Origin of the sequence: Clostridium sp. KLE 1755, assembly GCF_000466465.2 — a bacterium.
Taxonomy (GTDB): Bacteria; Bacillota; Clostridia; order Lachnospirales; family Lachnospiraceae; genus Eisenbergiella; species Eisenbergiella porci.
Window position 1 is genome coordinate 27096 of the sequence record NZ_KE992779.1, and the last position, 57671, is coordinate 84766.

Sequence of the window (57671 nt, forward strand, 5' to 3'; positions counted from 1 at the left end):
TCAATCCACGAGGTCGCAAAGACCTCGACAGCAAATCCTTCCAAAAACCAAATTCCTTCCCCTGCAAAATCTATATTTATTATACAACCACCCCACGATTATTTCCACCAAATAATCATCTCCACACTATATTTCATCCATTTCTCCCCAAAAACAGGTGCGAATCCCCCGGCAAATCCATGGGAACTTACGGTTCGCACCAACTAAAATCATACTCCCGTCCTAAAAAAGTCCCCTTTTCTTCATCTCTAAATCCTTCCCTTGTCTGTCCTCCCCAGCCTGAGCTTAAATTACTCTTCCCTCTTCTATTCCGCCGCAACGCCCTTCCTGCCCGCATCAACTATCTCATAAAACCACACATACATATCCTCCGGCCTAATCGAAAGCAAACGTTCTTTATCAAGCAAAATTCTATCCCCTTCTCTGTGAAAAACAGAATGAAGCGGTTCATAATTAAGAGCCTCCAGCCCCTCCATTGCCGCCCACTCCTGCAATGTATATTCTTCCTTTTCAATCAGCTTTTTTAAAGACTCATAACCAGCCTTCCGTACAAAATTCAGCCGGTCATCTGTTCCTGTCATTTCACCAAGCCTGTCATTCATACCGTTCCATAGCCTGTCGATACACATCTGCCTTTCCTGAAGGCTTTGGGCTGAAAAATCTCCGGTATTTAATGCGCCCTGCAAATCCTTCTCCCAGCTGTCCGGTTTCCAGGCCAGGCTTCTGCTCATGTGAATCAGCCATTTATCATGAGGTATATATTCCCTGTTTACAATAAAAAGCGCACTAACCAGCGGTTTTATCGCATTATTATAAACATAATGCCCCTGCATCGTATCCTGCCTGTATATCCAGATATCACCTGCCAGTCTTTAATTCAAATATGCTTCCCAAAGCAATCCCCCGGCACTGTCTATATCAACCGTACAAGCCAGCTTCCTGGATTTAAATTCTGCAATTTTTCCTTCAGGATCATAAAGAATATCAGCATAGGACAAATCCCATAAAGCGGTTGAGTCATAGCTTCTTTCCAGCTCATCTTCATAATTTACCAGCTTTATATCATATAAATAACCGTCAATTACCGTAATCCCCAAAGCAACCGGACAATTTCCGTTTTTGTACCAATCAAAAGCTTTTTCATCTCATCATATTCCTAATGCAAACATAATAGCCGCTCTGACATACGCTTCCCGGATCCTGTTGAAATCCTCAGTTCCCCACTTCCATCCGCTTTCCGTCTCTGAAAGCGGATGTTTATCCGAACACAGCAGAACTGCTGCCGCAGTCATGGAATAATACCTGCTTACGGATAAAAGTGCAGACGCTTCCATATCCACGCCCACGCATCCCTTTTCCCGCCAATACGCTTCCTTGGCAAAGGTCTGGCGATAAAAGGAATCCGTCGTAACGGTAGAATTCACAACCGTATGGAATTTTCCCTGAAAATATTCTCTTACCTGATTAAAAAAATCTTCCTCCGGCCTGACAAATTCCACCGTTTCAAAATAATGATGCGAGGTGCCTTCCTCACACAAAATGCTTTCCGGCACCACCACATCACCAACCTGGATTTCTTTACCGAACCCGCCGCACATACCGACCACAAGGATCCGTTTCACGCCAAGTGCCCTGACCGTTTCCAGCGTATCAACAGCCGCCGGGCAGCCATATCCGCCTTTGGTAAAGCAGACGTCCGGATGCCCTTTTACCTCAATACACTCCGGATTGTCCAGAAAACAGGGAAGCCTGTCACAAAGAATGACCGTGTCAAAATTTTCTTTCAGGAACCGCAGCCCGATTCCAAGCTCAAATATTACACAGGTTTCCGGCAGTTCTCTTATATCCCGGCTGCCATGACTGCTCCTCACATGCTTTTCCGCCGTTATAACCGCCGGCGTACTGTCCTCTGAAAATACCCACTTCATGTCTTCACCTCCCTGCCTGCAGAAAACATCACCATAAAAATAATTCTCATCTGTATAATATTTTCCGCACCGTCTCAACCGACAGCCCATACTCCTCGGCCAATTCCTGCATTTTCTGCTTTTCCACATAAAACCTGCGCCGGATCTCTTCATTGCGCTGCTCATAATATACCCTGGCCCCGGATACGGCGCCCCATCCTTTTTTCTCTTCCTTTTCCGGAATATAAACCAGTTCACCGGAGGAATATTTTTGTATTTCCCGAAGCAGTTCGTCCGGAAAAATTTCAGAGGCATTCCGATATTTCATTTCACTCCCCTTCCTTTCTAAAACCGCTTTACGAGATTTTGTTTCGCGCGGCTTCTTCCCTTTAGTTCCGTGAAAGGAAATCCTCCAGGGAAGGGTACTCGTTTATTTTTCCTCCACGCTCTATTATAATCGCTCTCACCGCTTTTTCCAGCTCACAGCTTTGCCTGCTCACTTTTTCCAGGCAGTCAGGGTCAAAAAAGCCTAAAAGATCCATTTCCTCAAAGCCAAATTCCTCCGCAGCCACAACCAGCTCGGTCTGCAGATAGACGCAGTCATGAAAAGCTTCCTCCGGCATGTTCTGCTGGCAAAAATAGCGGATTCTTCTCCAGGTAAGGCTCATTTCCTCATACCAGCCTGACAGCTGTTCATAACCGTCTTTTTTCTCTTTTTTCATTTCAGCCGGCCTGCGCTGCTGCAGGAAGCTCCGGGCAGACTGTATCAGAAGATAAATCAGCTCCCTGATTTCTTCAATCGTATCCGCCCGAAGAAGCTGCTTTGAATAATCATAAAATTTTTCAGGAACCTCTTTCAGTTCGGGACAGTGATACATTCTGCTTTCCGCGCTGCCCTGCTCCGCCTGTTTTTCCGAAAAAATACCGCAGTCCGCAAAAGTTTGGTTCATAAACGCGGCCGCCTGCGTAAGGAGGCTCTGGATATATCCTGCTGCCATCCGGCATTTGCATAGCTTTTCTTCAAACAGAAGCGTACGGTAAATGTCCATGGCCATATCCACCCGTTCCAGAGCTCTCTGATACATCAAACCTGGATTCCTCAGGTTTTCAAACAATCTGTTTTTCAAAGAAAGAAAACGTTCCTCCTCCTCCCGGGTCCTTGCATACAGGATTTCTGAGGCCGCAAGGCACAGTGTCGGGAATTCCTCCAGATTTGCCGTCCTTTCCGTTCTTTCCCAGGAACGCGGGTACAAATCATGCCCAACTCCGTCAATAATAAAGGTCTGCGCCAATTCGTTTCCCCGTTCATTGACAGGCACATAATAGTCAAAACACTCTCCATGACCGTCGCCGTTTGTGGCATGTCCTGTTACTCCTATAAGGAGAGCAATGTCCTCCCGGTATTCTTTTTCAATTTTTTCTTTCACCCACTGCGTCAGTCTGTTTTCTGCTTCCATATTTTCCTTCTCCTTTGCCCCGCTTTTTTATTTGTTTCTTTTATAAAAAGGCCGTCCATGCTTAACTTCCGATTTATGCTTTGAACACCCTTCCTATCTCAATTATAGATAAATCCTCATTTTTCTCAATGCCGAATCCCATTATAATCATTTGTTCCCAAATGCAGCTCCCGGCATAAAAATAAAAACTTTGTAAACTTTTGTCGTAATACGCATAAAATAACATAAACAATACTAAGCCTTATAAAAGGGGGCACGAATCCAATGTTAGGAACCATACTTTTATGCGTAGCATGCATTTTGATACTTGGTTTCATTTTGTTTATATGCATATGGAAAATACGCACCAGGAAATTCAAACCTTCCAAAGATAAAACCGGACAGCAGCAGCAGCTGAACCAGGATTTGAAAGATGCAGGCTTTGCTTATGATCTGAAAAATGATTTGTTCTACTCCGTCATGGACTGCTGGCAGCGTGAAATGGGATATTGCCGGCTGTATGACGAAGGCTCCGCCGATTTTAACATGGTTATGCACTGTGAGCCCGTCTGTTTTACGTACAACGGGAAACGATGGATGATAGAATTATGGAAAGGCCAGTACGGAATAACAACCGGCGCTGAAATCGGCATTTACAATACCGCTTCCGATGATATTAAGACGAAGCAGTTCACCGGAACCTATTACGACTGCGCCTCGGACGATGAACGTCTGGATATGAGCTTTGTCCTCCGCAAAAACGGAAAGGTTCTTTTCAAACGCAGCGGGATTCACTGGTGGCTTACCGGGTTTAAGCTGGGAGAATTTTCCCACCTTGATACTCTCACCATGGATGCCAAAATCAAATTTCCAAACAGAACCATGCGGGACGCTTTTGTAAATGGCCTGGTGGATATCGGTTACCGCAAAAAAGAATACAGTGTTCATTCAAATACGGTTACCATCCATTACACAACGCCCCACAGTCCCCAGCCTCTTTCCAACAGTACGCCTCAGGGAATTCTGGTGCAGAATACAAACTCCATCAACTGCGGCCTTTACAGGCAGGTGACCGGAAAATATACGGAAACTCTCGATAAACTTGAATATCTTAAGACAGCCATGCCCGAACTGTATGAATTCTGTATGCATTCCCTGTATGCGAGATCCTTCTATGAAGCTTTTGACTGGCTGATTGACCTTATTCACAAGGGTCACAACCCCGACCCAGGTCCGGAGCCAGGTCCCAGTCCTTGTCCCGGCCCTGAACCCTGTCCTTGTCCCAAGCCTTGCCCTTGCCCTAAGCCCTGCCCTTGCCCTAAGCCCTGTCCGAAACCCTGCCCGAAACCTTGCCCCAAACCCTGCCCCTGCTCTCCTGCCACTCATACAAAACGGCTTCCCAACAGGATCTGTACTCCCTGTAACTGCCAGAAGCCGCAGAATCCCTGCTGTCCATGCACAAACAGCACAGCATGTGAATGTGAGGAAAAAAATACTGAAAAAGGGATGTGCCGCTGATGCCTTCGCTTGCCGATAAACTGAATAAAGTCTACACCTCCGCTCCCGTTCTTCCCTATGATAAAAACTCCCGCATCGTAATTATGAGCGACTGTCATCGGGGCCAGGGAAACGGAGCCGATAATTTTCTTCCGAACAGCCCGATTTTTCAAGGCGCCCTGGAATATTACTACAAGAATGGCTTTACCTATATCGAACTTGGCGATGGTGATGAACTCTGGGAAAACAGATGCATCCACACAATTATCAGAACCTACAGCCATATTTTCCGGCTCATGAACCGCTTTTATCAGGATAACCGGCTTTACATGATATACGGTAACCATGATATCGTAAAAAAAAGGAAAAATTTTTCCACATCAAACTGTACAAATTATTCCTGCGATGTCACAGAACCGGAAGATTATTTTTATAAGGATTTGAAAATTACAGAAGGAATTATCCTCGAAAATAAAGATACGCTACAGCGCATTCTCCTAATCCACGGACACCAGGGAAGTCTGCTCAACGATGAGCTTTGGCCCCTTGGCCGGTTTCTGGTGAGATATGTCTGGAAACCGCTGGAAACAATTGGCTTCCGCGCTCCCACAGGCTCCGGCCGATCCGTAAAACTGGTGGAAAAGATAGAGAAAAAACTGTGTGCCTATTCCAGGGAAACTAACCGAATTGTCATAGCCGGCCATACCCACCGGCCGGTATTCCCGAATCCGGGTTCCTGCCCATATTTCAATGACGGCAGTTGTGTACATCCGTACAGCATCACATGCCTGGAAATAGAAAATGATCAAATAGCCCTGGTCCGCTGGTCCTTTTCCACGACGGAGGATCGATTACTTTTCATCAGCCGCGAAGTCCTGAACGGACCGGAAAACCTGTCGGATTTTATACTGGACTGAAGTCCTTGCCGGGAAACCTTATTCCTTTGAAACCGTGCTGTCCCTTACTTTCCGATAAAACCAACTTCCGGCAGCTTACCTGGCTGCCGGGTCTGGGCGAACTGTATGAAAAAACTATCAGGCTGTTTGCAGCTCATTTTTCCAGAAGCATCCTGTAATGATTTTCCGTTTCTTCAACAATAGAAAAACCCAGCCGATGATATAGATGGATAACAGGATTCTTTTTAAATGCCTGAAGCCTGACTTTGGAAAATCCGCTGCTTTCAATTGTTTCTGCCAGTAAACGGGAGCCAATACCCTGATTCCGGTATTCCGGAAGAATACAGATATTTTCCAGTTCACAGGTATCTCCGTCCACACTCCAGTTTATCATGCCGATCCGTTTTCCCCGGGAATAAATTATGTTCATATTTTCCTTTGCATTTTCCATGAAGGCATTGAAATAGTCTGTCTGCTTTTCTTCATCCCAGCCCCAGATCTCAGAAACATAGGGATAATAGCATACTTTCTTCAGCTGATAAACAAAATCGTAGTCCACCGGCGTGTATTTTTTCATTGTGATTTCCATAAGCTTTCCTTTCCATAGGAAGGAATTAATTCCCGGGGCATTCCTTCACATAATTTTCCATAATGTCATCCGGCAGGTTGACTTCATAGGTACATACCATATCGCTTTTTAAAGCGGAAGTGAGGACGCGGCCGTTTAATTTTCTGTCCAGAAACGCTTCTGCAAAATTCATTGCATGTCCCAGGCTGCAGCTGCACAGGCATAATTACCGCTCCTGATACCATGAGTAATACAAATTCATATCAAAATCAGGAATCGGGCTGAAACGGTTCCCATCAAAAATCATTCTTAAATTTTCCTCCGGTTTTATTTCAGCTGTAAAAATTCCCGGCTCCTGGGATAATTCTTCATTACAATAATAATGTATCGGTTTTTCCGTTTTTCGCACAGGTCCCGCAACACAGCTTCCACCGGAAAATTTATCACCGTTTTGTATCCCGCAGACATTGGAACTCGCAATATAAATACCGTTGCTTAAAACATGATACTCTATCACGCGTTTTAAATAGCATGCATCGCACTGCGCATCCTCCGTAACCGCCGATAAATTTACATATAAATTAACTCCTTTATAACAGTAATAGCGAATCAGCTCAGGGTAACGAATCGTGTCATAGCATATTCCAAAGCCTATTTTCCCATATTCCGTATTAAGAATAAGCGGCTTACGCCCTTTAGAGAAAATCTGATGCTCATATCCACAAATATGAATTTTTTTGTAAATCTTCACTGTATTATCCGGACATGTAATAAACGCTGCATTATAAATAAGATCAGCCTCATAATATGGCGCACCAAAACATATATAGATATGCTGTTTGCAGGATATTTTCTGACACATACTCACTGCCTGAGCAACAAGTTCTTCGTTTATCATTTTAGGATCACTTAAAAAATAATAATATCCGGTTATACACAACTCCGGAAAAACAACAAAGTCAGTCCCGCTGTCAACTGCTTTTTCAATATAATCCTTCATAAGAGCTATATTTTTGATGACATCTTTTTGTGATTTAAAATTAACTACGGATATCCTCATTTATCTTTCCTCTTTAATTTAATCCTGTCACCTATAATCATCTGCCGATTCATTCCTTAAACTCCGCCATAAATGTCATACTCCCTATAGCAGCCAAACTGCAGCCTTTTACGGCGCTTAGAGAAAGGCGTCAGGCCGCAACCGGCAGACTGTTCGCCAGTGGGCAGGTCGTGTTATCTTTAAATTCTAACGGTCCACCGTACAAAAGTCAAACGAATCATTATACTTCACTGCCTGATTCCATTCTTCGTATAGTACAGTATATTTTATCTTACCCGCTTTTTACGCTATAATGTTTTACAAAACTGCAAATACCACCGCCAATACAGAAAACCCTTTCACCTGTTCTCCTTCAGATGAAAGGGTCTCTTATTTATTGATTCAGTTCTTTCAGCAAATCCAGGATCTCCGGCCTTACTATCTGATTATTGATATCTACCAATTCAAAATCAAGACATTTGTAATTCCACATAGCATGCCCTATTTTCAGTCCGTCACAGATAGTGATAAAATCACGGATCCATTTTACAGCTTCTGTGGCAGGCGCGGAGTCAATGACTCCAAATTCCCCGCAGTAAAGCTCACAACCGGAATACTGCATAAAGTCTTTCGCATAAGAAAGAAGGGACAGCATAAGGCTTTTATCGTTGCAGTCCGTTTCTTCCGACATCAGGGGATGTTCCTTCCTGAACTTGTCGTTTGCTTTTAGAAAGGCAATATAATCCGTCATATCTCCCGGATAGGTCAACGTATGCCTGTATGCGCAGAATTCCTCTGAAAAATGCGCCTTCTGATGTGTAAAAGCATTCGGTTCATAATAATGGAAATTATAAAATACATAAGGGTCTTCCACTAAATCCAGCCGGTCAAGATACCCCACGCTGTTTACATTGTTTGTCCCTGCCAGAACCCACCGGCCGGGATCCTCCTTATGTATCTCCTTGATCGCCCTTTTGTACAGCCGGTTCCACATATATCCGGTGGAGTCCGCAATCTCATTGAATAATTCAAACAAAAGCAGAGTCCCTTTATATCCTTTAAAATGCTCTGCCATTCTCGCCCAGAACAGGCAGAAATCATCACGAAGCGCCTCATCCGTCATCAGGGGCGTAGGTATCTCCATCTGTCCATAAACATGCCCTTCAATATTATGCAGGTCAATTACAGCATGCAGGCCGTAATCGGCACACCAGCCAATACAACGATCCAGATACTCCAGCGGCTTTTCCCTGAGAATTTTCTTTTCTTTATCCAGAAACAGCCATCCGTCCACCGGAATCCGAACATGGTCAAAACCCCAGGACGCAATCTGTTTTATATTATCCTCCGTAATAAATGTTTCAAAATGCTGCTGCAAAGCTTCTTTGGAACCCGCGTCTGCGATAAGCTCATATTGTGACAGGAAGCCTCCCAGATTAAGCCCCTGCTTAAAATTTTCAAATAACATATTACACTCCTTTTTAAGTTATCCTTTTACCGCTCCCACCACAATACCTCCTGAGAGATATTTGGAAATGAACGGAAAAATAATCAACACCGGAATCGCTCCCAGAACCGCGATTGCCATTTTTAACGTTGCCGTCGGCAGAGAAGCGCCGATACTGCTGCTGATGTTTTTCGCCAGTCCCTGCTGCATATACAGCGTATCCAAAAGCATTCTGTTCAAAAGCACCTGAATCGTGTACATTTTATCATTGCTGATATAATACAGACCGTTCTGCCAGTCATTCCAGTAATTCAGGGACACAAACAGCCCCAGGGTAGCCAGGATTGGCTTGGACATGGGCAGTACGATACTGCGCAGTATTCTGAATTCCCCTGCCCCGTCCATTTTGGCCGACTCCAGCAGCGCCACGGGAATATTAGAGGCGAAGTAATTCCTGGCCATAATGACATAAAATCCGTTTACCAGCAGGTTCGGAAGAATATATGCAAGGTAAGAATTTTTGATATGGAATGTATTGGTCCACATCATATAGGTAGGAATCAGGCCCCCGTTAAACAGAATTGTAAAAAACAGGAAAAAGGAAAAAAATGCCTGCCCCCTTAAATCCTTTCTGGAAATCGGATAGGCATACAGTATTGTAAGCACCAGATTTCCCAATGTCCCCGCAATCGTAACCAGGGCTGATATGCCATAGGATCTCAAAATGCCGCTGGAGCCATTGACGATATACTTATATGCCGTTAAATCAAATTGCCTGGGCAGTATATGATAGCCCTCATGAAGTATCGCCGTTTCGTTGCTGAAGGAAGATGAAAAAAGCAGAATCAGCGGCAGAACACAAAACAATGACACTAAAAACAAAATAATATGATCTATTGTCTGAAAAACTTTATCTCTTTTTACCATGATAACCTCTCCGCACAGATTGCAGGCGCTTTCTGCTATTTAAAATATGGCGCTGTCTCTGTCAATTTTTCTGACGATACCGTTTGCCGCCAGAATCAATACAAAACCGACCACAGACTGGTACAGCCCTGCTGCCGACGACATCCCCAAAGTACCCACACTCTTGATTCCCCGGTAAACATAAGTATCAATCGTGTTCGTTACATTCATCAAAGCGCTGCTGTCCATGGGTACCTGATAAAACAGGCCAAAATCCGATCGGAAGATACTGCCCAGCTGGAGCAGGGTCATCGTAATGATAGTGGAACGGATTATCGGAATGGTAATGTACATAATCCGCTGGAATCTTGTGGCGCCGTCTATTGTTGCCGCTTCATAATAGCTGGAATCAATGCTGATAACTGAGGAATAATAAATAATGGAATTATAGCCAAGCCATTTCCACTGATTCACAGCAACCAATATAAAAGGCCAGAACGCCGGCTGTGCATACCAGGAAACGCCTTTCTTTCCCATAGGTTCCAAAACACTATTGTTAATAAACCCGGTATCTGTACTTAACAGAGCGTATACAATATAGCTGACAACCGTAATGGATATCATATAGGGAATAAGATATGTCATCTGAAAGGCGCGCTTCCCTCTTTTAGAATTCAGTTCATCCAGAAGAATTGCTATCGCAAGTCCCACAAAAAGGCCTATCGCTATAAAAATAAGATTGTACCCCACCGTATTGCGCAGTATAATCCAGGAATCCCTCGTGGAAAACAGGGATTTAAAATTATCAAATCCGATAAATTCACTTCCCCAGATACCTTTCTGAAAATTATACTTTTTAAAAGCTATCACAGTAAATGTCATAGGTATGTAATTATTGAACAGCAAATATATAAATCCCGGAATCAGCATAAGGTATAGAGCCCAATTCAAATGCAACCGTCTTTTTTTCTTTTTCATATATGCCCCGCTTTATGTGTTACAGAGAATTTTAGTACTGCTTTTCCGGCCTCAGGAGCGCCGCAGCCTGCAGCCCGCCATAAGGCCGGAGTATTTAAAAAGTAAAATTACTTATTATCAGCTAACCAGTTATCCAGCTGTTTTTGTTTTTCGGTGAGAATCTTTTCGATACCCGCTTCCTCAAATTCAGCTTTCATCTGATCCCATACGGAATCCGGATCCACATCCCCTGTTTCCAGTCCCTTTTTATATTTATTGAGAACAGTGGTGCAGGCCACCACTTCATTGGTTACGTCCGTGCTGTCCCATACAAAGCCTTTTGCAATAGAGGGATGGCAGTCCTTATTAAACTGGATTGTATCACTCCAGATATCAGGACCATCCGTAACCCACTTATGGGCAATCAGTTCATTGGGAAAATGCCATGCGGCAACTGTCCAGCCCAGATCATCGGCGGTAACGCCTTCCGGATAATCGATAAGCCCTTTCTCTTTATCAACAAACTCATAATATTTTCCTTCGATGCCATAAATAAGCAGGTTTGCCACATCGGGATTGGAATACATTTCGTTAAGAACCTGCATGGCCCTCTCGGGCTGTTCGCTGGTATAAGGGATATACCAGTAGTTATTGAGATTGCTGGTTGTCGTATAATAGGGGACAATATTGATAATGGTCACATCAATTCCCGTATTTCTTTCCCACTGTGATTCAATGCCGGGTTTGGTTTCCGTTGTTGCGCTGAAGGCCTTTCCCGCACCCATAAGGCTGCTTACCTGCTCCGTATTGATGCTGGCATCAGGCATAATCAATCCATTCTGGGACCATTCATATCTTCGTTTGCATAATTCATAGTATTCGTCGGAGGTATAGAAATTTTTCACCGTGGTGTCATCGCTGAAGGAATCCGTAAGTACGCCGAAATCCCTTCCCAACCAGTCAATCGCAAGCATATAGTCCCCCATTGCGCCGCTGTCGGAGGCCAGAGGATATACATCCGGATACTTTTCTTTTGCCGCTTGAAGAATCGGTTCCATATCAGCTTCCGTCATGATATTGCTGTAATCAACACCGAGAGATTCCAGCATTTCGGTATTACATGCAAATCCCAGTCCCAATCCCAATTCTTTGTTGTTACGGATTGCATAAACCTGACCGTCTATAGATGTGGAAGCTAAATCTTCTTTACTGATATCGGCAAGAATATCCTGGCCGTCAGACTCCAAAAGTTCATTCAGCGCAATTACCTGCCCCTGGCTCGCCGCACTCGGAATAGGAAGCTGCGATACGCCGCCGAGCAAATCAATCTTTTCTCCGGATGCCAGTTCTGTCTGTACTTTATCCACATAGGTTGAAAAATCATAACGTACAATTTCAACCTCCGTATTGAATTTTGCCTTTGTGATTTCAGAAACAGCAGCGGAAATCTCCGCACAGGCCTCCTCTGATCCATATCCGTCTGCTACAATTCTCACCGTATATGGCTCCTGCGCTGAAAGCTCCTTTTCTCCATCTGCGCTTTCCTGCCCGGCATTACTTTCCTGTACAGACTCCGCCTGCGTACCCGCCGAAGATTCATTTACACTGCTCTCCACCGTACTGCCGCCTGAAGAACCACAGCCGGCCGCCAAGCCAGCCGCCATTGCCACTGCTAATAACACACTGATTTTTTTTCGTAACATAATACCCTCCTTTTTCTTTTCCACGGAACAAACTCCGTTTGAACATATAGTTTATCCCGCTCTTAAATTTGTAAGCACATTTTTCTGTGTTGATTAAAGTGTAGTAAAAAGTCGGTTTTGTCTCAACAACAAAACCGACCAATGAATAGAACGTTTTAGACTTTTATATTATCTGCCTTCCGAGCGATTATAGTATTCGTACGGAGTCATATCCGTCCATTTTTTAAATACCTTGGTAAAATAAGAGGGGGTATCAAAACCAACTTTTGTTCCCGCTTCTGTTATTGTACATGTCTTTTCCGCCAAAAGACGTTTGGAAACCAAAATCCTGTAGTACTGAATGTACTGTACCAGGGAATAACCCGTGGCCTTTTTAAATATACGGTTCAGGTAATCCCCATTCAAATGGACGGCAGCCTCAATATCCTGCCTGCTTAAATCCTCCATATAATGCCCGTGAATATAATTCTTAACCGATTCAACAACCGCCCATGCCGATGTGGGGCAGTCACCGCCCTGGACTGCAGGAGAATGCTCCCTGTCCATAGATGCATCAATCAGCTTATCCACATCATAAATGAACTGCCCCATATTCCGGTACTGCATGGCGGCATACCTTAAATCCATGGAGCGTTCGGATAGGGTTTCCAGGCTGACGCGTCTGATAAAATAGGCAAATATCTCCCCCTGGAACCTTCCTTTGAGCTTGGATATAAACAGCTCACACATATCATGGATTTGCTTCCTGTCATTATCAGTTTTAATAATCCAGAAGATATTGTCCCAAAGATGTATCTCCGTGATATCAGCAAAAAGCTCTTCTGCAATATTACTCAACGCAAACAGCAGGATGCTGTTATTTTTTACCTGCACCTGGGTTCCTGTCAGCCGTATATACACCAGCCCCTTTGGCTCCAGGGATTCTCTTGCCAGTCCTCCTACCTCAGCCGCTTTATTAATAAACTCCGTAAAAGGCAGAATATCGCCGGTAATCAAATTGGTGTAAAAAATCTTTTCTTCCCTTTTAGGATCATATACATTCTGTCCCGCATTCCCCTGAAGGCTTTCATTCCTTTTTTTATTGATTTCTTCTGCGGCAAGCCTTATGGTTTCCGACAGCTCCTCAAAGCTTACCGGCTTTAATAAATATTTCACAACGCCAATATTTATAGCATCCTGTGCATATTTAAAATCCGGATATCCGGTAAGTATAATCTTCACAATATCAGGAAAATTTTCTCTTATCCATGCCAGAAGCATCAGTCCATTTTCCTGCGGCATTTCAATATCACAAATAATAATGTCTATTTGGTTGCCCGAAACAAGCCTTCTGGCATCCATAGCCGTATAGGCGGTGAAAACCTCATGAATTCCCAGCCCCTGCCAGTCAATATGCTTTTTCAAAAGATTTACTACGATTACTTCATCATCAACAATTAATATATTCATAGTTCCGTATTTTCATCCTTATTCATCCGGGGAATGCGGATCATAACCACAGCCCCCTGCACCTCATTCCGAATTGATACAGCGGCCTGCCCGCCATACAATACCTGCATACGGTTTTTTACATTAATGATGCCAATATGCCTTCCGTCTTCTTCAATATTCTCATTATCATTCAGCCTGTCCAGGATTTCAACAGGGAAGCCCAGTCCATTGTCTTTAATAATTATATGCAGCATCCCGCCTTCTTCCTCTATCAGCAGAGAGATTTCCAAATCCTGTACCAGCATGATGTTATGCTTGATACTGTTTTCAATGAAAGTCTGTATCAGAAGCGGCGGTATTTTTTCCTCATCGGCATCAGCATTACAGGTAATTCTCAGTTGAAAATTATCCTGATACCTTATTTTCTGCACCTGTGCATAGCGTACGATGCACTGGAGTTCATCTTCCAGATATACATAATCCTCCTTCAAAGACAACAGATACCTGAAATACTCCGCCATGTTTTTAGTAAGTTCCTGTATTGTAACATAATCCTTTATGCTGGCAAGCGTATAAATCAGGTTCAAAATATTGGTATAAAAATGAGGCTGTATCTGTACGCGCAGAAACTGATTAAATATCTTTTCCTTTTCAAGGCTTGTCTTATACACATCAATTTTCAGATTGATGATCTGCTCCGCCATATGATTAAAGGTCCTGTACAGCACGGTAATCTCCCGGTTTGTTGTGTGATCCTGCAATCGGATCTCCGTATTTCCGCCGCTGAATTCCTCCATTGCATTTTTCAGCTTTGTAAGAGGCCTGAATACGGATCTGTCCTGGTGAAACAGCGCTATCCATATCAGAAAAAAAGAGGCTATTATCGCAATTATTATGATAATAAAAAGATAGGAACCACTGTTTATAAAATTAAAATAAGGGATTTCCACACAGATTTTTTTGTTAATCATTCTGATTGCACGTGAGAAAGTAAAGCAGTTTTTGTACTCCTCGATTTTATCAGCCTTATAAAAAACAGAGCCGTCCATATTCAAAAGATAGACATTACTTTCCTGATCCTGAGGCATAATATCATTAAGAACATTTTCACAACTGATGTAACAGCCGCTGAATCCCCCTTTATGCTCATACAGATGCAGGAAATAATCCTTTCCCCCCAGCTTGATATCCTTCCAGTCAGCAGAATTATTGACCTGAACGTTCAGTATATACTCTTTCAGTTCATCATTTTCCTTCTCCTGAAAATAATCCAGATATGAAATTGAAGAAAGCATAATATTCTTGTCCGGAATAAAGACGAAAAAAACAATCTGGTTTTCATTGATAATAGACAGGTTGGTCAGATCACGCTGGAGATCCGAACTTTTTTCTTCAATGAAATCCGAATCGGAGGAATCACAGATCAGATTATAATCCGTGCTGTTGTTTTTATTAATCAGTGAAGTCAGTTCTTTATTTGCCACATAAAACTGATCCGCCCAGTAATTACTGGAATAATTGAGGGAATTTTTATAAATTTCTTCTATCCGACGATTGAAATGTCTGATGGTAAAGATATTAAAAACCGCAAAAAGAAATACGACAAAGAAAGATGTGAGTAATATAAAATAGCCTGATTGGATAAACCTTAATTTTTTCATTCCGCACCGGATTCCCTGTATTTGTTATTATGTTCGTGTGCCAAAGCCGCAGCCGGCTTTCCATGCGCCACTACAGTTCAGTGGCGCACAGCAACATTATAACATATATCGAAATCAATACAACAAGGTAAAATTCCAGAGCTGATACAACGGTGCAGCAGCCTGAAATCCAGGCTGAAACAGTGGTGTTACAACATCGGCAAAAACATGGAACGCAAATCTTCTGCAAAAGCATCTCGGCATAATTTTCCTGTAGGGGTTATTTCCCGCCCCCTGCCAGTCCTAAGCCTGCTCCCCATCCTTTTTCACCACCGGCATATACTGGACAACCTCAGTTTCCCCGCAGATTTCCACAGTATCAACAAGATACTCCTCCATGAATGGCTGCGGACCGAAGCCGTACCGATCACTATTCTCCATCTTTTTTATGAAATCAAACCAGGAACGGCCGTTCTGCGCATATTTTACAAGCCTTTTCAGATACAGCCCGCCGGGAAATTCCTCTTTTATCACGCCTTCCCCGTCTTTTATTTCCATTTCATACGGAATCTGTATATACAGGCGGTAAAAAAAGCCGGGGCTGTCCAGCTTTTCAAAGCTATAAAAGGCGAAGAGCCTGTTCTCTTCCCTGCCAGGCAGGATTCCTCTGTCTGCCATCCACGCGGCCAGCTTCTTTCTCGCCCGCGCTTCCGCTCCGGGACCTGTCGCCGTGCAGGATGCGGTCATAAAAGGTTCCACATATTCCTCAGTTTCATTGGTAAGCTCCGCCTGGATATCCTTTTTCAGCCGCACTGGCATGTATAATTCCACGCCGCCCGTATGCGCAAATGCGTCATCAAAGCCAAGATGCTCTTCCAGCCACTGGGCGTCACCATATACATATTTGCTTCCCTCCAGCCAATTTGAGAAACGCTTCCAGCCGCGCATGATGCCTTCTCCCAGTTCCTCCTCTTTTGTCCGCTCAATTGTGATAACCGCATACAGACCGCCGCTCAGCCGCTTTGTTTTTATTTTTTCATCCGTCACTTCCATATCCTCCGGAATCGTGACGCATACCTCATATCCGTATTCTTCCGCCGAAGGGTCGCAGTCAGGCGCATTATAACCGAAAATACGGTAATTTCCACTGCGTATGTCCAGTTTTTCCCGCAAAACCCACTGGCTCATAGTTGCAAATGCACCGTCCTCCGGATTTTTTCCGTAATAACAGAAATAAGCAACACGCATGGGTGGCATTTCTTTCAAAATTTTGATATCCGGGTACTTTTCATTCATTTCTTCGTCGGGAATTTCAAAATATTTATCCATAACATTTATCCTTTCAAACTTGTAGTCCGCTCTTTCCCGGGAACAGGCGCTTGGAGAGAAGCCGGTGACTTTTTTAAAGATTCTGGAAAATGCATCGGCGCTGGTGTATGCATATTTAACGGCGGCATCCAGCACCTTCATCCCCTGGCATATATCATAAGCCGCAAGGGACATTCTGCGCATAATCAGGTATTCCTTTGCCTGAAATCCCGTAATGGCAAAAAACAGGCGGTAAAAATTCGAAACCGACATATACGCTTCTTTCGCCGCCTCTTCCGCCCTGATTTCATTTTCCAGATTATCCTCCAGAAAATCTATTGCTTTCTGTATCCTTTCATAGTAGTTCACCGGCCTGCCCTCCTGCAATCTTAAGATGTTTTCAGTATAGCAGACACCCGGACAGGTTACCCGACTTTTTTTCTCATTCTGCTTTAGCTCCATGCATTTCAGAATTTCCGGACGTTTTAAATGGGTTCCTGCGTTCACGGACGCCTTCCTTTGTACCGACGATTATCCGGTCGCAGAATTTGTCAAACAGGCCGGTTTCCAATACACCCGGTATTCCGCGGACCGCTTTCGCCGCTGTCAGGAAATCAATATTTTCTGAGAAGCTGATGTCCAGTATCCAGTTGCCGTTATCTGTTACAAACGGCCTTCCGTCCCTCTGACGGCAGACCGACGTTCCTCCCAGCTCTTTGACCGCCTCAGCCGCCCAGGCGGAACCAAAGGGCAGGACCTCTGCGGGAAAGGGGAATGTGCCCAGGCGTTTTACCAGTTTGCTTTCATCCATGATCCAGATCACCTGCTCCGCTCTGCGGGCAACGACTTTTTCCCTGAGAAGCGCGCCTCCCCCTCCCTTTACCGCACAAAAGCTGTCATCGATTTCATCTACACCGTCTATCGCCAAATCCACTTTAATCCCGGCTTCCGGACGGATAATGGGAATCCCCAGTGAAACGGCAAGCTTTTCCGTCGCTTCAGAGGTTACGGCCGCCTGCAGAGTCCTTCCTGCGCGGACCATAGCGCCAACCTCCTGTATGAGATAATATGCGGTGGAGCCGGTGCCCAGGCCGAGCGTCATCCCGTCGCGGATATATTTAACCGAAGCCAGTGCCGCTGCTTTCTTCAGTTCTTCTTTGATTTCTACATGATTTCTGCTGTCCATACTGTTTTTCACCTTTCTGTGAGTCACTTTATTCATTTACTATTGTTCCGTTTTTCATCTATCTATACTGTAATTATGATTATTGCAGTTATAAAAGTCAATCTGTTTTATACAAAATTCCGGGGGCCAGTTGATGGGGGCAATTGTTACGCTTTCCTGTGCCGTACATTTCCGGTTTGACAAAAATAACGGCATTCGTTAGACTGAAACCATAACTGGTCCGTGTAACCCTATAATATTGTTCGTCATATTTATAAGGAGGCCGAAATTGGAAGTACCATTTTGGGAAGAAACATATAAAGACGATACAGTTTTTACATTTGGCAATCAACCAAACCAGTCCATTACTGCAATCGAAAACCTGCTGGACAAATCGGGAAGAGTCCTTGACGTTGGCTGTGGTGACGGAAAAAATTCATTGTATCTGGCTAAACAGGGATTTAGGAATATTGATGCTTTCGATTTGTCGGTAAATGCAATTGAAAAGCTGCGCCGTTTGGCAGTGGCACACTCTTTAGAAATTAATGCATGGACTGGCAATTTATGCAGTTTTTCCTTTGTAAAAGAATACAGTCTCATAATGTCATTTGGAACCTTACATTTTGTAAGTAAGAATGACTGGCACAATTTTATTATGAAATCCAAAAAAGCCACGGCAGTCGGAGGCTTTCATATTATGCAGCTGTTTACGAACCAGGTGCCTCCCTCTCCTGATATTGCACCTTTTTCTATCGGTATGGCAGATGACGACGAAATCAGGAAGCTGTATGAGGATTGGGAGATTATTGATTTCAGGTCGTATGTTTTTGAAGACGAGCACCCCAATGTTCCCAGGCATCTGCATGCCTCTAACAAAATTACCGCCCGCCGGATAAAGTGAGGCCGCCGTCCTTTTCAGCTTTTTCTTCAAATCACTTAAAGCCCCTCCCCGCCAAAGACGGCAGGAAGGGGCTTCTCTGCTGCAGCTTTATTTCCACTGAATTATTTCTGCAGATTTATTTTTGTAGCTTCATTTCTGTGGCTTTATTTCTGTAATACCATTTGTACTGCCTTACTTCTTATTTGTCCCAACCTCTTTATGGTATTACAAACCATCCTTAAAGAAACCGTTCCTCAAACCACCATTTCACATCCGCTTATTCCAGACCAAGCTTCTCCTTCAGCTCATTCCAGATATCAAATGCGGAGAAACGCATCGGTATGCTGTAATCATCCCCGATCCCATGCACCGGTGTCCACACCTGGGCATAGAACGGGCTCTTACGGGCCATATCGGCATAGTGCCAGGTGTTCCGCTGGCATTCCGGGCACCAGTGGCCGCCGCGCAGCATGGCGTTGACGCTCATTTTATATTCATGGCCTTCCGAACATCTGAACCGCAGAGGCGTATAAATATCGGGAATATTTTCATCCAGCAGCTCACAGCCCCTAAACTGCGCAGCCTTCCTGATATCCTCAGCCTGCAGCTCTTCCAGCGCCTTGCTCTCATCATAGCCGTGATCCATATAAACCGGCTTCTCCTCGGAAGGATGGTAAAATTCATATCCTTCCTCCACACTCTTAATCTGCTGCTGTTTTTCTCTGGATCCGAAAAATGCATGAATCCAGTCTTCCTGATTATTCTCCAGCATCCAGGAGGTTCCCATTTCTTTATGGCTGATTTTTTCCAGGTTTTCCTTCATGGACCGGGTATTGGGCATCATGGCGGCAATCATGGGATTTTTCATCATCGCTTCCATTTCCGCCGTCGCCTCCGCCCGGTAGCTTTCCGGCGGGATTACCCTGAAATGTAAAATATCATCCAGTAAATCGGAATCCGTATAATAGTGGCCATGGAAATTGTAAAGCGCACATTTTGTCACGTCAAATACATCCTGGTAACGGATTCCCATAGGACCGAAGCTGAAATTCATCAGCTCCCAATGGGCAAAACGCCAGCCCTTGCCGCTGCTTAAATTATAGGCCTTCCTCCAGAACTCCTCAGGAACCCAGTCCTCGCAGAGATTGGCCATGCAGATGCCGGATTCCACCGCCGTGCTCCATTCCAACACGTTATTGGGATTCTGATGGTGCTGGATCGGCTCCTCGCCCGCTCCCTGATCCGGCGGGTATTGTCCGGTCTGGCGGATGGAAACCCAGTATTTCAGCCCGCTGTCAAATACGGAAAGCTCGGAAAATACCTTTGACATCGCATAATAATCATGGGCGGAAGGATTGATGGGATCTCCGCAGCGTCCCCAGTTCACAGGCACCGGCCTGTCACCAGTCATGGCCACCGTACCCACATAGGCGAATTTCACCTTGTCCGGATCCGGCTGTTCCTTAATGGCTTTAATAATATTCAGGGTGGAGCCGATATTCGTATACAGCGTTTCTTCCGGATATTTATCCGCCGCCGGAGATACCATGGCGCCGATATGCAGCACATAATCCGCGCCGGTTACACATTTCAGAATTGTCTCATAATCCTTCATGTCTCCCCAGACTACTTCCAGATAAGGATCTGCAATTTTTTTCACAAGCTCTTTATTCTTTGCGGAAGGACGCGCCAGCATGCGGACCACAAATTTCGGTTTTCTTGCAAGCAGCTGCTTCACCGTTTCAATCCCCATTTTCCCGGTTCCGCCTGTTACAAAAACGGTTTTGGGCGCTTTTGAAATCACCTCACGGTATTCAGGCTGATCGAATTTAACAGCCGCTTCCTGCGCTTCAAAGGTGGCATTCATCGCACGGCGGGCACGCAGCGCATCCCCTACCTTCACGAAAGCGATGCCTTCATTGCGGCAGATTTCCTCCAGCGCCGAAGCGTCATTACTTCTGGAACCAACCGCGACCACCGCATAATCACAGGGGTAAGACTCTTCTTTTCCATCCCTGATTCCATACACGCATCCATTTTCAATCCGGTTTACCGTGATATCTGTGACTGTTACAATTCCACGTTTTGCAATTTCTTCCATCACACAGATTTTACGGACAGGCCCGATATCAGCGCATACCTCCGGCAGCATTTCCAGGACGGTAACCTTGCAGCCGCTTTCCGCAAGATATTCCGCCGCTTCCATACCCACAAGACCGCCGCCGATTACCACGGCGGCACCGGAAACCTTCACCTTTCCGCCCAGCACCTGATGGGAGTTCACCACATTTTCCCCGTCTGCGCCCGGAATTCTCAGGCTGATGGGCGAGGAACCAATTGCGCAGATTACGGTATGCGGCTTTTCCTCTGCGATCAGTTCAGGGGTTAACGGCGTATTCAGATGCACCTCAATCCCCGCTCTTTTCACCTGCGACGCCATGGAAAGCATGGCCGCCTTCATTTCCTGTTTGCGGGGCGCTTCCCCTGCCAGCAGGAACTGTCCGCCAAGATGATCGCTGCTTTCATAAATCACCGGCCTGGCGCCGCGTTCCTTCAATACAAGCGCCGCCTGCATTCCGGCAATTCCGCCGCCTGCGATAAGCACCTTCTCCGGATCTTTACAGGGAACCGGCGCCATCTCCGCTTCCAGGCCTACCGCCGGATTTCTCAGGCAGGTGATGTGAGGCATATCCAAATTGGAAAAACCGTCATAGCAGCCCTGATCACAGCCTACACAGGTTATGATGTCCTCTCTTCTTCCTGCCTTTGCCTTGTTGCAGAATTCAGGATCCGCCAGCTGTCCCCGGCCGACAACCACCATATCCACCTTGTCTTCTTCCAGAATCTGCTCCGCCAGCTCCGGCGTATTGATTCTGCCGACGCCAACTGTCAGCATGCCGGTTTCTTTCCTGATATATGCCGCATTGTCAATATTGAAGCCGCAGGGCAGATCAAGGGAAGGCACCTCATATTTCAAAGCCGGCGTTATTATATTTCCTCTGGAAATATCCAGGACATCCACGCCTGCTTCCTTTGCCCATTTACAGAACTGCGCCACTTCTTCTATTGTCAGCCCGTTTTCAAGATAATCATCATGCGCATCTATTCTCATGAAAACCGGCATGTCTGCAGGGACCGCACTGCGGATGGCGCGGATAGCTTCCAGCGGGAAACGCGCCCTGTTTTCCAGGGATCCGCCGTATTCGTCCGTCCGATGGTTGATTCCGCCCGACAGGAAGGAATGGGGCAGATAGTTATGCGCGCAGTGGAACTCCACGCAGTCAAAGCCTGCTTCTGCAGCCCTTGCCGCCGCTTTGCCAAAGCAGTCCGCTATGTAATGGATCTGTTCCACGCTGATACCGGGCAGTGTAAGCTCCGCCGACACCGGCATGTCAGAGGCCACATACATCACTGCGGCCGGATCAAAGCTTACGGCAATGCTTCCCTGCCAAAGCTGGATCCCCGCCTTGCCCCCCGCTTCATGGATGGCATCCGTCAGCTTCTTCAGCCCCGGAATATACTTATCCTCTGCAATGGAAAGGAACTGCTTGGGGGAGCTTAACGGCTCCACGCTGGCTACCTCCACCATATTCAGTCCGTTTCCGCCCTTCACCCTGGCAACATGATATCGGATCAGCTTATCCGTCACCATTTTATGATCGCTCATACGGGTACCCATTGCGGGCAGGATAACACGGTTTTTCAGCTCCATCCCTTTGATCCTGATGGGAGAAAATAATTTTTCATACATAAGTTCCGTCCTCCTTTTCTTATATCTTATATTGTAAACTATTCATAATCTGTACAGTCAATGGTGTTTTTTTATTCAGATTTTGTTATAATTAACAGAAGATATGCACATGAAATGTATTTTTATCCACAATATGCCTTTCGAAAACTGTTCACCTGGTGTACACTTTCCGGTAGCGGGCCGGATCATGTGCAGGGAGAAATATTCTGTGGTGAAGGCTTTTGCACCGGGCGGACGGTAACGTTTGCACCGGACGGCAGCTTTTTTTGATAAAGGAAGGAGTATCCATGAGAATTAAGGAAGTGATTGAAAAAACCGGATTATCCAGGAGAACCATCCAATTCTATATCTCACAGAAACTGATCATGCCAAAAGAAGATCCGGTAAACGGTTATCATGATTTTTCGAACGAGGACGTGCGTAATCTCATTATTATTTCACGGCTGCGCAGGCTGGATTTTCCCGTTTCCGATATCCGCCACATCCTTCGTTTCCCAGGAACCGCTTCCTACTATTTCTACCGGCAAATCGACACTCTGACGAAACGGATTGACACCATGCGGCGGAATGTGGATATCCTTGCCCGCTATTTTGAAAATGATCCTGCCCCCATCGACTGCGATTCCCTTGCCGCCAGCCTGAGGCTCATGGAATCCTATGAGGAAAAGAAGGCTGCCGCCGATGATTTTACGGAGCTGGACAAGAGAATCATCCCTCTTTTTATATGGACGCCCTATCTTTCCGGAACCCGCAGTGAATACCAGGAATTCATCTGGAGCAAAATTTCCCGGAAGGTAATTGAGGATTATCAGCCTTTCCTGCGCAGTATGAAGTACATCATTTCTGCCCTTACGCCGGAACAGCTCACCTACAGCAGCGAAAAAACAGCGCAGCAGGCTGAAATTATAGCGTCCTTAAAGCATGACAGCCTTCCTGCCCATGCAGCCTGCATGCTGGAGCAAATTGATGCTTTTCTCCGGGACAGCGCCCTTGTGGAAAAATGGAACCTCGTCTATCCGCCGCTGATTTATCCGCTTCTGACAATCGGATATTCCGAACTGAGCAGTATGATGTTTGAACTGAACAGTGATTATGAGCGTTTTTATAATAATATCTGTGTTCTATGCGGCTTAATCTGGAACCTGCTGCAGACAACAGAACATGGGACACGGATTTATGAGGAAATCACAGAGAAACTTCTTCCCATTAACTGGGAGCAGAATGGGAAAGGGGAGCTTGAACGGATGACAGTATTTGCGTTCAGCCCCTATGCCCTGCTGGAAAAAGAAGACATTAAAAAGCTGTTATTTTGAAGGATTTTACCGTAACAGTCCGGCAATTGAACTGTTACTATTTTCCTTCTGTTAAAATAAAAAACAAACGAGGAGTATTACTATGCAGAAAAACCTTTCACTTTCCATTGACATCGGCGGTACCTCCGCCAAATATGCTTATGTCACGGCAGACGGAAAGCTCACCGGGAAAGATTTCTTTCCCACCTCCGGCCTGAAAAACCTGGATGAATTCTATCAGCACCTGCTGCCTGTTATCGATAAGGCTATTGCCTGCGGCGCCGTAAATGTAGGGCTGTCCTGTCCGGGCTTTATCCAATCGGACGGACTGTGTATGGGCGGCGTTGAGAATCTGCCTTATCTTAAAGGCGTGAATATCCCTGAATTCCTCCGGCAACATAATCCGTCTCTCAAGGTATCTATTATGAACGACGGTACTGCCGCCGCTTTAGGGGAGTACTGGCTGGGCAGCGGCCAGGGCAGCCGTGTTCTGCTGTGCATCACCCTGGGAACCGGTATCGGCAGCGCCCTGATTCTGGATGGCAGGCCATATCCGGGCAGCCATTTTCAGAGCGGGGAAATCGGCTACAGTGATTATTCCTCCTCTGAAGAATACCTGGAAATCAATTATTCCACCCTGGGAATTCTCAGAAGGGCCTCGGAGCTTACCGGAGAACAGCTCGACGGCTTTGCCTTTATCCAGCGCATCCGGGACAATGATCCCTGCTGCCTCCGGCTGTTGGAGGACTGGACCGAAACGCTGGGCCGTATCCTGGCGAACAATATCCTGATGCTTGACCCTGACAGGGTGGTAATCGGCGGCGGCATTTCAAAGCAAAGCGACATCCTTATTCCTCTCCTGGAAAAACATACAAACCGCCAGCTTCCGCCCCAGTACCGGCATCTGGCCGAAATCGTTCCCGCCAGGCTCGCCAATGATGCCGGCCTGTTCGGCGCTGTAAAACCGTTTTATGAAACGGGTATGGATACGTGACGCTGCTTTGATAATTTGCCAGCGCTGCCGTGGTGTAAAAAAGAAAACGTCAGGGCTTATGGCAAAGCCGGCCAAAAGGCAGTTCTTTGCATCCACCGGCCTAACCAGCCAAACAAACAGGCGCTTCCCGCCGCCGTTCTAAAAATGCCTCACTCCCTGTTCCCGGAGTGAGACATTTTTATTCGGCCAGATCAGTCCACCTCCTGCCCTGCGCGCAGACCGCAGAAAGTGATCCAAATATGCCAAAAGCTACTCTGCAGATAATCTGCCCATATAACTATCGCTATTCCATATCTCCTCAAATTCTTCTTCCCTAATGGCCAATGCAAAAAATCCCCCGCCCCACTCTCCTGAATTCAGCTCTGCCACAGAAGGTATGGAAAGAATCTCAATAACATCACGATAGAAATCCTCTATACATTTCACTTTCCTGTCCGCAAAAATCTCAATTGCCCTGAGCGCCAGCCGCTCATCCTCCAAATCAACCTCATAAAGGTAAACAACGGGCATATCGTCCGATTCATAGTCAGCAAAAACCTTGATATATTCCACATTTTCTTTCATATGCGCATCCTCCCCGGAATCAGCTAAGCACAGTAAATATCCGGCAATTTCACCGATACCATCCACACAAACATAAACCAGCACTCACCCGGCTATGAATTATTGTCCCTATTTCTGCGGTATCCGGATGGGGACATCCCTGTAAAGCTGCGGAACTGGCGGATAAAATGGGTCAGGTTATTATACCCCAGGGACTCTGCGATGGAGGATATGGTCCTGTCCGTAAACAAAAGCGCATTTTTTGCCGAATCAATCCTTGCACGGATGAGATCCTCCATGGGAGATGTCCCATAAAAGGATTTGTATACCGTATAAAAACGGGACTCGCTGAGGGGGATACGGGCCGCCATCTCCGCCACAGTCCATGGATGATTCAGGGAAAGAAGCACCTCGCTGCGAAGCCTGCGTAAGCCCTCCGAGGTGGTGGTATCAATAACAGCAGTATACTCATCCGACAGGGAACGGGAAAGCTTTATAAATAATTCTGTCATTTTCAGCATTATAAGCCGGTTGCTTCCTGATTTCCGGGAAAAATACTCGCTTTCCATCTCCTGCACAATGGCCGTTATCAATTCCGGCTGGCGTGGGTAAAGAAGTGTATCCAGCGGAAGGTCCAGGCATTCCGGCAGTCCCTCCGGCATTTCGGAAAAATGAAACCAGTCATGCACCAGCGGCTGCCGCGCAATGAAATACTGCGGAGTGCCCGGTGCATAAATGATGCAGGTATGGTTCGGCGTCACAGTTCTTACCCCACCAATGACAATTTCCACACTCGTAAGAAAATGTACAAAGGAATACCCCGGATATCCTTTTCTCCTGTTCAGGCAGAAACCGGCCTGTTCCGGCCAGGCATGGCGAATTCCATATAACAGCGGCATAATATTTTTTCCTTTCTGAATTTATTACACATTATATTAATCGCAGTAGGATATGTCAACAAATTCATAGGTTATGTCATTGAATATACAGGAATGGTTTGGCATGATTGACTTATACACAAAACATGAATTATTGGGAGGAAATGCTATGAATTCAAGAGAACGCGTACATGCTGTCCTTAATCACCAGCTTCCGGATCGTGTACCGAATGGATTGGGCGGCTGCGAAACAGCAGGACTGCACGTAATAGCTTATGACAATCTGCAGGAGCTTATGGGCGTGGAGCAAAAGCCCGCCAGAGTAGATACCTTTATGATGAATGCCGTTTTTGAAGAACCCGTAATCCGTGCCATGGACGGAGACCTTATCCTGCTTGCCTCCCCTAATATGTGTAAAAGTGATCTACGGGGAGACGCAGACGGGCAATGGAAGGAACAGAAGCTCTGGGGAAAAACCTTCTCCATACCGGTGCAGGATTATTTTAGTGTAAACAGCGATGGATACCTGGTCTGGGACAGCTGCGGCGGAGTAATCTGCCCGAAGGGCTCCTATTATTTTGATCAAAATGAGGCTGTTGACCTGATGGCTGAAATCGAAGTGCCGGATCCGGAGCAATTCCATCCCAGGGACACAATTGAAGAAAAAACACTCCGTAATCTGGAAAATGCCGCGAAAAAATTATATGAAGAAACGGATCTGTCTCTCTGTCTTGGGGAAAGCATTACCGACCTGCAGGTAGCTCCCGGCGGTATGATCGGTTCCATGGTTTTAATGATGGAAGAACCGGATGTGATGCGGGCGCTGCTGTCAAAATGCGTGGAAGCAGGCTTAAAGCAGATTGAGCTGCTGGAACAGGCCGTAGGAAAATACGTGGATATCCTATCGGTGGCACATGACTTTGGCGACAACAATGGCGTTACCATCGGCGAAGAACTGTGGAGGGATATTTATAAGCCTTTTTATAAACAGTTTTTCCAGGGCTGGCGCAGCATCACCAACATGAAAATAAATCTGCATTCCTGCGGATCCATCGCGTCTATCTTAGGGGATCTCATCGAATGCGGCGTTCAGATCGTTAACCCTGTCCAGACCTCCGCCGCAGGTATGTCGGCGGAAGCCCTTAAGCAACGCTTTGGAAAGGATGTGGTTTTCTGGGGCGGCGGCTATGATGCACAGCTTATTGATATATCCTCCTCTTACGAGGATGTCTACAGAAACGTTTATAAAAATGTTAAAATACTGGGCGCCGGTGGAAATTATATTTTTGCAGGAGTCCATAACCTGCCTGCGAATATGCCGGAGCATCATCTGAAGGCTATGCTGGATGCGTATCGTGATGCACGGGACTATTAGAACCGGCAGGAACTACCAGATTAAGCGAGGCCGCCGCTCTCAATTATCTGAATGATGGAAAATTTAAGCGGACGGCAAAGCATTTCATTCCCCGTCCAATGAATCCCAATGCCCGTTGGCGATCCGGTAGACAGGATCGTCTTCCCGCTCACAGTTGACCAATACGGAAATCATCAGTTCATCAATTTCCGGATCATCTTTCATCCGATCCAATACCTCAAAAGCGCTCTGACGCAGCACATCCGGGTATCCCGGCTCGATGAACGCCATAGCAAGGTCCTTTGCATCGGCTCCGGGCTGCCGTGCGGCATACCGCAGCAGCCGCGCCGCCGAGTCCGGATCCTCATGATCATCATCCATCGCCAGACATCGAAGCCCTTCCGCATTCAGTTCCACCCCCGGGTACAGCGCCAGCGCTCCCGCATCGGCATACATGGGGTAACGCTGCGCTGCCTTTATATACTCTATGTCCCATACCGGACCGACACCGGAGGCGATCGGCGGAGGCGTTCCCCTTCGTTTCCTTCCCAACGGGCAATCAAAGAGTTTTTGCTGCGCAGGGGTGATGATATCCGCCGCCGGCGTCTCGCTCCCGTCCGGCCAGACAATATGCAGGATTCCCTCTCTCCAGATACGCCCCGGACGCGATATGGTCAGGGCCGGCACTGTTTTTTCCTCCAGTGCACAGGCGCAGGCGCGGTGGTGCCCATCCAGAAGGACACTCATATATCCCCAGAGCGAATAGGCCAAAACAGGAGGAAGCGCCTCCCCTGCCCTGAGGCGCCGCCGATAGTTCTCCGCCTGTTGAGGATCGTACTTTTGTGCGCTCTGCGCAGGATAGAGATAGCAGGGGAAACAGGGAAGCACACGATGCTTATCTGAATCATAGTACTCCGACGTCGCTTTGAATGACGTCAATGACTCCGGTACATCCCAGAAGAAATGCCCGTCACCATCGGTTGGATAGTAATCCGAATAAGACAATACATAAATTCCCGGCTGGAGCAGGCCAAGGACCGGCCTCACCCGCTCCAGCGCATCCGCAAGTCCGGCATATGGCTTATCCAATGCAGCCCGGACCGAACGAATTTCCCTGCAGCCCTCCGGTATCCCATACCCTGCCGCCAGCATACTCTCACAGGTAGGGGAGCCGTTGGCCTGTATCCTGAGCAGCGGGGTTTCGCCCAGATACAGGATAGAGCGATAGTCCGCTTCGCATCCTCTGGCTTCTTTTTCCGGTTCAAACCAGTCCATGCTTAACCTCCCACAGCTGCCCCGCACAGCAAGAAGCAGATGCTCCGAGGGAAATGCCGCCAAACACCCCCTGCGTCCTGCAATTACCTCTATCTTTTCTTTTTGAAACAGCATAATATCCCTCTCCTTCGCCATTTCCATAACACCATCCTATCCTCCATGATAAGCTTTGACTTCCCGGTAAGCTTCACGATGGCATATTCCTCCTTGGTGACGGCCAGATATCCGGTCCGCTGTACAGAAGAATTCATGCAGGCGGTTCCCCGTCATTTGCCGCGCAGCCAGCTGGAATTTATTTATGTTTTTCCATATACTCGGACTTTACTTTGTCTATTGTTTTTCCACCAATACCAAAATTTTTATCTGGTAATTCTTTAATGGTAACAGAGAAAAATTCCTGCGGTACATTCATTATTTCAGATGAAACTTCTGTTAAACGCTTAATCAGATTTTCTTTTTGTTCATCTGATAAAGCTCCGCTTTCAATTGTTATATATGGCATTTTACTCCTCCTTATAAATTGGGATTGGTTAAAACATGGTTTATGGTTGGCTCAGGATATTTCACAAATAATGTTGCAAATTTATTTGCTTTTGGAACCGCCTCATCTAAAATGTCTTTGTCCCCACGCCAAAGTCCTGTTAGCATATCTGTAGCCGGTCTGTATAATGGAAAAATATTTGTTCCCTATCCTCTATTCCTCTACACAACTTTACATTGTTTTCTATAGCCGGCAATGTGCTCATAGACTTTTGTTTATAAGCTTACGAATGTGACCATCAGTATCGTTTGAAAGTTTTTTTAATGCATCTGTATCACAGAATCTAATTGCCAGCTTAGCTGCTTGATAACGTATTTTTTCTGCGCTGTCATCAAGAAATAAATCCAATAATTCATAAAATGTTTTTTGGGTCGCTCTCTCGGTAATTACTTCAGCAAGTGCAATACGGTGACTGATGTTATTTGATATATTAAAAAGCAATTTAAAAAATTCAAGATTTTCTTGTGTAGGGGAAAGCTGCTGTAAACACGCATAATAACATGCGTCAATTTGCTCATGATTGTTCAAAAAGCACGCGCGTATAATTTCATCGTGAATACAAAACTTACCGCTGGAGTACGCCTCTAATGCTCTTATAATAAAATGGATATCATCAGTCAACAACGCTTCCTGCAATTTATCATTTAGCTTAATGGCGTAAGGCATACGAAATATCACACCGAATACATAAAGCCTTTTATGATAATCATTGTCAGATAAATACGGAAGCAAGGCCTCATACGCTTCTTCATCGTCTTTATACGAAAGAGCTGTGCAGCAAACAGAAAAGCAGGACATATCTGCTGCAGCGTGCAGTCTGTCAATAAGCTGTTTGGTTGATAAATTATACGGCACAATAATACCATTTATCATTTCAGGCTTCATTTTGAATTCCCCCTGTACAATTATATTTAAACTCTTATCCTGCTTCAACCCCTTGTTCCATCCTCCGCAGTCAGCAGCAGCTCCACAATCCCTCTCTGCGCCTCCTGCGTATAATAAAACACCTCATATTCATTCCCTTTGGAACTGACCCGTACCTCGGCTTCTATCCCAAAATCCTTCCCATATTCCGTTATCTTCCGCAGCGGCATCCGATTGACGAATTTCAGTTCAAAAAGCCCTTCTTCCAGCAGCATCTGCTCCACCGCCTTTATGGTCAGACGTTTCGTCGCGCTCTCATCCCGTAAATCATTCATCTGACCCACAAGATCACTTAAGGACATCCGCGGGGCATAGTGTATCTGCGACGCGATTTCCTCCGTCATCACAAACTCTTCCTTCGTCTTTTTCCCGCTTTTCGTACCGGCCGGCAGTTCCTCTTTTCCCGCATCCGCTTCCAGCTCCGGCACCCCTTCATAATCCTGCACCACATCATAATCCAGGCTGGAAAAATCCACAGCGCCCAAGCTGTCCGGTTCATCCGTCTTGCCGTTCTCCCGGTTGAACCGGGCAATACACTGCAGGAACTGCTCTCCGTATTTTTCAAACTTGAACTCACCAACGCCTGATACTGACAGCATCTCATTCTTATCCACAGGCCGTATCACGCACATATGCACCAGCGACTTATCCGAAAAAACTATATAAGGCGGCACGCCTTCCTTTCGTGCGATTTCCCCGCGCAGTCCGCGCAGGACTTCAAACAGCCTCTCATCCTCCTCATCCAGATCGAAGGCGACGGCGCCCCTGCTCTTTTTGCCCTTCTTTTCACCGGCAGCCTTCGCAGGATGCTCCTGCTCCTTCGCCATTTTCATCATCACCGTCTCATCCTCTTCCAGGATAAGCTTTGACTTCCCGGTAAGCTTCACGATGGCGTATTCATCGTTGGTGACGGCCAGATACTCATTCAGCATCAGATAATTCATCACCTGACGCAGCTTATAGGCAGGCACTTTGGACAGCTCCCCGTAATGCGGGTTTTCATCCATCCGGTACTGCCTGATTTTCGCCGTGTTTGCACCATGCACCGTGTCTATAATCACATTCGTCCCATACCGCTGGCGGCAGGCAAGCACGCAGCCCAGCAGGACTCTGGCAATCTCCGTCACGTCCACTTCTTCAAACTGGCTTAAGCAATTGGAGCAGTTCCCGCAGTAATTGGAGCCATATTCTCCGAAATACCGCAGAATATAATCTCTCAGGCACTCATTGGTAAAACAATAATAAGTCATCTTCCGGAGCCGGTCCCTGTCCCTCTCCATCACAAGCTCCTTTGTCAGCGGATCCATCTCCTGATTATCCTGGTTATTATCGATAAAAAACTGATTCGTCACCACATCCTGGCCGCCGTAGAGGAGGATACATTCCGCCGGCTCCCCGTCTCTGCCCGCGCGGCCGGCCTCCTGGTAATACGACTCCATATTCTTAGGCATATTATAGTGTATTACATACCGCACATTGGATTTATCAATGCCCATTCCAAAGGCATTGGTAGCCACCATAACCGGATATCTGTCATAAATAAAATCGTCCTGGTTCTGTCTCCTTTCACCGTCACTGAGTCCCGCATGGTAACGGGTAACCGGAAAACCGTCCCCCCGCAGCCGCTCGCAGACCTCCTCCACCACTTTTCTGGTCAGGCAGTAAATAATCCCGCTTTCTTCCCTGTGAAGCTCCAGATAATTTTTCATTGTGGCATATTTATCTTTGGGAGTCTGCACGGCAAAATAGAGATTCGGCCGGTCAAAGCCGGTCGTCAGCACCTCCGGGGTACGGAGCATAAGAATATCTATGATATCATCCCTGACCTCTTTGGTAGCCGTAGCCGTAAAAGCGCCGACCACCGGCCGCTCAGGCAGCATTCCGATAAACTCTGAAATTTTCAGATAGCTGGGACGGAAATCCTGTCCCCATTGGGAGACACAGTGCGCCTCATCCACGGCAACCATGGAAATTTGGGCAGTTCTGGCAAAATCCAGGAATTCCTCCGTCACCAGCCGCTCCGGCGCCACATAAATGATGGGATATCGTCCAGCCTTCGCGTATTCCAATGCCTTCCTGTACTGACCATATGTAAGTGAGCTGTTCAGGAAAGCCGCATGGATTCCCACGCTGTTCAGGGCCCCTACCTGATCCTTCATCAGGGATATCAGGGGCGATACCACCAGCGTAATTCCGGGCAGCATTAAAGCAGGCACCTGATAGCAGAGAGACTTTCCCGCTCCGGTAGGCATAATTCCAAGGACATCTCGTTCCTGCAAAATACCGTCTATCAGCAGCTCCTGTCCGTCCCTGAAGCTGTCATATCCAAAATACTGCTTCAATATCTGATATTTATCCATTTCGTTCCTCCAAATAAAAAGCCCGCCGTATCCGGCCGCCTCTTCCTTTTTTTCCGTCTGTTCTTTTCCGTTATTTTCGGAAATTCAGGGAGATCTCTCTTCAAGACTCACACAATACACACATGACAAGGCGCTTACGGCCTCAACAGAAATTCGATGCTTTCATCCTATCACAGATATGTCCGGTTATGCAATCAAAATGCGCCGTTTACCACGTTTTTTTCCATCCGCCTTTCTTTACGGAAAATCTTTTTCCCAAAAAATCCTGCCGCTGCATACACGATTTTGCTTTCTGAGGCTTTTTAACTTCTGTTTGTAAGTTTAACGATATAACTGGAATTAATTACCAATTTACATAAATAAAATTGTATATAATTACTAAATTTATGTTTTTTATTGTGATTTATATTGACAAAGTTTATAAAGTAATGGCAATATAATAAAAAGATTTAGTTTAACGATAAATATAATATTAATCAAGAAAGAGGATTGTCCGAAAACAAAACAGCCGGATAACCGGCTGCTTCAGGGGAAAAAGCTTCCCGGAGGGTGTTTTACGGAGAACATAAATTGTACTCAGGAAAATAACGGAAGCGGGTTTTATACCCAAAAGGAGGTTTTCAGACAGTCTGAAAAAGGAGGGATGAAAAAGAGTATGAAAAAGCAGAGATTTAAGTCAGGCTTTGAACCGCCTGCGCATTTTGACAGTGGTTAACCCGTCAGGGCAGACACACACCTTCCCTATCCATTAGCTGTCGGATAAGAAAGGCAATTATCTACAATGCAGGGGACTGTAGCCAGAACCTTTTTGCACTGTTTTCCGTTTCGCGGACAATGGGCAGGCAGGACATGCAGGCTGCGGCGGCCCTTACATCATGACCCAGCCCTTGGAGAGGGGCTTTAATAACTACTACTAACCAAGTAAGGAGCGAAATAACATGATTAAATTTTGGAGACAGGGTGCAGCTTTATTGCTGGCCGGCGTAATGGCAGCCAGCCTTGCCGCATGCGGCAGCACCAGTACAGGCAGTACAGGAAATTCAGACAATGCAGGCGCTTCCAATGAAGGCGCAAGTGCCGAAAATACCGGCGGCAGTGAGAATAACGGCGAGATTGTAAAGCTGGTGGTATGGGGCGTCGGCAGTGCCGATACCGAAGACTGCAACGAGGTTGCCGCCGCTATCAGCGAGATTACCCGCGAGAAAATCGGTGTTGAAATCGAGCTTGTCCGCGGTCAGGACGCAGAACAGATCAATCTGGCTCTTACTTCCGGTGAACCCATCGATATGCTGAACTATAATAACGTTAACGGCCAGCTGGCTGCTATTGTACGTAACAACTATGCTACAGCTCTGGACGATCTGGTTGAAAAATACGGACAGGGCGCTCTTGAAGTTATCAATCCTGTTGACTTGGATGCCTGCTGTTTCGGCGGTACACTGTATGCACTTCCCGACATGAAGGACACTTCCCGTTCCGCTGGTTTCTCCATGCGCAAGGATATCGTGGACGAACTGGGAATTGAAGTTCCTGAAATGGGTACTTACGATGATATGTACAAAATCCTGACTCAGGTTCATGAAGCATATCCCGACATGTATCCTCTCGTTCCCACATGGGCCGGCGGCGGTATGCAGGAAACTCTGCCTACTGATCCTCTGGGCGATAACCTGGGCATTCTGGAAAATGTTTACAACGACACCACAGAGGTTGTGAACTATTATGCGACTGAAAGCTATCGCAAATTCTGTGAAATGATGTACAAATGGAATCAGGAAGGCCTGATCATGCCTGATGCTACCACAACCACTGAAAACAACCTGCTCTCCGGCAACGGTTTTGCAATGTTTGAAAACTGGAAGCCCGGCAAGGAACTGGAAAACTACAAGTCCACAGGCAAAGAAGTGGTATTCATGAAAGTGGTTGAGCCTTACAAATATACCGACGTATCCAACGGCAACTCCTTCATCATTCCTTACAGCTCACCCCATCCTGAAAAGGCTATGGAGCTGTGGAACCTGATGTATACCGATCCTGAGGTTTCCAACCTGTTTATCAATGGTATCGAAGGCAAGCATTGGGTATACACAGATGATTCCAAAACCTTTATTACCACTCCCGAAGGCGTGGATCCTAATGCCAGCGGTTATTCCTCCGTTGACTGGGCTTGGCCTAACCAGCAGATTACTCCTCTCTGGAAAGGTGCTCAGGCTGACCTGTGGGATGAGCTGAATAAGTTCAATGAAAGCGGTGTTGCCAGCCCTGCCCATGGCTTCTCCTGGGACAGCAACCCGGTATTGAACCAGGTTACCGCCTGCAACAACGTTGTATCCGCATACCACACAGCACTTCGCTGGGGCGCTATGGACCCGAATGAAAACCTTCCCAAGTTCATTGCTGAACTGGAAAGCGCCGGCATCAATGAAATCATTGCAGAGAAACAGCGTCAGCTGGATGAGTTTCTGGCAGGTAAGAAATAAACTCCGGAAACCCTGATATAAACATAAGCATGCAAAAAAGGAAGGCGGGTATGGGTTGCTCCCCAACCCGCCTCTTCTTTACACATTATCAAATCATAGGGAGGACTAAAATATGAAGAATGTCAGAAAAAAGCTGAAACGATTCTGGCCCCTTTATTTGATGTTCGTGCCTGGCGTCATCTATCTGTTTATCAATTGCTACATACCCATGTTTGGCATTCAGATCGCGTTCCGACAGTATAACGCCAGAGACGGCATCTATGGCAGTCCGTGGTGCGGTTTTAAAAACTTTGAATTCCTTTTCCGCACAAAAGATGCCTTCGTCATGATCCGGAATACCCTGCTCTATAACCTGGTATTTATCGGGCTGGGCACCATATTGGCTGTTGCAGTGGCCATTATCCTTAACGAAGTCCACAGCAAAAAGGCCAAACAGCTGTACCAGACCGTAATCCTCATTCCCTACCTGATTTCCATGGTTATCGTCAGCTATCTGGCATTTGCTTTCCTGAGCAGCAGCAATGGTTATATCAACAACTCGCTTCTGGCTGCTTTCGGCGCAAAACCTATCGACTGGTACAACAGCCCTAAATACTGGCCTGTCATCCTGGTTGTCATCAACATCTGGAAAGGCCTGGGCTACAACATGATACTGTATTATGCCACCATCTGCGGTATTGACCACACTTTGTATGAGGCGGCCGTGGTAGATGGTGCCAGCCGTTGGCAGCAAATCAAAAATGTAACACTGCCCGGCCTGAAATCTACAATTATCATTTTGACCCTGATGGCCCTGGGCGGTATCTTCCGGTCTGATTTCGGTCTGTTCTATCAGGTTCCCCAGAACTCCGGTCCCCTGATCAGCGTGACCCAGACCATCGATACCTATGTGTACCGCGGCCTGATGCAGACCAACAACATCGGCATGTCCTCCGCAGCAGGCGTATATCAGTCTGTTGTAGGATTCATTCTGGTAGTAACCGCTAACTTTATTGTCCGCAAGGTGGACAATGAGAGTTCCCTGTTTTAAGAAGGAGGCAGCATATTATGGTAGACAAGGGAAAAGGATTCCAGATTTTTGCTCATATCCTGTTGAGCTTTCTTATTATTTGTGCAATTGCACCTTTCATACTGCTGATTATGTCCTCCATCACTGAAGAACAGACTCTGATCACAAACGGCTACAGCTTCTTTCCTGAGAAGTTCAGTACCTATGCATATGAATATCTGTTTACGAAATCTGCCGCAGTATTCCGCGGTTATGCAATTTCCTTTCTGGTGACTGCAATCGGTACGGTGTGCAACCTGCTGTTCACCACACTGTATGCCTATCCGCTTTCACGGAAGGAACTGCCGGGCAGGAACATATTCGCCTTTTATTTATTCTTCACCATGCTTTTTTCCGGTGGTCTGGTTCCCTCATACCTTATGTGGACCCAAACCTTCCATATCCGCAACACCGTATTCGCCCTGCTTATCCCCAACCTGCTGATGAGCGCTTTCAACGTTATTATGATGCGTACCTATTTCACCGCTAATATTCCGGATGCGGTCATTGAGGCGGCCCGGGTTGACGGCGCCAGCGAATTTAAGATACTTTTCGGCATCGTACTGCCCATGGCCCTGCCCATCATCGCCACCATCGGCCTGCTTGTTGGCCTGGCCTACTGGAACGACTGGATGAACGGTCTGTACTATCTGAACGACGATCGTATGTTCAGTATCCAGGTACTGCTGATGAATATCCAGAGGGATCTCGACTCCCTGCGGCAACAGGCGCAGGCCGGAGGCAATATCAACACCGCTGATCTGCCTTCCACCTCAGTCCGCATGGCTCTGACCGTAATGGGCATTCTGCCGGTTATGGTTATATATCCTTTCATGCAAAAATATTTTGTAAAAGGTATTGCCATCGGCGCTGTAAAGGGTTAAGCAAAAGACTTAATTCTCCAGTGCCCTCACAGCTACGGAAAAATTACAAAAGGGAAAGTCCCTGCGGCACAGAATGCCCGGGACTTTCCCTTTTTTTACCATTCAGGAAAAGTTACCGTACTGATATGGGGCGCAACGCCTGCAGTCTCAAGCTTCCCCCTGTATGTTTCTTCCCAGGAATCATTCCAGCAATAAAGCCGGAAGCACCTGTAAAAATGGTATCCATACATACAGACTACGGCCAGAACCAGCAGCCAGAGCGCAAAGCCCATGAAATCCGCAGGCATGGGCTTTGCGGCCATTCCCGCTGCCCCGGCCCACCTCGCCAGCGCTTTAAATACAAGGGAATTCTCAGACCGCCTTCCGCCCCCAAACGCCTCCGGCCCCACAATACGCCTGTCATCATAAAGAAATGTAAACACCGCTGTCATAAGACAGCCAACTGCCACCTCAACACCTGAAAATATCAGCTTATCAAAATAAACCTTAAGCCTCACATAGACCTCCAGGCTCCTGTCCACGGCACGTCCCGGCAATTTGCCCTCTCCCATGCCGCCGCAGAGCATCAGGTTGCTTAAAGAGGCCATCAGCCCGCCGGATAATACCATCGCCGCTTCTTCCGTACGCCCCCTTCGATTGTCAACTATCAGCGCCGGCGCGTTCTCTTCTGCATTTACCGCATATCCCACGCCGCTTTCAGCGAATTTTTCCCACTCCTTATCCCGTTCCTTCTGTGTACGGACTCTTCCAGAACCGCCGAGGAAAAGCCCTACAACAGCACAGATCGAAGAAAAAAATCCCACAATCCCGGCTGTCAGGACTGCTGCCGCCAGCCCCGGAAAATTCCGCAGGATCAAAAGGAAATAACCTCTCTTCTTCTGCCCTGCCAGCAGAATGCCGCCAAGCAGGCTGCACATAAGCCCCGGCGCCACATAAATCAGGCCGACGCACGCCGCAAATTTCCCCAGCTCCGCCGCGCCCTTCGGCCTCCAGGCGCTCATCAGTAACAGATAAAATGCGCTGAAAAACAGTGCAAAAACACCATATAGGAAAATAATCCCTTTATGCTCCTTATGCAGTCTGAAAGCTGAAAACCGTTCTTCCTTCATAATCACTTACCTGCTTTTTACCATATCTGTTTATCCTGGTTCCGTTTTATTCCGGCTTCTGTGTATTCCATTTCCTGCCTATCCCGGCTTGTACGCATCCTGATCCCTGCTTATCCTGGCCCCGGTCCGTCCGAAATCAACTCTCTGCCTGCGCCCAATCCTTGCAGACATCCACCCATTCACAGGCTCCGGAGTATTCCTCCAGTTCCTCCATGTTAACTTCAATCGCGCTGTTGCTGCTGCCGCAGGCAGGGAACACTGTGTCAAAACGTTTCAGTGATTCATCCAGAAAAACCGATATATTCTCATTCACAGCAAACGGGCACACGCCTCCCACAGCATGTCCGATTTTCTCTTCCACCTCGATGGCAGGAAGCATTTTCGCCTTTTTCCCGAATTTTGCCTTATACTTTGCGTTATCTATTTTTGCATCCCCTGCAGTCACGATAAGGATGCAGCGATCCCCCAAATCAAAGGACAGTGTCTTCGCAATTCTTTTGCCTTCGCAGTGAAGCGCCTGCGCCGCCAGCTCCACCGTGGCGCTGGAAACCTCAAATTCCAGAACCCTGCCGTCCGCATTCCATTTTTTCAAATAATTCCTTACCTTGTCAATTGCCATTTTCCTGTCTTCCTTTCCGCTGTCCGGCCTTTTTTACAGACCCTATTTTATAACAATCCCCAGCAGCCTCGCAAGCTCCGCCGCCTGATATAAATCCGTCACCGCTCCCCGCAGCTCCCCTTTTTCCTCCGATAAAACAATGCCCTCAATCTCATTCCCGCGAAGATCCATTCCCTTTAAGGGCGTATGGAAAAAACTGGCCCGCTTCAGGTTCAGCCCTTTCCATTCCATTTTCTTAAAACGGCAGTCCGCCAGATAGCTTTCCTGCATATCGCAGGCGTTCCATATCGCCGATTCCCACCTGGTTCCACTGAAATTGGCAAAAGAAAGGCCGCACTCCTCCATGCGTACCTCCTTCAGCAGGCTTTCATGGAAATCCGCACCCACCCCTTTTACTGAAAGGAATTCGCAGCGGCTGAAATAACAGTCGTCCAAGCGGCTGTTGGACAAATCGCAGGTCTTAAACCGCACATCGATAAAACTGGCTTTTTCGAAATTACAATGGAGGAAGGTACAGTTTTCAAAAATCACGCCTTCCAGATTTATTTTATAAAAATCCTGGTTTTCCACCGTCAGTCCGCGGATATGGCATTGCTCCACAGGCATATCCTCCCTGCAGGCATTGCCAAGAAGCGCCAGGCCGTCCTCTGCTTCCCTGAGCGAACGCCCCAGCTGCGGCGGCGCGACTCTTACCATTTTTTTCTCCATGCCCATTTCCCCCTGCATTATTTTCTGAGGATAAGTCTAACACAGTACGTGAAAAAGGAAAATGGCATAATTGCACAAACCTCCGCGAACAAAAAAAGGACACCGGCAAAGCGGGAAACGCTGCTGCGCCCGGCTTCGCCGATGCCTGTAAAGGAGGAAACTTCCAATTCCATATTATCCAAAACGATTGTCCGGCCTGCCCTGCGGCAGACGGAATCAGCCTTCAATTGCTATATAATTATGCTCTTCCACCTGTTTCTTTTCTTCCTTTTTGGGAACGGAAAGCTTCAGGATACCATGCTTGAAGCTGGCTTTAATATCAGCCTGTTCCAAATCCTCGCCAACATAGAAGGTACGGCTGCAGGCTCCTGCGTAACGTTCTCTGCGGATATACCTGCCTTTCTTCTCGTCTTCCTTATCCAGGCCCTTCTCTGCGCTGATTGTCAGATAGCCGTTCTCCAGCTCTACCTGAATCTCGTCCTTCTTGAATCCGGGCAGATCCACATCCAGTTCGTAGGAATTATCTGTTTCACGCACATCGGTCTTCATCAGGCGGGAAGCATTTTTGCCGTACAACGGATTCTTTTTCCCAAAGAACTCCTTGTTCAGCTTCTTCTCCCATTTATCATCAAACGGAAAATCCATGAAATCATCAAATAAATTCTCTCCAAAAATACTGGGCATCAACATAAGTCATTCCTCCATTCTTCTGAAATCAGACACCAGTTACCACAGCATTCTCCTCTTACAGCGGCCTTTCTCTATCCGGGCCGCTGCATCCGGCTTTATTGCCGACGGCCTTGTAAGCCTTGCCACTTTGTCAGCCTTCAATCGCAATGTGCTTATCTTCTTCCACCTTCGGCTGCGCTTCTTTCTTAGGAACGGAAATCTTCAGGATACCGTTCTCAAATTTCGCCTTGATATCGTCCTGCTTAATATCCTCGCCCACGTAGAAGCTTCTGCTGCAGGAACCCACATATCTTTCTCTTCTGATATATCTGCCATTCTCGTCCTTCTCACCGTTATCTTTGTTCGTGGAAGCGCTGATGGTAAGGTAGCCTTCCTTCAGCTCCGCCTTTAAATCCTCTTTGTTAAACCCGGGCATATCAATGTCCAGTTCAAAGCTGCCGTCCGTTTCCCTGATATCAGTTTTCATAAGGCTGTTCGTGTTGAAATTCCTGAACGGAAAGCTCATCCAGTCGTCAAATAAATTTTCTCCAAAAATACTAGGCATTAACATAATTATCGCTCCTTTTCTGTAAAATAAAAATTATCGTTTACATGTCTGGAACGCAGGTTCCGACTCCGGTATAAAAGTACCCTCATCTTTCGATGTTTATTGCTTTTTGTATCTTTGTCCTTTCCTTTGTTCTATTTGTAATATAACACGCATTATTAGCAATGTCAAGAGGTGAGTGCTAATTATTTTCTTTAATTTGTGGGGGCGGCTTTTCATAACGAAAGTTAAATTTGTGGAGGCAGAGGTTTAATGTTGGAGTTAGACAAAGTTTTATTCACCCTCCAACATCATAATATTTATCACATACACTAGCCACAGCACTTTCAATTTGATACAATAGATTTGTAGAAATAATTAATATATGTAATCACTAACTTTTGTTTATATTCAAAGCTAATATGCCAGGAGATAACGATGTCAATTCCCATGTACAAAAAGATTCAACAGGATCTATTTAATATGATTGCATCCGGCCAGCTGCGGGAAGGAGATAGAATTCCGTCCCAATCAGAATTGGTCGAGCAGTATTATGTAAGTGCCATTACGGCCAAAAATGCCCTGAATTCACTGGCAGACCGCGGACTAATCACTCGTATAAGGGGAAAGGGATCATTTGTAAGTAAAAGTCCTTATTCCATTTCCCGGACGGACAGTAATGACCGTCCTATTTCAATTGGTGCAATTTTCCCCAGCGCATCATCGCTCATTGATCAAACATACATGATGTATTTGAACGAGCTCTGCCAGAAAAATAATTACCGCCTTTACTCCTGCTGTTCTCAGGAGAATGTAAGAACTGAAAAAGAGCTTTTGAACCAGTACATAAAAAGCGGTGTCCAGGGAACCATCCTTTTTCCTGTAGTTACTGAAATGAACAGCCCTATGATTTCAAGACTGATCCGTGGCTGCGGTACAACAGCCCCATATCCTCTTGTTTTTATCGATCGCTATCTGGAAACTACCGGGGGATCCTATATTATTTCAGATAACCGGCAGGGATCCCGTTTAGCTGCGGATTATCTTCTGAATGCAGTAGGCGAACAAATTGCGATATTACACTTTCCCCTTTGCAACAGTACCGTCACTGAACGATATGACAGTTTTAGAGAAGCCTTCGCCAATGCAAGGCTTCACTTTACCCCAAAGAACGACTGTATGATAGATGATCTTCGGCTTCTGGACAAAAGCAATGAAAATCGTATTGAATATATCATGGCTTCTATTCTTCAGCATCTGCGCAAATACAGCCAGCTTCGCGGCTTTTTCTGTGCCAATGCAGAAATAGCACAGATTGCTTATTATGCTGTAATCCAAATGAAACGGACACCCGGTGTGGATTTTGAAATCGTCAGCTTTGATCCTCCCTATTTGCCTGGTGTCCATTTTATACAACAGGATTACCGTACTATGGTACAGAATGCGATAGATTTGCTGATTACACAGATCCGGGGGGATTTTACTGTTGTTCACACACGAATACCCACTTCATTTATTTACATGGACGCTCAGCCTACTCACACACAAAGCCTGCGCTATCTAATCAAAGGACCCAATCAGATTTACTGACTTAAAATATTTTTAGTTTACCTTAAATCTCTTAATATATAAAAAGGCACAGAATCATATGAAGCGATTCCGTGCCTTTTAAATCATACATTTTTCTTTTTATATTCCTGCTATTATAAGAGCAGGATTACAATACTATGTTTATGATTCAAATACAATTGTAGGATCCATACCATATCTGCCTGTATACCGGCCATAAATTGTCATACCGCCGCCGCTGCTTTTCAATATAAGTTCATGCACTCCTGCTTCCAGTGCATTCGTCGGCAGCTGTACTTCAAATCTTTCTCCGTAACCAAGGCGTCCAGTATTGCGGTAGTTATAAGGATTTCCTCCCTGTGAACCATTTGAGAACAGAGCACGCTCATCTGAAGGATCATCCTGAGGTTTTAGTGTATCCGTATATTTGCCATCCCAGTATACCTCTATCTGTGTCCCAAAAAGAATTTCATCCGTCACTTTAATGGCATTTTTACCTTCTCGCGCCCCTGCCTCCAAAATAAGCAGACTTGCCGTTATAGTTTCCGGCAGTTCTACAACATAGCGCAGTTCTCCTTTTCCGCATACACTGACTGCACAGACACCTTCTTCCTGGAAAACCTGTACATAGTTTCCATCTGCACGTGTATACATGCCAGGAGAAATTGTGATTTCACCCATCCGGTTGTCCATGCAGGCTTCCTCTATATAAAGCTGAATATAATTACGGCATAAAATATCTCCATCATCCTCTACATAGAAAAAGACATATGCCCCACGCATTTTTTCCGGGACAGTAAATTCAATAGTATCCTGCAGCTCCACAACGAATGGCTTAAAATCTATGGAACGTTCTATAGTAATAATTCCTTCTATATAACGTCCCAGCCAATCTATACCCGTTACAGTCACATGCAGTACGGGGTTTTTCATATCCCGCCATGCGAAATGGGAAGTATAAAGGTCAATACTCAGTTTTTGACCGGAATGTACATGTTCAATACGGTTACAGTCAGCTACGACCATATCCATATTATTGACCATATCATATCCCAGCGGATTCATATGATGATCCACATAGCCATAGTCACGTTCATAACGTTCAGCTGTCAGCGGCCCGGAATCCTCCATCTCATGTGATGCAACATTCATACGTAAATAGCCTGCAATTTTCTGAAACATTCGCAGCTGCATGTCAATTCCATTAATATGCAAAAATTCGCTGATAAAGATAGGTTTTCCTGACTGTATTGCTTCACCAACACAATGTGGTGCACGGACTCGATTAATATAGTTGTAGGTTGAACCAGGATAGCAGCTTTGTATCAACGTTTCCCAACGTTCTTTTGCCTCCCAATGCTCTGCAGGATAATAGTGAAAATCATTAATTTCACAAGCCTCCGTTTTACCAAACCCTGAGTTATCGCAGACAAGCACGTGAGGCCATGCCTTCTTTGCCCGATATCCATTATCCCGCAGGAACTGATAACGCAATTCATTTTCCCAGGGCGTACTTACATGGCAGCCTTCCACTCCCCATGATTCATTGATCGTAGAAACAATTACAATACTGGGATGGTTATGTAAACGTTCAAGCATGCCATCCAGTTCACGGTAATAAGCCTTTTGCCATCGGGGATCTTCCGGAGTTGCATAAAAATTTCCCGGATGCTCTGTCCATACCAGCAGTCCCCGCCGATCGCATTCATTGTACCAAAGTGGTTCATTCTCTTTAATATGTACGCGTGAGAGATTATAACCATATGCTATCGTTCGATCAATATCATAACGGATGGATCCTCGTTTGCCCTCTTCTCCCTCTTCATCAAGACTACGATAGGTATAGATACCAAAAGCATTGTAGCACTGATCGAGGATTCCGATCACATAAAACGGCAGATCATTTAGATAGAGATATTGATACTGCTCCAGTGGATCATCCGTATCCTCCGGACTATGTCCCGGCAGCCAACGGCATTCTACCTTACGCAGTCCCACATGACTTCTGACAGAGTCAATGCCTTTTCCACCAATTATAAGCTCTGAAAGAACTTCATATAACCTTCCATGACGATATTCCCAGAGTTTGGGATCATCTATGATTATTTCCGTTTTTCCCTCACCAGCGCATAGCGGAATATCCACCTGATATAACCTTCCTGTTTCCGGAGCTGTCAGGGTCATTTCTACTATCCCATCCGGTGCATTCTCTGCGGCCACTTCTGCCAATACTGCTGCATGCGTACATACGCCATTTGTAAAATCCAGTATAGGGGTCAGCCGGACGCGTGTCAGGTGAGCTTCTGCCCGAGGCTCTATCCACACACTTTGCCAAATCCCCGGAGCACTGGAAAACCAAAAAATCTGTTTTCCCATATTATGAGAAAGAATATCATGAGGAAACTGAACTTTCACCACCAGCACATGTACAGATCCAGGTTCCAGAAGTCCAAGGTCGAACTCCAGATCACTGTATTCATCCTCCCTCATTCCAAGATAATCATTATCAAGCCAAACATAAGTTACATTAGAGCTCGCACCAATATGCAGGATTATATGCTCGTTATCCGGAAAAGAATCCGGTATAGTAAAATTGCGTCTATACCATGCGTATTCTCCTGTTAAATGATAATTGTTAAACTGCGTATTCATCTCATGTAATGTACTGCCGCAAGCCAAATGCTCTTCACCAAATCCCATCAGGGAAGCCCAGGAAAATGGTACACGAATATGTCGATCATACTGAGGTGCATGTTCTTCATACCAATGCTCCTTCACTCCCACATTATTCGGATCAAACTGAAACTGCCAGGTTCCGTTAAGTGAAAGCCATCCATGCCCACTACGATCAAACATAGGACGGTTATACTCACGGCGTGGAGTAGTTTCCGGAGTCTGCGTCTGTAAATGAATACAGCAGGAATTCAATTGTCCGGGAATACAGCACAGTTCCCTGCGCGTAAAGAGAAATCCCTCTGCTGCCACGATAAGAACCTGCTTTCCACGTGGCACATTTTCCAGCGTAAAGAATCCCTCCTGATCAGTCAGCGTAAAGAAATGATCAAATCCCGCTAAATGAATTCCCGCACATTCCACAGGCCGTTCCTTGTTATCTAATATCTGTCCCGAAAGAGTACATATAGGTGCAAAACCATCTATCATAGCCCAGTCCAGATAAGCATGGCATGCTTCAAATCGCTCATGCCAAGGGAGTGCCTTAATTAATGCACGGGCATCTCCTGAAATTTCCGGAATATCTGCCTCCAGCAGAAAGTTATCAAATAGCTTTGCCGTATAGTGTTTTCCCTCTCTCTGCAGTGTCAGCCGGACCGGAAACGTCTTATTCCAGGCGACCTTTGCAACTACCAGCCATTTGGGCTGACCGCCGCTCATAAAGGCCTCACCATTCTGACTGCCTGAATGAACCCTCAGTTCAATTTGATCATTCGTTGCAGCAAGAAGCACGTATTTTCCAAAAGAACTGTTCCCGGCATAGAAGCCAACGCCGCACCCCATGCACTCTTCATCCCATCCGGTAAATTCAGCTGCAACAACACTGCTTTCCTGAAGAAAGGCGCGGCTCAGCAGACAATTTCCTTCATTCCATATATCATGCTCAGGAAGCGCAATGCAGGAATTTCCCACGTGATACGGCATCTCCAGGCATGGTGTTGTCATGTTGCAGAACTGCCATATGGATAAATTTAGTCCCTCGTCTGTAAAATGATCATATAACACGTCATTCACCTCAATTCGTATTGAACTCTTTTAACAAGTGTTCGTGCCCCAAAGGAGCCAACTCCTGCACGTCCATAAGGAAAAGGCCCATTTTCAGTTACAGTTACCAAACATTCCCCATCAACCCAGACAGCGATTGAACCACCATAGATCTCCATACGGATACAGTATTCTTTCCAGGGCAAAAGCAGACAACGCTGGCGCCACAACTCCTTTTTCCCAAAATTCATCCGCCAAATGAACATATCATTACCGTCAAATCCCAAAAAATATCCACGGTGCCCGATATGAACCTGCTCATGATAACTGGAATCCTCACTCACGCGAAGAAAAAGCCCGGAAGGATTATCCGAATCAAACTCATAAAATAAAATATCTGCTTCTATAAAACCATCTGTATGAAATCGATTTCCAAACCGGGAAAGTACATGCCCTTTGCGATCCATTTGCATGCCCTCCACACGATCAATACTGATATCTCCTTCGATCTGATCGGCTATATGGCAAAGCTCCAATCCACAATATTCTCTCTGTTCCGGTTCCGGAGCAGGGAATAATTCCATGCTGTAAAGAAGCACTTCTCCCTCCTTTACAGTCAGGCTGCATTCCTGCATTCCTGCCTCCAGTGTAATAACATTCATTTCCATACGCCGCATGGTTTCCATCCTGTCCAACCTCATTTCAAAGTCACCTGTCTGGAAACAACATTTAATATTTGTATCTCCAAATGCCTGTATCAACGTCTGAATATGATATGCTCCAGTTCTTTCCACATTAATACGCAGTCGGATCGTTTCACCTCCACGCAACAAGAGATGCCGCTGCCCGTCGGCACACCGGAACTCCTTTCCGTCTGAACCCGGCATAGCTAATAAGGCATAAGCCGTACCTGGAATATTATTATAATGCAGCCGATCTCCTGACTGTCCAACCTGTCCGTGGAAAGCGACGTATGATGTCTGCATAGCTTTCTGTGAGCCAATTCGCCCTGTGCCATCCAATACTCTTACATGCCCCTGCATCATCAAATCAATAAAAAAACGAGTCTCATCTGCAGCGAATTCCACGCGCAGGGAATGCAGCACATCTGTGCGAAATCCCTCAAAGAGTTCTTTATCCAACAGACATTCCTGCTCATTTTCCTTTACCAGACTTACCGTAAACCGGCCTTCTGCGCAGGATATACTTATATACTCCTGTCCGTCTCGATATGCAAATAACGCAATCCCGTCATTTCCCGGTATCAATGTAACCTCCGCTGTCCCGGTCTTTCCCAGTTCTTCGGAAGAAAGAATCTGGCCCATGGTATGCAGAAATTTTTTTTCATCCTCTTTACTGTCCGCCCAGCCATAAAAATCTGCGCGAGGAGGAACCGGGCATTTTCCTTGTGATGGACCGCTCACTGCCAATTCGTCTCCCGGAAAGAGAATACGATCCATCCGCGAATTCCGACCATCCCGTTCTCCCCTTCGATCCACAGGATAGCTATGATAAAAAATCCAGTAACTATCCAGATCCGGACCAATTACACTGGAGGAATGGCCAAGGCTGCCGCTTTCATAATCAGAATTAACCAATACTGTCTTATTGCGCGGAACCATCCATGGACCTAACGGTCCTTTCTCGCTGACAGCATAATCAATTCGGTATCCCCGAGACAGCAGATGATTTCCTGTCATGGTAATATAATAACGTCCGGCTCGTTTGAATACGCCTGGCCCCTCTGTCCAATGTCCCATTGATGTACCAAACAGTTCATGAGCCTCATGGACTGTTCCATCACGATCCAGCTTATGAGCATATATTGAAGGATTTCCGGCCCGAAATAAATAAAGTGAACCATCATCGTCGGCAAATATGGAACCATCAATTGTCTGTCCAAAATTATCCGTAAGCCGTTCAAAGGGACCGGTAGGATTGCAGGAAGTATAAATATAGTGTCCTTCCCCACGTGGAGAAGTAATTAGATAAAAAATACCATTAAAATAAAAAATCTCAGGCGCATAAGCGTAGCTTAGAATTGGATCATCTGCAACAATTCCAATACATTCCCAATTCGTCAGGTCTTCAGATTCCCAAGCTACAATACCATCCGGACCTGCAGAAGGGTACAGATAATACCGACCATTAAACCGATATACAAACGGATCACCAACCTTAGCCCAGCCCTCTTCCATTCCTTCACCTTTCAGTTCAGGCAGATGAATCGGATTTTGATATTGCTTCATAGACTATTCCTCTCTTTCTCTCCAAAGCTGACTCTCGAACAATTTATGATACATGTTTTGTTCTTTTGTCAGAAAAAGGGCTACGCAATTGCGTAGCCCAAAGATTTTGTCATAGGTCATCCTTGACGCTGTCAATTACCTTGGTCATTTCTTCTGCAATTTTGTCAATTGCCTCCTGTGCCGTGATATCACCGACCAGTGCAGATTGGATAGCTATTTCTTCAACATCACCTATCTGAGCTGAAACGTATGGAATATCTGTATCTGCAAGCTGAGAAGCCGCCGCCAGATTTTCTTTTAACGCATCGTAAACCGGATTGCCCAATTCAAGGAAAATATCTCGTTCATAGTTAGATGCACGGCAGGGATCCATTTCGATCGGTGCCTTAATATACTCACCATCCTTGGATGTAACCAATTCACAGAATTTAAATGCCATTTCCTGTTCGGGACTACTGGCTGCAATGGACATTGCCCATCCTCCCAAACAAGGACTTCCGCCCGGAACAAGACCATATCCAACCTTTCCCTTTGTGGGAGAGCCATCTGCCTCACAATTCATATATAAGCCCGGCCATTGCTCCATCATCGCTGCGTTGCCCTGAGCAAAATAAGTATTTCCGGTATCCCAGTCAAAGGTGATACTCTCTTTGGGTGCAAATTTCACCAAATCCAGCATGAACTGGAGTGCCTTAACTCCACTGCCATCCGTAAATCCAGGGGTAAAATTATCCCCGATTTCTTCTCCCCCAAAATATCCTAAATGGTTAAACCAGGTGAACCGACTGGATCCCTTGGACAAAACTCCTGAATATCCATAGTCAACAGGTGAATCGGGATTTTCTGACTTTGTAAAGAATTCCGCCACTTCCAGCATCTCCTCCGGTGTCGCAGGAACAGTCAATTCACGACCGTATTTTTCTTTAAACTTGGACTTCAGGTTTTCGTCTTCAAACAGATCCTTACGATAGAAAAATACCATTGAATCAGGCTTGAAAGGAAATGCAACCTGCATACCATTATATCTGGAATAGGTATCATACATGCCTGTAAGGAAGTCCTTCTCATCGTAATTAGGACTGGCAACCGTATCCAGCATTTCAGTAATATCAGTTAGCAGACCTGCATGGGCAAAAGAATGAATATACGCAATCGGCATACAGACAATATCGAACTGATTGCTTGTCAGTCCCATCTGCCCTTTCTCAAAGAGCTGATCCGGGAAGGATTGTACTTCCACTACTCCCCCTGTCATTTCCTCGAAAAGAGAGGCAAAAATTTTAAATACTGTTTCGTAATTGGCACCTGAACATGCAACTACAATCTTTTTTCCTTCATACATCCCTGGTTTAAGTGTCCCGTCAAGATCCAGATTATCCAGCATGGGATAATCTGCAACCCTGGCTCCCGATGAAGAAACCTGTTCAGCAGCTGCATTTTCTTCTCCACCCGATGTTTCTCCGGCAGGACTTTCTTCAGGTTGAGATGCGTTTGCACCACTGCTCTGATCTGCTGCAGGCGTACCACTACCACACCCTGTCGCACTACCCAGAAGCGTCAGTGCAAGAAGAATTGCCAGAATCTTTCTTTTCATAAAATAACCTCCTTTGTGTGAGTGTCCGAACCACCCTTATGCAATCATAACGGCTGGAACGATACAATTTTTATTGACTGCGTACCTATCCCTTCACTGCTCCTGCTGTAAAGCCTTTTACAATATATTTTTGCATGGTGAGTGAGAGAATTATAGCTGGAACCATTGATAATGTGCCTGCCGCAGCAATTGAGCCAAAGGGCGTATCCCGGTCACGCTGAATCATAGTATTGATAGCAATCGGCAGGGTCTTTGCCTCATCCCGGAATGTCAGCGTTAATGCCAGTCCAAACTCATTCCATGCTCCGATAAAACACAGGATAGCGACTACCGAAATACTCGGAAGCACCAGAGGAAGAGCAATATTCCAATACATCCGGTAACTGGAACACCCATCAATACTGGCTGATTCATAAATCTCCCGCGGAATTTCATCATAAAAATTTAGAAACAGCCAAATCGACATAGGCAATGAAAAAGTACAATAAGCTGCAATAAGGCCAATGGAATTATCCAAAAGTCCCAGATTCAGATAAATAATGTACAATGGGATTGTATAAAGCAATCCTGGTATCATTCGAATGACGTAAATACCAAAGGACACTGTTTTGCTTCCTTTAAACCTGAAACGTGTGAGACCAAAGCCTGCCATAGAAGCTACCAGCACACATAAAAGGGTAGTAAAAGTTGCAATCTTGGCACTATTAAACAGGAACGTCGGAAAATTGGATTTACGAAAAATCTCTATGTAATGTGCTGTTGTCACCCGTGTGGGAATGTACTGCGGCACCGTAGTAAGAATATCCTCATTGTATTTAAATGACATAGTCACAGCCCAGTAAATCGGAAAGACAAAGAAAAAGCTAAACACACACAGACCAATGAAAATTCCCACTTGAACCAAACGTTTCTTTTTTAAATATTTGGATTTCATATGCCTCCTCCCTTCAATCGTCCTGTTTGCGCATAATCAGCATAGTAGCAACAGCTACAATTGAGACCACCACAAAAAAGATAAAAGCTCCTGCCGAACCTTGTCCCACATTATTATATCGGAACGCTGTTTTATAAATTGTTGTTCCAATTGTTTCTGTAGAGGCTCCCGGTGCGCCATTGGTCAACTGCATAACCGCATCGAATGCACGTAATGCATCACTGATGCGAATAGAAATCACAAGTGCGATAAAATTACGGATAGTTGGCAGTGTAATACTAAAGAAAATACGCGGTCCTGTCGCACCGTCAACTCGTGCCGCTTCTATCATTTCAGTAGATACCGTCTTAAGAGCTGCCTGGAAAACAAGAACACAAAACGGTGTCGCCATCCATATTTCAACAATTATTATGGCAATTTTTGCATAAAATGTTTCTCCCAGCCAGTTAATTTCCGAGAATCCCAAACGTGCAAGCGTATTATTGACTACCCCATAAACCGGATAGAACATCAGCTTCCAGACCGTGGCTGAAACCACTGCTGCAACCATCATAGGGATAATCAAAAGTGTCTTAAAAGGAGCAGCGAAACGGACTGAAGCTTCACTGTTGAGCATAGATGCAATTACAAGTCCTAATACAGTTTCAATAACAACTACCACTACTGCAAAGGTCAACGTCCATTGGATCGATGCAATAAAGTTCTTATCGACCAACATATCTATATAATTTTTAAGACCGACAAAATGTATTGTACTTGCAGGCATAGCAAGGTTATATGACTGAAAGCTTAGATAAAATGAATATCCAATCGGAATAATGGATATACATACCAGCATTATCACTGCCGGCCCTAAAAAAACTACCGGAGCTACTCTTTCAGAAAATGGTCTCTGCGTTCCTGATTTTCTTTTAACCACAGGATTACTCATTATGCTTTAATATCTCCTTTCTTTTTGCAAGTTTTCTTTATTTGCCCTGATTATAGCATTTGGCAATTGTGAATTATATACTATATATGGTATATAATTTCAAAAAGACTATATATTTTTATGCATTTTATAGTAAAAATTATTTTTACCGCTTTTTTCTATTGTGCATTATATTTAATACATCAACCTTATACCCACACAGTTACTTCGATGACAGTTCTTCCCAATACGCGTTATAGGGAAAGTTTTGAGGCCCTCAACAACTCATCAGGGAACGGCTGCTTCCGGCCGCAGTTTTTCTCAAAACTCCCTCCAATACACCATTGCAGTTGCCATCAGTATCGGCTACAGTAATTACCTGTATTTTTCTATCGTATTCAAAACATATTACTGTTGTACCCTTTTCCTATATGCAGAAAAGCTTCAGGCGCCGGACTAATATAAATCCGACAGTCTGAAGCTTTTCAATATATTTTTTCAAACCTTACCACTATGTCTGATGCCAGGATAGCTCCCGGCCGCTGTATGTCCCAGACCTCTCCCGGCCGTTGCGCGTCCCCTGAAAAGTCATTTCTTCTATTCACATCAACCCCATCCTCACCTCCGCCACATAGGCCCCGATCTGAAACAACAGCCAGACAGTTAAAATACATAATATAAAAATTCCCAATACCACCAGGCCTTCATTGATTCTCCGTTTTATCCGGCGGCGGCGTCTTGCCGCGGCATTGTCCTGTTTATTCATAAATTCATACTGCACTTTTCATTCTCTCCTTTCCGTTTCTTAACCACGACTTGATTATATCAGCCGTTTTCCTGCCGGAAAACAAGAGAATTATGTGGCATACAATTTAGTTTTTTATGCCATACCATTTTTCGGGATCTTGAATACGTTTTGGGAAATGTTCTTCTTTCTTCTGCCTACCAGATCTGAATCCGTTCCTCCGGCGGAACGTACATTCCATTCCCTTCCTTAATTTCATAGGTATCATAAAATTCCTGGAAATTACATACCACACGGTTGACCCGCAGAATGCTGGGGCTATGTTCGTCCGATTCCGCCATAGCCTCCGTATTTTTGCGGGATGTGGATCTCAGCCAGGCTTTTGCATAGGCCCGGAAAAATTTATAATAATCAGGGGAAGCCTGCTTTTTCAGCACCTCCAGGGCACAGGCATTCTCTTCAGGCGTACCCGCCGCCTGTACCGTTTCCTCATATTATCCGCCCGACTCCGTCACCTCTGCAGCACTTCCAAACAGTATCACGGCCGACATTGCCACCGCCAGCAAACGAACCAATACTCTTTTTTCCATTTACGCTCTCCTTTTATTTTTTGTTATCTGCCATCAGCCCTTATCTTTGGAAAATGTACTGTGAAGGGAATGGTTTTTGCATACCTTTAAGCATTTTCCGCAGCGGATGCATTCCATAGTATTAGGCGTCTGGTATACAGGCAGATCCATAGGAAAGGCCCTCTGGCATGCCTTGCAGCCGGTACATTTTCCCTGATTAACTTCAAACCGGTACAGGGCGATGGGATTAAACAGGCTGTAGATGGCTCCCAGAGGACACAGATAGCGGCAAAACGGACGATATACCTTTATGGCCCACACCACAACAACATGGAGACCAAAAACCTTCCAGCCAAACAGAAAACCAAGCCCGGCTCTGAGTAAGGGATTCAGCGCAGTCAGCACGATTCCTCCCATCAGCGTTCCCGACAGGCAGATTAGCTTGCAAAACCAGAATATGCCTCCTACAGATGTTCCTCTATAATCTTTCTCCAGCCTTCCTTATCAATTTTTTTCATGACATTCTCTCCTTTTCTCTTGTTCTCTGCCTGCGTGTTTTCTCATCTGATGACCTTAGTCTAGCATGCTGTTAAAACGCAGACAATTTACTTACATTACATTTTTGTTATGTTGCATAAGCATAAAAAAGCCGGAAGAACTGCCGCATCCTGCGGTATGTTCTCCCGGCATGGCCGGTTTAATCCATGGGCCGCCCGCTTGGGAGGCCAAATCCTGCTATTTCTTCCGGAAAGAAAGCTTCGCATAAAAATATTTTAACCTGTTATCTATAAACGACTGCCACCGTCCGGCAAATGCAGGCAGATCCCCTTTTTGCAAATCCTCTTCCAGCAGCGCGATAAACTCATCCAGGCTGCTGTTCAGCTCTCCGTTTTCCATCATTACTGCTGAAAAAATATAGCCCCATGCTGCCAGCTCCCTCAATTTCTCATAGCATTCCCGGATAATAGAAGAGGGACATTCACTGGAGATGAAGCTTAAAAGAACGTCAATACAGAGTATACTGCTTGTTTTTCCATGAAGCTGCCTGATTCTCTGTAAGAATTCCCCCTTCTTCTTTTCTTCGGCAGCTTCCAGCGTAAAAAGCGTCACACCGCTTACCGTCAGGGCCAGAATCTGCATTCCTTCTCCATGCATCTTTAAATTTTCGCGTATTTCCGGAATTTCCAAAATTTTAATATCTACCGGCTCCAGACATACCTTTGTCCCGATTCCCATATACGTCCTGGTTACGCCCAACGAGTTCAGCACATCCAGTGTACGGCGCACCGTGCTTAAGGACACCCCGTAACGCTCCGCCATTTTAGGAAGAGAGGGAAGATAGCTGTCCACAGGATAATCCTCCCACAGAATTTCACGTATGATTTCAGAAGCAAGGGTATAACGCACCTGAGGCCTCCGGCGGCAGATTATCCATGAAAAGGGAATCTGCTTCACATTTTCCAGATGATACTCCTCACGCGCAGTCTCAATGAAATCAAGCACCTCATCCTGCATGCTGGTGAAATAATCATCAAAATCCTGTTTCATATCATTGATCTGCTCCTGCGATAACCTTCCCTCCACAGCATACACCGGCCTTTTTTCATTCCGTTGGGGATACAGAAATTTCAGATAGCGCAGGCACTGCCAGTAAAGGTTAATCAGCAGCTCATTGTCAAATACACGCAGAATGTCAAAATACAGCTTTACAGGCGGCGATATGGTAACCTTCCCCTTATTTTTACCATTCCCAAATGCACTGTTTAATACATCCAGCTCCACGACAGGCGTCCCTATTTTCCACATAGGCAAAAAAAGGAATTCACCGGCATATTGGAAATCAATGATTCCCTCCTTGCGCGGTACAAAATATTTTGCGGCATTTTCCCGGAATACTTCTTCCGATCCCTGATATATCACCCTTGCGGTTTTCCGCTCTTCTGTTTCTATATAGCCGTTTTTCTCCAGCTTATCCAATGCGGACAGAACCGTGTTCCGCCCTAACCGGAAGGCCGCGCAGATCTGCGGCACCGACGACAACCGCTCCCCATATCTGTATATTCCAAAAAGGATACGGGATTCATAATATTCATAAATCAGATCTGTAAGCCCTCTGTTTTGTTCCATCCCTTTTCCTCTTTATTCAAATGATTTCTCCCACAGCTTCGGCAAGCTGATGAAATATCATAGAAATTACCGGCACTCTGTCCCTATTAGGATCTGATTCGATTGTAACACTCTTTGTACATGGCCGCAATAAAAGCTGTACAATCTTTCGTTAAAATCCACAAAATCGGACACAGCTCAAATCCACGTTGGTTCCTGTCAACAGCGTTCTTTGTCCGCCTGCTGATTCGGATATTTATTCCCAACGGTCAGGTGACTGAAGGCCGCCCCGCCTGTGCCAGGCTAAAAATTCAGCCTGCTCCACAGGCCCTGCAATTCCCCTGGGACCGTTTTCCACATCCTCGTCCCCATTTCCCAGAAAGAGCGGCCGGGGCGCTATCAGGGAACAGATGTCGCTGACATCCGCAAGCTCCCATAACCCCAGAAAATAATTACAGCAGCACAAATGACTGTGAAGCATGCTTTCAGGATAGTTGTGCAAGTAACCGCTTATGACTGCCAGGCTGATTCTCTCATCCATGGCCGCAAGCCACATGGAGGCCTGTCCTCCTCCGGAAAAACCGACGCAGCCGATCCTTTCTGCGTCCACATAATCCGGCCCTTCCGCGTAATCCATGAGTCTTTGCATATCCCAGAGCATCACGCCTGCCCGCTCCTGCCGCGTCTTCAGGCCCCGCCAGCCCTGTGATGACGTGCAGCCCCAGCTTCTCTGACACAGCCTGTCTGAGCGTCCCCTTCAATCGCAGGAAATCTTCCTCATTTTCCGCACAAAATGCATATTTTCCGCCCCTTTTTCCACAGGCATATTGAAAAAAATCCATATAGGAATAATGCTCCACCCTCTTTCTACGCTCCTCATGAAAGCAGTCTGATTTCTTTTGCAAAAGGCCCTGTTTCGATTCCTGCTTCCGCAAGGCTTTCCGCCTTTTTGCCCCGGATGGAAAGATTTTCGATAGTAACATCCGAAACGATATGCTCCGCATCATAGCCCCTGATGCATGACTTTACCTCTCCGCAGCCGGTGTAAGTAATATTTTTAAACCGGATATGCGCAATCCCGCCGCCGGGCACCGGATTATAATCCGGGTTGCGTTTTACCTGAATATCAAGAAGCTTCCCCCTCTGGAAGGGCTCTATACGAATGTCTTCGTAAACCACATTCCGCACCGTATTTTTGTCTCCTGCATTGATCGCCATGCAGCCCAGATAGCCGTCCTGGTGCTCCCTGTGCTCCAGAATATCCAGATCCTCAAAACGAATATCCTCCAACACATTCCCGTCATGCTCATAATCCCCATGGGTTCCGATCACCGTAGGATGAGCCACGTCCGCCCACAGGCAGCAGCTGGATACGGTAATATTCCGGCTGTCTGCGTTGTAATCCCATCTTCTTCCGTAAATCGCCACACAGTCATCCGATGTGCGCAGAAAGCAGTCTTTCACTGTAATGTCGGTGCTGCTCATGATATCCACGCCGTCCGACCAGCCTTCACAGCTGAACGCCGTGATATCTTCAATCTCTATTTTTTCCGAGCCGCCTATGTACACGCTGTAATGCGGCGGATTGATCAAATGAATTCCCTCTATCCTCACATTCCTTCCATGACTGATACGGATGGCGTTCAGCCCCCCGAAACGCTCGAAATTGGCCAGGTACAGACACCCCCTGCCATGGATGCGGATATTTTCCCTGTGACTGATGATAAAGGTTCCCACCAGAACGGCTCCGCCTTCAAGATAAACCTCCGTATCCGATGGTATCCGCATAGCGCATTCTTCCAGATAATGAAGCCCCGGCCCGAAATAAACACACCTTCCCTCCGGCATCCGCTCCAGCTGCCTCACCAGGTCCTCCGTCCTGTGCACTGAAACCTTTTTCAAATCTCCCGGAAGGAATATGGTATTACCACTTTCCGGTTCCGGCCTGTCTTCCCGGATACGCCCCGCTATCAAATGCAGGTTGTGAAAACGTTCCCTGTTTACTTCAATGGACAGCTTTACAGGCCGATCCAGATGCAGCCTTATCTTCTTCGAATCATATTCTGCTTTTATCCCCGCCGATAGCGGACGCACATCCACCTGATATATAAAAAACAGCGCCGGGCAGGTGATTTCCACCTCCGCTTCCTGGGAAAAATCAAAATATGCCATGGACGCGCAGCGCACCTCATGCATATCCACTTTTACCTGATAGCAGGAAACCTCCTGCCACTCCACCTGCCCGGCGGCCCTGACGCGGATCTGAAAATCTTTTTGCAGGACGGTGCCCTCCGGCGTCGGATAGTTTCTTATTGTTCCCATAGCTTCCTCCCTGAATCGTTGTCATATGTTTTCATTTCAAACCAGTCAAAATCTGCCGCCTTTCCAAACCCGGTCAGATCCTGGCAGCAGATGCCTGCCATGGCGCCGGTAAACCACCCCTCCAGGCAGGCCTCATCGGACATAAAGCTACAGTCCAGGACCGGACCGATTTCGGTAAGCGCATCCTCCGCATAGCCAAA

The 57671-nt window shown here is 46.0% G+C and carries 50 protein-coding genes (1 of these 50 only partly in view); 10 read left to right on the top strand and 40 right to left on the bottom strand.

Features of this window, described 5'->3' with window-relative positions; genetic code table 11:
* Positions 1-305: 305 nt before the first annotated feature.
* From HMPREF1548_RS26770 to HMPREF1548_RS26790, 5 genes are all read right to left on the bottom strand, one after another.
* Positions 306-833: a hypothetical protein gene (locus HMPREF1548_RS26770; RefSeq protein ID WP_021639958.1), complete on the bottom strand. Its 528-nt coding sequence runs from the start codon at positions 831-833 to the stop codon at positions 306-308.
* 39 nt (positions 834-872) lie between these two features.
* Positions 873-1097, bottom strand: coding sequence for a hypothetical protein (locus tag HMPREF1548_RS26775; protein WP_021639959.1), 225 nt, complete (start codon positions 1095-1097; stop codon positions 873-875).
* 51 nt (positions 1098-1148) lie between these two features.
* Positions 1149-1928 (bottom strand): nucleoside phosphorylase, encoded by a 780-nt coding sequence (locus HMPREF1548_RS26780; protein ID WP_021639960.1) that lies wholly within the window; start codon positions 1926-1928, stop codon positions 1149-1151.
* A gap of 46 nt (positions 1929-1974) precedes the next feature.
* Positions 1975-2235, bottom strand: a complete 261-nt coding sequence (locus HMPREF1548_RS26785) for a CD3324 family protein (protein ID WP_021639961.1) — start codon at positions 2233-2235, stop codon at positions 1975-1977.
* Positions 2236-2296: 61 nt separating this feature from the next.
* The gene (locus tag HMPREF1548_RS26790) at positions 2297-3364 is read right to left on the bottom strand and encodes a hypothetical protein (protein ID WP_021639962.1); all 1068 of its coding nucleotides are present in this window, start codon (positions 3362-3364) and stop codon (positions 2297-2299) included.
* Between the two features lie 264 nt (positions 3365-3628).
* Here HMPREF1548_RS26790 and HMPREF1548_RS26795 point away from each other — a divergent pair, with 264 nt between their 5' ends.
* Together HMPREF1548_RS26795 and HMPREF1548_RS26800 are read left to right on the top strand one after the other, a co-directional pair.
* The gene (locus HMPREF1548_RS26795) at positions 3629-4861 is read left to right on the top strand and encodes a DUF4474 domain-containing protein (RefSeq protein WP_021639964.1); all 1233 of its coding nucleotides are present in this window, start codon (positions 3629-3631) and stop codon (positions 4859-4861) included.
* Positions 4861-5757 carry a metallophosphoesterase gene (locus tag HMPREF1548_RS26800; protein ID WP_035324187.1) on the top strand — a complete coding sequence of 299 codons (897 nt, stop codon included), beginning with the start codon at positions 4861-4863 and terminating at the stop codon, positions 5755-5757. Before HMPREF1548_RS26795 ends, HMPREF1548_RS26800 begins: the two co-directional genes overlap by 1 nt.
* Before the next feature lie 133 nt (positions 5758-5890).
* Here HMPREF1548_RS26800 and HMPREF1548_RS26805 read toward each other — a convergent pair whose 3' ends face one another.
* The 11 genes from HMPREF1548_RS26805 to rpiA all read right to left on the bottom strand — a co-directional run bounded on the left by HMPREF1548_RS26805 (position 5891) and on the right by rpiA (position 17957).
* On the bottom strand, positions 5891-6325 hold the full coding sequence (locus tag HMPREF1548_RS26805) for a GNAT family N-acetyltransferase (protein ID WP_021639968.1): 435 nt from the start codon (positions 6323-6325) through the stop codon (positions 5891-5893).
* A gap of 25 nt (positions 6326-6350) precedes the next feature.
* Positions 6351-6497 (bottom strand): hypothetical protein, encoded by a 147-nt coding sequence (locus tag HMPREF1548_RS29725; RefSeq protein WP_021639969.1) that lies wholly within the window; start codon positions 6495-6497, stop codon positions 6351-6353.
* Between the two features lie 33 nt (positions 6498-6530).
* Positions 6531-7364 carry a carbon-nitrogen hydrolase family protein gene (locus HMPREF1548_RS26810; RefSeq protein ID WP_021639970.1) on the bottom strand — a complete coding sequence of 278 codons (834 nt, stop codon included), beginning with the start codon at positions 7362-7364 and terminating at the stop codon, positions 6531-6533.
* Between the two features lie 373 nt (positions 7365-7737).
* The gene (locus tag HMPREF1548_RS26815; protein ID WP_021639971.1) at positions 7738-8811 is read right to left on the bottom strand and encodes a glycoside hydrolase family 5 protein; all 1074 of its coding nucleotides are present in this window, start codon (positions 8809-8811) and stop codon (positions 7738-7740) included.
* An 18-nt stretch (positions 8812-8829) separates the two neighbouring features.
* On the bottom strand, positions 8830-9717 hold the full coding sequence (locus tag HMPREF1548_RS26820; protein ID WP_021639972.1) for a carbohydrate ABC transporter permease: 888 nt from the start codon (positions 9715-9717) through the stop codon (positions 8830-8832).
* 39 nt (positions 9718-9756) lie between these two features.
* Complete coding sequence (locus tag HMPREF1548_RS26825) at positions 9757-10566, bottom strand: ABC transporter permease subunit (RefSeq protein WP_320919472.1); 810 nt, start codon at positions 10564-10566, stop codon at positions 9757-9759.
* Between the two features lie 215 nt (positions 10567-10781).
* Positions 10782-12356, bottom strand: a complete 1575-nt coding sequence (locus HMPREF1548_RS26830) for an ABC transporter substrate-binding protein (protein WP_035324189.1) — start codon at positions 12354-12356, stop codon at positions 10782-10784.
* A gap of 168 nt (positions 12357-12524) precedes the next feature.
* On the bottom strand, positions 12525-13805 hold the full coding sequence (locus tag HMPREF1548_RS26835; RefSeq protein ID WP_021639975.1) for a response regulator transcription factor: 1281 nt from the start codon (positions 13803-13805) through the stop codon (positions 12525-12527).
* On the bottom strand, positions 13802-15448 hold the full coding sequence (locus tag HMPREF1548_RS26840; RefSeq protein ID WP_021639976.1) for a sensor histidine kinase: 1647 nt from the start codon (positions 15446-15448) through the stop codon (positions 13802-13804). Before HMPREF1548_RS26840 ends, HMPREF1548_RS26835 begins: the two co-directional genes overlap by 4 nt.
* A gap of 282 nt (positions 15449-15730) precedes the next feature.
* The gene (locus HMPREF1548_RS26845) at positions 15731-17104 is read right to left on the bottom strand and encodes an effector binding domain-containing protein (protein WP_035324235.1); all 1374 of its coding nucleotides are present in this window, start codon (positions 17102-17104) and stop codon (positions 15731-15733) included.
* A 73-nt stretch (positions 17105-17177) separates the two neighbouring features.
* Entirely contained in the window at positions 17178-17957 is a 780-nt protein-coding gene (gene rpiA, locus HMPREF1548_RS26850) for a ribose-5-phosphate isomerase RpiA (RefSeq protein ID WP_021639979.1), read from the bottom strand.
* Positions 17958-18189: 232 nt separating this feature from the next.
* Between rpiA and HMPREF1548_RS26855 the strand changes: the two genes are divergently transcribed.
* The gene (locus tag HMPREF1548_RS26855) at positions 18190-18801 is read left to right on the top strand and encodes a methyltransferase domain-containing protein (protein WP_035324190.1); all 612 of its coding nucleotides are present in this window, start codon (positions 18190-18192) and stop codon (positions 18799-18801) included.
* 256 nt (positions 18802-19057) lie between these two features.
* Here HMPREF1548_RS26855 and baiCD read toward each other — a convergent pair whose 3' ends face one another.
* Complete coding sequence (baiCD, locus tag HMPREF1548_RS26860) at positions 19058-22531, bottom strand: bile acid Fe-S flavoenzyme BaiCD (RefSeq protein ID WP_021639983.1); 3474 nt, start codon at positions 22529-22531, stop codon at positions 19058-19060.
* A gap of 287 nt (positions 22532-22818) precedes the next feature.
* Here baiCD and HMPREF1548_RS26865 point away from each other — a divergent pair, with 287 nt between their 5' ends.
* Positions 22819-23844, top strand: a complete 1026-nt coding sequence (locus tag HMPREF1548_RS26865) for a MerR family transcriptional regulator (protein ID WP_021639985.1) — start codon at positions 22819-22821, stop codon at positions 23842-23844.
* 82 nt (positions 23845-23926) lie between these two features.
* Complete coding sequence (locus HMPREF1548_RS26870) at positions 23927-24817, top strand: ROK family protein (protein WP_021639986.1); 891 nt, start codon at positions 23927-23929, stop codon at positions 24815-24817.
* Positions 24818-25066: 249 nt separating this feature from the next.
* Here HMPREF1548_RS26870 and HMPREF1548_RS26875 read toward each other — a convergent pair whose 3' ends face one another.
* Both HMPREF1548_RS26875 and HMPREF1548_RS26880 read right to left on the bottom strand, forming a co-directional pair.
* Positions 25067-25381, bottom strand: coding sequence for a DUF6881 domain-containing protein (locus HMPREF1548_RS26875; protein WP_035324242.1), 315 nt, complete (start codon positions 25379-25381; stop codon positions 25067-25069).
* Between the two features lie 92 nt (positions 25382-25473).
* Positions 25474-26259 (bottom strand): helix-turn-helix domain-containing protein, encoded by a 786-nt coding sequence (locus tag HMPREF1548_RS26880; RefSeq protein WP_021639989.1) that lies wholly within the window; start codon positions 26257-26259, stop codon positions 25474-25476.
* Between the two features lie 148 nt (positions 26260-26407).
* On the opposite strand from HMPREF1548_RS26880, the gene HMPREF1548_RS26885 reads away from it, so the two are divergent.
* Positions 26408-27613: a uroporphyrinogen decarboxylase family protein gene (locus HMPREF1548_RS26885; protein WP_035324192.1), complete on the top strand. Its 1206-nt coding sequence runs from the start codon at positions 26408-26410 to the stop codon at positions 27611-27613.
* A gap of 84 nt (positions 27614-27697) precedes the next feature.
* On the opposite strand, the gene HMPREF1548_RS26890 is transcribed toward HMPREF1548_RS26885, so the two are convergent.
* From HMPREF1548_RS26890 to recQ, 4 genes are all read right to left on the bottom strand, one after another.
* Positions 27698-29008, bottom strand: coding sequence for a hypothetical protein (locus HMPREF1548_RS26890; protein ID WP_021639991.1), 1311 nt, complete (start codon positions 29006-29008; stop codon positions 27698-27700).
* Positions 29009-29159: 151 nt separating this feature from the next.
* Complete coding sequence (gene dmpI, locus HMPREF1548_RS26895) at positions 29160-29369, bottom strand: 4-oxalocrotonate tautomerase DmpI (RefSeq protein ID WP_021639992.1); 210 nt, start codon at positions 29367-29369, stop codon at positions 29160-29162.
* A 240-nt stretch (positions 29370-29609) separates the two neighbouring features.
* Positions 29610-30293 carry a hypothetical protein gene (locus HMPREF1548_RS26900; protein ID WP_147332396.1) on the bottom strand — a complete coding sequence of 228 codons (684 nt, stop codon included), beginning with the start codon at positions 30291-30293 and terminating at the stop codon, positions 29610-29612.
* Positions 30294-30337: 44 nt separating this feature from the next.
* Positions 30338-32692, bottom strand: coding sequence for a DNA helicase RecQ (gene recQ, locus HMPREF1548_RS26905; protein ID WP_021639995.1), 2355 nt, complete (start codon positions 32690-32692; stop codon positions 30338-30340).
* 938 nt (positions 32693-33630) lie between these two features.
* Here recQ and HMPREF1548_RS26910 point away from each other — a divergent pair.
* The 3 genes from HMPREF1548_RS26910 (at position 33631) to HMPREF1548_RS26920 (ending at position 37104) form a co-directional block, all read left to right on the top strand.
* The gene (locus tag HMPREF1548_RS26910; RefSeq protein ID WP_021639999.1) at positions 33631-35172 is read left to right on the top strand and encodes an ABC transporter substrate-binding protein; all 1542 of its coding nucleotides are present in this window, start codon (positions 33631-33633) and stop codon (positions 35170-35172) included.
* A 112-nt stretch (positions 35173-35284) separates the two neighbouring features.
* The gene (locus HMPREF1548_RS26915) at positions 35285-36202 is read left to right on the top strand and encodes an ABC transporter permease (protein WP_021640000.1); all 918 of its coding nucleotides are present in this window, start codon (positions 35285-35287) and stop codon (positions 36200-36202) included.
* Between the two features lie 17 nt (positions 36203-36219).
* Entirely contained in the window at positions 36220-37104 is an 885-nt protein-coding gene (locus HMPREF1548_RS26920) for a carbohydrate ABC transporter permease (protein ID WP_021640001.1), read from the top strand.
* Between the two features lie 95 nt (positions 37105-37199).
* Here HMPREF1548_RS26920 and HMPREF1548_RS26925 read toward each other — a convergent pair whose 3' ends face one another.
* From HMPREF1548_RS26925 to HMPREF1548_RS26950, 5 genes are all read right to left on the bottom strand, one after another.
* On the bottom strand, positions 37200-38213 hold the full coding sequence (locus HMPREF1548_RS26925) for a hypothetical protein (protein WP_021640002.1): 1014 nt from the start codon (positions 38211-38213) through the stop codon (positions 37200-37202).
* A 136-nt stretch (positions 38214-38349) separates the two neighbouring features.
* The gene (locus HMPREF1548_RS26930) at positions 38350-38832 is read right to left on the bottom strand and encodes a YbaK/EbsC family protein (RefSeq protein ID WP_021640003.1); all 483 of its coding nucleotides are present in this window, start codon (positions 38830-38832) and stop codon (positions 38350-38352) included.
* A 42-nt stretch (positions 38833-38874) separates the two neighbouring features.
* Positions 38875-39540, bottom strand: coding sequence for a pentapeptide repeat-containing protein (locus HMPREF1548_RS26935; protein WP_035324196.1), 666 nt, complete (start codon positions 39538-39540; stop codon positions 38875-38877).
* Between the two features lie 216 nt (positions 39541-39756).
* Positions 39757-40230 (bottom strand): Hsp20/alpha crystallin family protein, encoded by a 474-nt coding sequence (locus HMPREF1548_RS26945; RefSeq protein WP_021640005.1) that lies wholly within the window; start codon positions 40228-40230, stop codon positions 39757-39759.
* 130 nt (positions 40231-40360) lie between these two features.
* A complete protein-coding gene (locus HMPREF1548_RS26950; protein WP_021640006.1) occupies positions 40361-40780 on the bottom strand; it encodes an Hsp20/alpha crystallin family protein in 420 nt (139 codons plus the stop codon).
* A 414-nt stretch (positions 40781-41194) separates the two neighbouring features.
* Between HMPREF1548_RS26950 and HMPREF1548_RS26955 the strand changes: the two genes are divergently transcribed.
* Positions 41195-42346, top strand: coding sequence for a GntR family transcriptional regulator (locus HMPREF1548_RS26955; RefSeq protein ID WP_035324199.1), 1152 nt, complete (start codon positions 41195-41197; stop codon positions 42344-42346).
* Positions 42347-42487: 141 nt separating this feature from the next.
* Here HMPREF1548_RS26955 and HMPREF1548_RS26960 read toward each other — a convergent pair whose 3' ends face one another.
* From HMPREF1548_RS26960 to HMPREF1548_RS27015, 12 genes are all read right to left on the bottom strand, one after another.
* Positions 42488-46003: a glycoside hydrolase family 2 gene (locus HMPREF1548_RS26960; protein WP_055725949.1), complete on the bottom strand. Its 3516-nt coding sequence runs from the start codon at positions 46001-46003 to the stop codon at positions 42488-42490.
* A 65-nt stretch (positions 46004-46068) separates the two neighbouring features.
* The gene (locus HMPREF1548_RS26965) at positions 46069-48291 is read right to left on the bottom strand and encodes a glycoside hydrolase family 43 protein (RefSeq protein WP_021640009.1); all 2223 of its coding nucleotides are present in this window, start codon (positions 48289-48291) and stop codon (positions 46069-46071) included.
* Positions 48292-48400: 109 nt separating this feature from the next.
* Positions 48401-49885 carry an extracellular solute-binding protein gene (locus HMPREF1548_RS26970; RefSeq protein WP_021640010.1) on the bottom strand — a complete coding sequence of 495 codons (1485 nt, stop codon included), beginning with the start codon at positions 49883-49885 and terminating at the stop codon, positions 48401-48403.
* Between the two features lie 85 nt (positions 49886-49970).
* Complete coding sequence (locus tag HMPREF1548_RS26975) at positions 49971-50819, bottom strand: carbohydrate ABC transporter permease (RefSeq protein WP_021640011.1); 849 nt, start codon at positions 50817-50819, stop codon at positions 49971-49973.
* 13 nt (positions 50820-50832) lie between these two features.
* Positions 50833-51750 carry a carbohydrate ABC transporter permease gene (locus HMPREF1548_RS26980; protein WP_035324203.1) on the bottom strand — a complete coding sequence of 306 codons (918 nt, stop codon included), beginning with the start codon at positions 51748-51750 and terminating at the stop codon, positions 50833-50835.
* Between the two features lie 580 nt (positions 51751-52330).
* Positions 52331-52510, bottom strand: a complete 180-nt coding sequence (locus HMPREF1548_RS26985; protein ID WP_035324204.1) for a hypothetical protein — start codon at positions 52508-52510, stop codon at positions 52331-52333.
* 161 nt (positions 52511-52671) lie between these two features.
* Positions 52672-52911 carry a M13-type metalloendopeptidase gene (locus tag HMPREF1548_RS26990; protein ID WP_021640017.1) on the bottom strand — a complete coding sequence of 80 codons (240 nt, stop codon included), beginning with the start codon at positions 52909-52911 and terminating at the stop codon, positions 52672-52674.
* A 186-nt stretch (positions 52912-53097) separates the two neighbouring features.
* Positions 53098-53460, bottom strand: a complete 363-nt coding sequence (locus HMPREF1548_RS26995; RefSeq protein WP_021640018.1) for a 4Fe-4S binding protein — start codon at positions 53458-53460, stop codon at positions 53098-53100.
* 318 nt (positions 53461-53778) lie between these two features.
* Positions 53779-55170, bottom strand: a complete 1392-nt coding sequence (locus HMPREF1548_RS27000; protein WP_021640020.1) for a GntR family transcriptional regulator — start codon at positions 55168-55170, stop codon at positions 53779-53781.
* Between the two features lie 235 nt (positions 55171-55405).
* Positions 55406-55813 carry an alpha/beta hydrolase family protein gene (locus HMPREF1548_RS27005; RefSeq protein WP_181970173.1) on the bottom strand — a complete coding sequence of 136 codons (408 nt, stop codon included), beginning with the start codon at positions 55811-55813 and terminating at the stop codon, positions 55406-55408.
* Positions 55814-56025: 212 nt separating this feature from the next.
* Positions 56026-57471, bottom strand: coding sequence for a glycosyl hydrolase family 28 protein (locus tag HMPREF1548_RS27010; RefSeq protein WP_021640024.1), 1446 nt, complete (start codon positions 57469-57471; stop codon positions 56026-56028).
* On the bottom strand, positions 57459-57671 hold the 3' end of the coding sequence (locus HMPREF1548_RS27015) for a glycoside hydrolase family 43 protein (RefSeq protein WP_051358492.1). It continues 1458 nt past the right edge of the window; only the last 213 of its 1671 coding nucleotides appear in the window; its start codon lies beyond the right edge, outside the window — the gene reads right to left on this strand; it ends in the stop codon at positions 57459-57461. The genes HMPREF1548_RS27010 and HMPREF1548_RS27015 overlap by 13 nt, the downstream gene beginning before the upstream one ends.

Coding starts and splice junctions, on each gene's coding strand:
- HMPREF1548_RS26770 (WP_021639958.1), bottom strand. CDS start 833: ATGCAGGGGCATTATGTTTATAATAATGCGATAAAACCGCTGGTTAGT.
- HMPREF1548_RS26780 (WP_021639960.1), bottom strand. CDS start 1,928: ATGAAGTGGGTATTTTCAGAGGACAGTACGCCGGCGGTTATAACGGCG.
- HMPREF1548_RS26785 (WP_021639961.1), bottom strand. CDS start 2,235: ATGAAATATCGGAATGCCTCTGAAATTTTTCCGGACGAACTGCTTCGG.
- HMPREF1548_RS26790 (WP_021639962.1), bottom strand. CDS start 3,364: ATGGAAGCAGAAAACAGACTGACGCAGTGGGTGAAAGAAAAAATTGAA.
- HMPREF1548_RS26795 (WP_021639964.1), top strand. CDS start 3,629: ATGTTAGGAACCATACTTTTATGCGTAGCATGCATTTTGATACTTGGT.
- HMPREF1548_RS26800 (WP_035324187.1), top strand. CDS start 4,861: ATGCCTTCGCTTGCCGATAAACTGAATAAAGTCTACACCTCCGCTCCC.
- HMPREF1548_RS26805 (WP_021639968.1), bottom strand. CDS start 6,325: ATGGAAATCACAATGAAAAAATACACGCCGGTGGACTACGATTTTGTT.
- HMPREF1548_RS29725 (WP_021639969.1), bottom strand. CDS start 6,497: ATGAATTTTGCAGAAGCGTTTCTGGACAGAAAATTAAACGGCCGCGTC.
- HMPREF1548_RS26810 (WP_021639970.1), bottom strand. CDS start 7,364: ATGAGGATATCCGTAGTTAATTTTAAATCACAAAAAGATGTCATCAAA.
- HMPREF1548_RS26815 (WP_021639971.1), bottom strand. CDS start 8,811: ATGTTATTTGAAAATTTTAAGCAGGGGCTTAATCTGGGAGGCTTCCTG.
- HMPREF1548_RS26820 (WP_021639972.1), bottom strand. CDS start 9,717: ATGGTAAAAAGAGATAAAGTTTTTCAGACAATAGATCATATTATTTTG.
- HMPREF1548_RS26830 (WP_035324189.1), bottom strand. CDS start 12,356: ATGTTACGAAAAAAAATCAGTGTGTTATTAGCAGTGGCAATGGCGGCT.
- HMPREF1548_RS26835 (WP_021639975.1), bottom strand. CDS start 13,805: ATGAATATATTAATTGTTGATGATGAAGTAATCGTAGTAAATCTTTTG.
- HMPREF1548_RS26840 (WP_021639976.1), bottom strand. CDS start 15,448: ATGAAAAAATTAAGGTTTATCCAATCAGGCTATTTTATATTACTCACA.
- rpiA (WP_021639979.1), bottom strand. CDS start 17,957: ATGAATAAAGTGACTCACAGAAAGGTGAAAAACAGTATGGACAGCAGA.
- baiCD (WP_021639983.1), bottom strand. CDS start 22,531: ATGTATGAAAAATTATTTTCTCCCATCAGGATCAAAGGGATGGAGCTG.
- HMPREF1548_RS26865 (WP_021639985.1), top strand. CDS start 22,819: ATGAGAATTAAGGAAGTGATTGAAAAAACCGGATTATCCAGGAGAACC.
- HMPREF1548_RS26870 (WP_021639986.1), top strand. CDS start 23,927: ATGCAGAAAAACCTTTCACTTTCCATTGACATCGGCGGTACCTCCGCC.
- HMPREF1548_RS26875 (WP_035324242.1), bottom strand. CDS start 25,381: ATGAAAGAAAATGTGGAATATATCAAGGTTTTTGCTGACTATGAATCG.
- HMPREF1548_RS26880 (WP_021639989.1), bottom strand. CDS start 26,259: ATGCCGCTGTTATATGGAATTCGCCATGCCTGGCCGGAACAGGCCGGT.
- HMPREF1548_RS26885 (WP_035324192.1), top strand. CDS start 26,408: ATGAATTCAAGAGAACGCGTACATGCTGTCCTTAATCACCAGCTTCCG.
- HMPREF1548_RS26890 (WP_021639991.1), bottom strand. CDS start 29,008: ATGGAAATGGCGAAGGAGAGGGATATTATGCTGTTTCAAAAAGAAAAG.
- dmpI (WP_021639992.1), bottom strand. CDS start 29,369: ATGCCATATATAACAATTGAAAGCGGAGCTTTATCAGATGAACAAAAA.
- HMPREF1548_RS26900 (WP_147332396.1), bottom strand. CDS start 30,293: ATGAAGCCTGAAATGATAAATGGTATTATTGTGCCGTATAATTTATCA.
- recQ (WP_021639995.1), bottom strand. CDS start 32,692: ATGGATAAATATCAGATATTGAAGCAGTATTTTGGATATGACAGCTTC.
- HMPREF1548_RS26910 (WP_021639999.1), top strand. CDS start 33,631: ATGATTAAATTTTGGAGACAGGGTGCAGCTTTATTGCTGGCCGGCGTA.
- HMPREF1548_RS26915 (WP_021640000.1), top strand. CDS start 35,285: ATGAAGAATGTCAGAAAAAAGCTGAAACGATTCTGGCCCCTTTATTTG.
- HMPREF1548_RS26920 (WP_021640001.1), top strand. CDS start 36,220: ATGGTAGACAAGGGAAAAGGATTCCAGATTTTTGCTCATATCCTGTTG.
- HMPREF1548_RS26925 (WP_021640002.1), bottom strand. CDS start 38,213: ATGAAGGAAGAACGGTTTTCAGCTTTCAGACTGCATAAGGAGCATAAA.
- HMPREF1548_RS26930 (WP_021640003.1), bottom strand. CDS start 38,832: ATGGCAATTGACAAGGTAAGGAATTATTTGAAAAAATGGAATGCGGAC.
- HMPREF1548_RS26935 (WP_035324196.1), bottom strand. CDS start 39,540: ATGGAGAAAAAAATGGTAAGAGTCGCGCCGCCGCAGCTGGGGCGTTCG.
- HMPREF1548_RS26945 (WP_021640005.1), bottom strand. CDS start 40,230: ATGTTGATGCCCAGTATTTTTGGAGAGAATTTATTTGATGATTTCATG.
- HMPREF1548_RS26950 (WP_021640006.1), bottom strand. CDS start 40,780: ATGTTAATGCCTAGTATTTTTGGAGAAAATTTATTTGACGACTGGATG.
- HMPREF1548_RS26955 (WP_035324199.1), top strand. CDS start 41,195: ATGTCAATTCCCATGTACAAAAAGATTCAACAGGATCTATTTAATATG.
- HMPREF1548_RS26960 (WP_055725949.1), bottom strand. CDS start 46,003: ATGACAACACCATGCCTGGAGATGCCGTATCACGTGGGAAATTCCTGC.
- HMPREF1548_RS26965 (WP_021640009.1), bottom strand. CDS start 48,291: ATGAAGCAATATCAAAATCCGATTCATCTGCCTGAACTGAAAGGTGAA.
- HMPREF1548_RS26970 (WP_021640010.1), bottom strand. CDS start 49,885: ATGAAAAGAAAGATTCTGGCAATTCTTCTTGCACTGACGCTTCTGGGT.
- HMPREF1548_RS26975 (WP_021640011.1), bottom strand. CDS start 50,819: ATGAAATCCAAATATTTAAAAAAGAAACGTTTGGTTCAAGTGGGAATT.
- HMPREF1548_RS26980 (WP_035324203.1), bottom strand. CDS start 51,750: ATGAGTAATCCTGTGGTTAAAAGAAAATCAGGAACGCAGAGACCATTT.
- HMPREF1548_RS26995 (WP_021640018.1), bottom strand. CDS start 53,460: ATGGGAGGAATCGTGCTGACTGCGCTGAATCCCTTACTCAGAGCCGGG.
- HMPREF1548_RS27000 (WP_021640020.1), bottom strand. CDS start 55,170: ATGGAACAAAACAGAGGGCTTACAGATCTGATTTATGAATATTATGAA.
- HMPREF1548_RS27010 (WP_021640024.1), bottom strand. CDS start 57,471: ATGGGAACAATAAGAAACTATCCGACGCCGGAGGGCACCGTCCTGCAA.